General features: G+C 68.6%; 54 protein-coding genes, 1 tRNA gene and 1 riboswitch (2 of these 56 only partly in view). Of the genes, 36 read left to right on the top strand and 19 right to left on the bottom strand.

Features of this window, described 5'->3' with window-relative positions; translation table 11 throughout:
• The 3 genes in view from treY to IM689_RS06465 are tightly spaced (at most 30 nt apart) and all read left to right on the top strand, a layout consistent with a single transcriptional unit that may run on beyond the window.
• On the top strand, positions 1-1,237 hold the 3' end of the coding sequence (treY, locus tag IM689_RS06475) for a malto-oligosyltrehalose synthase (protein ID WP_227484571.1). 1,427 nt of this gene lie to the left of the window's left edge; only the last 1,237 of its 2,664 coding nucleotides appear in the window; its start codon lies beyond the left edge, outside the window; its stop codon occupies positions 1,235-1,237.
• A gap of 5 nt (positions 1,238-1,242) precedes the next feature.
• Positions 1,243-3,084, top strand: a complete 1,842-nt coding sequence (treZ, locus tag IM689_RS06470) for a malto-oligosyltrehalose trehalohydrolase (RefSeq protein ID WP_193643593.1) — start codon at positions 1,243-1,245, stop codon at positions 3,082-3,084.
• A gap of 30 nt (positions 3,085-3,114) precedes the next feature.
• Positions 3,115-3,741 carry a hypothetical protein gene (locus tag IM689_RS06465; protein WP_193643364.1) on the top strand — a complete coding sequence of 209 codons (627 nt, stop codon included), beginning with the start codon at positions 3,115-3,117 and terminating at the stop codon, positions 3,739-3,741.
• Between the two features lie 333 nt (positions 3,742-4,074).
• Here IM689_RS06465 and IM689_RS06460 read toward each other — a convergent pair whose 3' ends face one another.
• From IM689_RS06460 to IM689_RS06420, 9 genes are all read right to left on the bottom strand, one after another.
• Positions 4,075-4,326 (bottom strand): hypothetical protein, encoded by a 252-nt coding sequence (locus IM689_RS06460; protein ID WP_047312352.1) that lies wholly within the window; start codon positions 4,324-4,326, stop codon positions 4,075-4,077.
• Positions 4,327-4,988: 662 nt separating this feature from the next.
• Positions 4,989-5,765 (bottom strand): phosphate ABC transporter ATP-binding protein PstB, encoded by a 777-nt coding sequence (gene pstB, locus IM689_RS06455; protein WP_193643363.1) that lies wholly within the window; start codon positions 5,763-5,765, stop codon positions 4,989-4,991.
• 42 nt (positions 5,766-5,807) lie between these two features.
• A complete protein-coding gene (gene pstA, locus IM689_RS06450) occupies positions 5,808-6,737 on the bottom strand; it encodes a phosphate ABC transporter permease PstA (RefSeq protein ID WP_193643362.1) in 930 nt (309 codons plus the stop codon).
• On the bottom strand, positions 6,734-7,765 hold the full coding sequence (gene pstC / locus IM689_RS06445) for a phosphate ABC transporter permease subunit PstC (RefSeq protein ID WP_193643361.1): 1,032 nt from the start codon (positions 7,763-7,765) through the stop codon (positions 6,734-6,736). The genes pstA and pstC overlap by 4 nt, the downstream gene beginning before the upstream one ends.
• A 137-nt stretch (positions 7,766-7,902) precedes the next feature.
• The gene (gene pstS, locus IM689_RS06440) at positions 7,903-9,030 is read right to left on the bottom strand and encodes a phosphate ABC transporter substrate-binding protein PstS (protein WP_193643360.1); all 1,128 of its coding nucleotides are present in this window, start codon (positions 9,028-9,030) and stop codon (positions 7,903-7,905) included.
• Positions 9,031-9,211: 181 nt separating this feature from the next.
• Positions 9,212-10,195 carry an NUDIX hydrolase gene (locus IM689_RS15025; RefSeq protein ID WP_319803822.1) on the bottom strand — a complete coding sequence of 328 codons (984 nt, stop codon included), beginning with the start codon at positions 10,193-10,195 and terminating at the stop codon, positions 9,212-9,214.
• Entirely contained in the window at positions 10,192-12,585 is a 2,394-nt protein-coding gene (locus tag IM689_RS06430; RefSeq protein WP_193643359.1) for an RNA degradosome polyphosphate kinase, read from the bottom strand. The genes IM689_RS15025 and IM689_RS06430 overlap by 4 nt, the downstream gene beginning before the upstream one ends.
• A gap of 4 nt (positions 12,586-12,589) precedes the next feature.
• Positions 12,590-13,498 (bottom strand): mycothiol synthase, encoded by a 909-nt coding sequence (mshD, locus tag IM689_RS06425; RefSeq protein WP_193643358.1) that lies wholly within the window; start codon positions 13,496-13,498, stop codon positions 12,590-12,592.
• A 9-nt stretch (positions 13,499-13,507) separates the two neighbouring features.
• Positions 13,508-14,197, bottom strand: coding sequence for a response regulator transcription factor (locus IM689_RS06420; protein ID WP_193643357.1), 690 nt, complete (start codon positions 14,195-14,197; stop codon positions 13,508-13,510).
• Between the two features lie 52 nt (positions 14,198-14,249).
• Between IM689_RS06420 and IM689_RS06415 the strand changes: the two genes are divergently transcribed.
• Together IM689_RS06415 and IM689_RS06410 are read left to right on the top strand one after the other, a co-directional pair.
• On the top strand, positions 14,250-14,510 hold the full coding sequence (locus IM689_RS06415; RefSeq protein WP_047312344.1) for a MoaD/ThiS family protein: 261 nt from the start codon (positions 14,250-14,252) through the stop codon (positions 14,508-14,510).
• Between the two features lie 22 nt (positions 14,511-14,532).
• Positions 14,533-15,291, top strand: coding sequence for a hypothetical protein (locus IM689_RS06410; protein WP_193643356.1), 759 nt, complete (start codon positions 14,533-14,535; stop codon positions 15,289-15,291).
• Positions 15,292-15,351: 60 nt separating this feature from the next.
• Here IM689_RS06410 and IM689_RS06405 read toward each other — a convergent pair whose 3' ends face one another.
• Complete coding sequence (locus IM689_RS06405) at positions 15,352-15,849, bottom strand: FABP family protein (protein ID WP_193643355.1); 498 nt, start codon at positions 15,847-15,849, stop codon at positions 15,352-15,354.
• A gap of 51 nt (positions 15,850-15,900) precedes the next feature.
• Positions 15,901-16,995: an LCP family protein gene (locus tag IM689_RS06400; protein ID WP_193643354.1), complete on the bottom strand. Its 1,095-nt coding sequence runs from the start codon at positions 16,993-16,995 to the stop codon at positions 15,901-15,903.
• A gap of 57 nt (positions 16,996-17,052) precedes the next feature.
• Here IM689_RS06400 and ygfZ point away from each other — a divergent pair, with 57 nt between their 5' ends.
• The 8 genes from ygfZ (at position 17,053) to manA (ending at position 25,021) form a co-directional block, all read left to right on the top strand.
• Positions 17,053-18,132 (top strand): CAF17-like 4Fe-4S cluster assembly/insertion protein YgfZ, encoded by a 1,080-nt coding sequence (gene ygfZ / locus IM689_RS06395; RefSeq protein ID WP_187037402.1) that lies wholly within the window; start codon positions 17,053-17,055, stop codon positions 18,130-18,132.
• Between the two features lie 341 nt (positions 18,133-18,473).
• Entirely contained in the window at positions 18,474-19,523 is a 1,050-nt protein-coding gene (locus IM689_RS06390; RefSeq protein WP_193643352.1) for a DUF2382 domain-containing protein, read from the top strand.
• A 140-nt stretch (positions 19,524-19,663) separates the two neighbouring features.
• Entirely contained in the window at positions 19,664-20,692 is a 1,029-nt protein-coding gene (locus IM689_RS06385; RefSeq protein WP_193643351.1) for an asparaginase, read from the top strand.
• Positions 20,689-21,129, top strand: a complete 441-nt coding sequence (dtd, locus tag IM689_RS06380) for a D-aminoacyl-tRNA deacylase (RefSeq protein ID WP_193643350.1) — start codon at positions 20,689-20,691, stop codon at positions 21,127-21,129. Before IM689_RS06385 ends, dtd begins: the two co-directional genes overlap by 4 nt.
• Positions 21,095-22,615 (top strand): DHA2 family efflux MFS transporter permease subunit, encoded by a 1,521-nt coding sequence (locus IM689_RS06375; RefSeq protein WP_193643349.1) that lies wholly within the window; start codon positions 21,095-21,097, stop codon positions 22,613-22,615. The genes dtd and IM689_RS06375 overlap by 35 nt, the downstream gene beginning before the upstream one ends.
• Positions 22,616-22,669: 54 nt before the next feature.
• Positions 22,670-22,984 (top strand): DUF2516 family protein, encoded by a 315-nt coding sequence (locus IM689_RS06370; protein ID WP_193643348.1) that lies wholly within the window; start codon positions 22,670-22,672, stop codon positions 22,982-22,984.
• Between the two features lie 6 nt (positions 22,985-22,990).
• Positions 22,991-23,788, top strand: coding sequence for an alpha/beta fold hydrolase (locus tag IM689_RS06365; protein ID WP_227484568.1), 798 nt, complete (start codon positions 22,991-22,993; stop codon positions 23,786-23,788).
• A gap of 54 nt (positions 23,789-23,842) precedes the next feature.
• Positions 23,843-25,021, top strand: a complete 1,179-nt coding sequence (manA, locus tag IM689_RS06360) for a mannose-6-phosphate isomerase, class I (protein ID WP_227484567.1) — start codon at positions 23,843-23,845, stop codon at positions 25,019-25,021.
• A gap of 12 nt (positions 25,022-25,033) precedes the next feature.
• On the opposite strand, the gene IM689_RS06355 is transcribed toward manA, so the two are convergent.
• Entirely contained in the window at positions 25,034-25,843 is an 810-nt protein-coding gene (locus IM689_RS06355; protein WP_193643346.1) for a class I SAM-dependent methyltransferase, read from the bottom strand.
• A 104-nt stretch (positions 25,844-25,947) separates the two neighbouring features.
• Between IM689_RS06355 and mshA the strand changes: the two genes are divergently transcribed.
• From mshA to IM689_RS06340, 3 genes are read left to right on the top strand one after another with little or no spacing between them, the layout of a single operon-like run.
• Positions 25,948-27,231: a D-inositol-3-phosphate glycosyltransferase gene (gene mshA / locus IM689_RS06350; RefSeq protein WP_193643591.1), complete on the top strand. Its 1,284-nt coding sequence runs from the start codon at positions 25,948-25,950 to the stop codon at positions 27,229-27,231.
• 28 nt (positions 27,232-27,259) lie between these two features.
• The gene (locus IM689_RS06345; RefSeq protein WP_193643345.1) at positions 27,260-27,766 is read left to right on the top strand and encodes a type III secretion system chaperone family protein; all 507 of its coding nucleotides are present in this window, start codon (positions 27,260-27,262) and stop codon (positions 27,764-27,766) included.
• A gap of 38 nt (positions 27,767-27,804) precedes the next feature.
• A complete protein-coding gene (locus IM689_RS06340) occupies positions 27,805-28,551 on the top strand; it encodes a phosphoglyceromutase (protein ID WP_047312331.1) in 747 nt (248 codons plus the stop codon).
• A gap of 223 nt (positions 28,552-28,774) precedes the next feature.
• Here IM689_RS06340 and phoU read toward each other — a convergent pair whose 3' ends face one another.
• The gene (gene phoU / locus IM689_RS06335) at positions 28,775-29,437 is read right to left on the bottom strand and encodes a phosphate signaling complex protein PhoU (protein ID WP_193643344.1); all 663 of its coding nucleotides are present in this window, start codon (positions 29,435-29,437) and stop codon (positions 28,775-28,777) included.
• A gap of 191 nt (positions 29,438-29,628) precedes the next feature.
• Between phoU and IM689_RS06330 the strand changes: the two genes are divergently transcribed.
• Both IM689_RS06330 and IM689_RS06325 read left to right on the top strand, forming a co-directional pair.
• A complete protein-coding gene (locus IM689_RS06330) occupies positions 29,629-30,888 on the top strand; it encodes a sensor histidine kinase (protein WP_319803821.1) in 1,260 nt (419 codons plus the stop codon).
• Positions 30,885-31,565, top strand: coding sequence for a response regulator transcription factor (locus tag IM689_RS06325; protein WP_193643343.1), 681 nt, complete (start codon positions 30,885-30,887; stop codon positions 31,563-31,565). The genes IM689_RS06330 and IM689_RS06325 overlap by 4 nt, the downstream gene beginning before the upstream one ends.
• Before the next feature lie 90 nt (positions 31,566-31,655).
• On the opposite strand, the gene IM689_RS06320 is transcribed toward IM689_RS06325, so the two are convergent.
• Positions 31,656-32,210, bottom strand: a complete 555-nt coding sequence (locus tag IM689_RS06320) for a hypothetical protein (protein ID WP_193643342.1) — start codon at positions 32,208-32,210, stop codon at positions 31,656-31,658.
• Positions 32,211-32,433: 223 nt separating this feature from the next.
• On the opposite strand from IM689_RS06320, the gene IM689_RS06315 reads away from it, so the two are divergent.
• From IM689_RS06315 to rlmB, 7 genes are all read left to right on the top strand, one after another.
• Positions 32,434-32,916, top strand: coding sequence for a CarD family transcriptional regulator (locus IM689_RS06315; RefSeq protein WP_047312327.1), 483 nt, complete (start codon positions 32,434-32,436; stop codon positions 32,914-32,916).
• Positions 32,913-33,680 carry an IspD/TarI family cytidylyltransferase gene (locus tag IM689_RS06310; protein WP_193643589.1) on the top strand — a complete coding sequence of 256 codons (768 nt, stop codon included), beginning with the start codon at positions 32,913-32,915 and terminating at the stop codon, positions 33,678-33,680. Before IM689_RS06315 ends, IM689_RS06310 begins: the two co-directional genes overlap by 4 nt.
• On the top strand, positions 33,677-34,177 hold the full coding sequence (ispF, locus tag IM689_RS06305) for a 2-C-methyl-D-erythritol 2,4-cyclodiphosphate synthase (RefSeq protein ID WP_193643341.1): 501 nt from the start codon (positions 33,677-33,679) through the stop codon (positions 34,175-34,177). Before IM689_RS06310 ends, ispF begins: the two co-directional genes overlap by 4 nt.
• Before the next feature lie 83 nt (positions 34,178-34,260).
• A complete protein-coding gene (locus IM689_RS06300; protein WP_193643340.1) occupies positions 34,261-35,346 on the top strand; it encodes an S-(hydroxymethyl)mycothiol dehydrogenase in 1,086 nt (361 codons plus the stop codon).
• The gene (locus IM689_RS06295; protein ID WP_193643339.1) at positions 35,346-36,002 is read left to right on the top strand and encodes an MBL fold metallo-hydrolase; all 657 of its coding nucleotides are present in this window, start codon (positions 35,346-35,348) and stop codon (positions 36,000-36,002) included. The genes IM689_RS06300 and IM689_RS06295 overlap by 1 nt, the downstream gene beginning before the upstream one ends.
• Before the next feature lie 100 nt (positions 36,003-36,102).
• On the top strand, positions 36,103-37,551 hold the full coding sequence (cysS, locus tag IM689_RS06290) for a cysteine--tRNA ligase (RefSeq protein ID WP_193643338.1): 1,449 nt from the start codon (positions 36,103-36,105) through the stop codon (positions 37,549-37,551).
• Positions 37,551-38,525, top strand: coding sequence for a 23S rRNA (guanosine(2251)-2'-O)-methyltransferase RlmB (rlmB, locus tag IM689_RS06285; protein WP_047312322.1), 975 nt, complete (start codon positions 37,551-37,553; stop codon positions 38,523-38,525). The genes cysS and rlmB overlap by 1 nt, the downstream gene beginning before the upstream one ends.
• A 92-nt stretch (positions 38,526-38,617) precedes the next feature.
• Here the strand turns inward: rlmB and IM689_RS15020 are convergent, their stop codons facing one another.
• The 3 genes from IM689_RS15020 to IM689_RS06270 form a co-directional block, all read right to left on the bottom strand.
• The gene (locus tag IM689_RS15020; protein ID WP_193643337.1) at positions 38,618-39,385 is read right to left on the bottom strand and encodes an RDD family protein; all 768 of its coding nucleotides are present in this window, start codon (positions 39,383-39,385) and stop codon (positions 38,618-38,620) included.
• 96 nt (positions 39,386-39,481) lie between these two features.
• Positions 39,482-40,723 carry a DUF4032 domain-containing protein gene (locus tag IM689_RS06275; protein WP_129665577.1) on the bottom strand — a complete coding sequence of 414 codons (1,242 nt, stop codon included), beginning with the start codon at positions 40,721-40,723 and terminating at the stop codon, positions 39,482-39,484.
• A gap of 125 nt (positions 40,724-40,848) precedes the next feature.
• Positions 40,849-41,919 (bottom strand): ABC transporter ATP-binding protein, encoded by a 1,071-nt coding sequence (locus tag IM689_RS06270; RefSeq protein WP_193643336.1) that lies wholly within the window; start codon positions 41,917-41,919, stop codon positions 40,849-40,851.
• A gap of 337 nt (positions 41,920-42,256) precedes the next feature.
• Here IM689_RS06270 and IM689_RS06265 point away from each other — a divergent pair, with 337 nt between their 5' ends.
• From IM689_RS06265 to IM689_RS06250, 4 genes are all read left to right on the top strand, one after another.
• Positions 42,257-43,573 (top strand): sugar ABC transporter substrate-binding protein, encoded by a 1,317-nt coding sequence (locus IM689_RS06265; protein ID WP_193643335.1) that lies wholly within the window; start codon positions 42,257-42,259, stop codon positions 43,571-43,573.
• Positions 43,574-43,661: 88 nt separating this feature from the next.
• Positions 43,662-45,239 (top strand): ABC transporter permease subunit, encoded by a 1,578-nt coding sequence (locus tag IM689_RS06260; protein ID WP_193643334.1) that lies wholly within the window; start codon positions 43,662-43,664, stop codon positions 45,237-45,239.
• Positions 45,239-46,180, top strand: a complete 942-nt coding sequence (locus IM689_RS06255) for a sugar ABC transporter permease (protein WP_193643333.1) — start codon at positions 45,239-45,241, stop codon at positions 46,178-46,180. Before IM689_RS06260 ends, IM689_RS06255 begins: the two co-directional genes overlap by 1 nt.
• Positions 46,181-46,320: 140 nt before the next feature.
• Positions 46,321-47,352 carry a LacI family DNA-binding transcriptional regulator gene (locus IM689_RS06250; protein ID WP_193643332.1) on the top strand — a complete coding sequence of 344 codons (1,032 nt, stop codon included), beginning with the start codon at positions 46,321-46,323 and terminating at the stop codon, positions 47,350-47,352.
• Between the two features lie 16 nt (positions 47,353-47,368).
• Here the strand turns inward: IM689_RS06250 and otsB are convergent, their stop codons facing one another.
• Together otsB and IM689_RS06240 are read right to left on the bottom strand one after the other, a co-directional pair.
• Positions 47,369-48,175, bottom strand: a complete 807-nt coding sequence (gene otsB / locus IM689_RS06245; RefSeq protein WP_193643331.1) for a trehalose-phosphatase — start codon at positions 48,173-48,175, stop codon at positions 47,369-47,371.
• A complete protein-coding gene (locus IM689_RS06240; protein ID WP_193643330.1) occupies positions 48,172-49,596 on the bottom strand; it encodes an alpha,alpha-trehalose-phosphate synthase (UDP-forming) in 1,425 nt (474 codons plus the stop codon). The genes otsB and IM689_RS06240 overlap by 4 nt, the downstream gene beginning before the upstream one ends.
• A gap of 165 nt (positions 49,597-49,761) precedes the next feature.
• Here IM689_RS06240 and IM689_RS06235 point away from each other — a divergent pair, with 165 nt between their 5' ends.
• The 7 genes from IM689_RS06235 to IM689_RS06205 form a co-directional block, all read left to right on the top strand.
• On the top strand, positions 49,762-51,717 hold the full coding sequence (locus IM689_RS06235; RefSeq protein ID WP_193643329.1) for a serine/threonine-protein kinase: 1,956 nt from the start codon (positions 49,762-49,764) through the stop codon (positions 51,715-51,717).
• Positions 51,718-51,803: 86 nt separating this feature from the next.
• Entirely contained in the window at positions 51,804-53,357 is a 1,554-nt protein-coding gene (locus IM689_RS06230) for a threonine/serine exporter family protein (RefSeq protein WP_193643328.1), read from the top strand.
• 227 nt (positions 53,358-53,584) lie between these two features.
• Positions 53,585-53,730: riboswitch (cyclic di-AMP (ydaO/yuaA leader) on the top strand.
• Positions 53,731-53,738: 8 nt separating this feature from the next.
• Positions 53,739-54,455, top strand: a complete 717-nt coding sequence (locus tag IM689_RS06225; protein WP_193643327.1) for a transglycosylase family protein — start codon at positions 53,739-53,741, stop codon at positions 54,453-54,455.
• Positions 54,456-54,661: 206 nt separating this feature from the next.
• Positions 54,662-54,734: transfer RNA gene (locus IM689_RS06220), tRNA-Thr, on the top strand.
• 343 nt (positions 54,735-55,077) lie between these two features.
• Positions 55,078-56,007: a restriction endonuclease gene (locus tag IM689_RS06215; protein ID WP_193643326.1), complete on the top strand. Its 930-nt coding sequence runs from the start codon at positions 55,078-55,080 to the stop codon at positions 56,005-56,007.
• Between the two features lie 461 nt (positions 56,008-56,468).
• Positions 56,469-56,783, top strand: coding sequence for a hypothetical protein (locus IM689_RS06210; RefSeq protein WP_193643325.1), 315 nt, complete (start codon positions 56,469-56,471; stop codon positions 56,781-56,783).
• Between the two features lie 115 nt (positions 56,784-56,898).
• Positions 56,899-57,142: the start of a phosphatase PAP2 family protein gene (locus IM689_RS06205; protein ID WP_193643324.1), read on the top strand. Its footprint extends 689 nt past the window's final position; 244 of the gene's 933 nt are visible here — the first part of the coding sequence; its start codon is at positions 56,899-56,901; the stop codon falls past the right edge of the window.

Below are 57,142 nucleotides of genomic sequence, written 5' to 3'. Positions count from 1 at the left end.
CCGCTGGCACACGCTCACCGCGCTCAACGAGGTGGGTGGCGACCCGTCGGTGCTCACCGACGCGGGCCCGCACCGCCTCCACGCGTGGGCGCAGCACAATGCCAAGCAGTGGCCGCGCACTATGACGACGCTCTCGACGCACGACACGAAGCGCAGCGAGGACGTCCGAGCCGCACTGCTCGCCCTCGCCGGCGACACCGACGCGTGGCGCGAGTGCTCCGAGGCCGCCTTCGCGCTCGCCGACGCCGCGAGCGTCGACAGGGGAGCGGCCCACCTCGTGTGGCAGACGATCGCCGGGTTCTCCACGGCCTTCGGTGTCGACGACGACGGCTCGCACGACCTCGGCATCGACGCCCAGCGCCTCGACGACTACCTGACGAAGGCGCTGCGCGAGGCCAAGGTGTTCACCGCCTGGATCGACGGTGACGAGACGTACGAGGAGCAGGTGCTCGGCCTCGCCCGCCTCGTGCTCGACGCGCCGGCGAACGACAAGCAGGGCGAAGCTGCGGCGTCAGCGGATGCGAAGTCGACCCTCGCCGCCGATCTGCGCGAGCGCATCCTCGCCGCGCGTCGCGACAACGCCGAGGCCATCCGCCTCACCGGTGACTCGCAGAAGGTGCTCGAACTGTTCCTGCCGGGCGTGCCCGACACCTATCAGGGCAGCGAACGCCCGACGCTCAGCCTCGTCGACCCCGACAACCGTCGCAGCGTCGACTACGCCGAGCTCGAGCGCCGCCTCGACGTGCCGGGTTCGCGTCCGCGCCTCGTGGCGCAGTGTCTCGCGGCCGATGTGCACGACCCGGCGAACCCCGGCTCGACCTACAGGCCGCTCGAATCCGACAACGAGTTCGTCGTTGCCTTCGAGCGTGCGCTGACGGCCGGCTCGGTCGCGCGTCGTCACCTCGCGGACGCGGGTCGACGCGTGTCCGACGCCGGACGCAGCGTCCAGCGTCTGGTGAACCGCGACAAGGGAGCCAAGGCGGACGCGACGGACCACGCCTTCGAACATGCCGAGCACGGCGCCCCGTTCGCCGTTGCGGTGGTCGGGGTGCGCGCGGCCTCGCGCGCCTTGCGCGACAACACGCTCGCCGACGCGGACGTGCCCCTCTCGGCGGGCACGTGGCGTCACGCCTTCAGCGGTCAGCGCGTCGTCGTCACGGACGGCGAAGCGCTGCGTCTGGGCGACCTCGAACCCCACGAGTTCGGGCACGTGCACGTGCTCGTGCAGGAGAAGTGATGACGATGACCACCTACGAATCGCCCGATTTCAACGGGTCGGCGCAGACCATCTCGGTCTGGGCGCCCAACGCCGAGCGCAGCGTCCACCTCGTCGCCGACGGCGTACGTTCCCTCATGCGCTCCGGCGACGACGGCTGGTGGCACTCGCGCGAGCCGCTCGCCGTCGGCAGTGAGTACGCGTTCAGCGTGGACGGCGGCGATCTGCGTCCCGATCCGCGCAGCCTGTTGCAGCCCGAGGGCGTGCACGGCCCGAGCCAGGTCGTCGACCTCGGTGAGTACGAGTGGGGCGACGCCGAGTGGCAGGGCCACCACACGCGCACCGGCGGCAACGGCCTCGAGGGAGCTGTCTTCTACGAACTGCACATCGGCACGTTCACCGAGGAGGGCACGTTCGAGGCGGCGGCTGCTCGCCTCGACCACCTCGTCGACCTCGGCGTGACGCACGTCGAGATCCTGCCGGTGAATGCCGTTCCGGGCCGCTGGAACTGGGGTTACGACGGCGTCAACTGGTACGCCACGAGCAGCGCCTACGGCGGCCCGCAGGCGTTCCAGGCGTTCGTTGACGCGTGCCACGCCAAGGGCCTCGCCGTGTGCCTCGACGTCGTCTACAACCACCTCGGGCCGAACGGCAACTACCTGCCGGTCTTCATGCCGATCTACAACGAGGCCCGCCAGTCCCCGTGGGGCACGGCCATCAACCTCGACGGCCCGAACAGCGACGAGGTGCGTCGCATCATCATCGAGAACGCGCTCATGTGGTTCGAGCGCTTCCACGTCGACGCCTTCCGCCTCGACGCCGTGCACGCGCTCGTCGACGAGTCGGCCGTGCACATCCTCGAGGAGATCGTCGCCAACCTCGAAGCCGCAGCCGAGCGCCTCGGACGCCGCGTCGTCGTCGTGGCCGAGTCCGACCGCAACGACCCCGCCACTGTGACGCCGCGCCGGCGCGAGCCGGTGACCGGCGAAATCGCCGTGGCCGACGGTGGCTCCTCCGGCCTGGGCCTCACGGGCCAGTGGGCCGACGACATCCACCACGCCCTGCACGTGCTGCTCACGGGCGAGACCCAGGGCTACTACGAGGACTTCGCCGATCCGGAGGCGCTCGCAAAGGTCTTCACGACGCCGTTCTTCCACGACGGCACGTACTCGAGCTTCCGCGGACGCCGTCACGGGCGCCCCGTGGACCCCGCGCAGACGCCGGGCTGGCGCTACGTCGCATCGCTGCAGACGCACGACCAGGTCGGTAACCGCGCCTCCGGCGATCGTTTGTCGCACCTGCTCTCGGTCGGCCGGTTGGCCTGTGGCTCAGCGCTTCTGCTCTCCTCGCCGTACACGCCGATGCTCTTCATGGGGGAGGAGTACGGCGCCCGCACGCCGTGGCAGTTCTTCACCGACCACGACGACCCCGAGATCGCTGCGGCGACGTCGCGCGGTCGCGCCGAGGAGTTCGCCGCGCACGGATGGGGCGACGAGGTGCCCGACCCGCAGGAGGAGTCGACGTTCACCAACTCGACCCTCGACTGGAGCGAACTCGACGACACCGAGGGAGAGTCTGCGCTCCTACTCGACTGGTACCGCACCCTCATCCGCCTGCGCCGCGACGAGCCGTCGCTCGCCGCCGACGATCTCGGCACGACGCGGGTGGAGCGCCGCGGGAAGGGTTCGAGCAGCGTCGTCGTTGTCCACCGAGGCGACCTTCGTGTGGTCGTCAACCTCAGCGACGAGCCCGTCACCGAAACGGGCGAGGTCGTCGCGGCCTGGCACACGGTCGACGTGCGCGAAGGCCGCGACGGCAGCGGCTCGAGCGTCGTCATCCCGACGGACTCGGTCGCGCTCCTGCGCTGAGACGCCGACCTGACGAAGGGAAACCCGCTCTTGGCTCGCGCCCACCACAAGCCGCTGTTCTTCACCGATCGTGACTTCCAGTCGTTCGCCGGCGCACCCGACCCGGCGGACGTGACGGCGGTGGCGCACGAGAGCGCGGCCGTGCTCGTGGGCGCGGGGCGCACCAACTCCGACCCCGAGGTGACGCGTCGACTCATCGCGCTCACCGACGAGATCGGCCTGTCGACGCTCGCGCAGCTGTGGTCGGGGCGTCCCGCAGTTTCCCTCCCGGGCGCGATGTGGCGCCTCTACACGCTGCGCGAGTGGGTGCGGCGGGCGTCGGTCGAGGCGTCGGCGGACTACACGGCCGGAATCCGGCACGCGCAGGTTGCGCACGCGGTCGCCGGTTCGGCCGACCCGTACGGCCCGAAGGAGATCGAGCACCTCGTCGACCGCATCCTCGAGGGCGCGTTCACGGGTGACTTCGCCGTCGCGCTCGAGCGGGCTGCCGCGTTCTGCCGCGTCGTCGCGAGCGGACGGGCCGAGCGCGCGGAGCGTCACGACGGACACGACGATGCTCGAGCCGACGGTGAGGCGCGTAGCGCTGCGCTCCTCGGTGACACGGCTCGTGACCTGACGAAGTGCGCCGCCGCCTGGCGCATCGGATCGCTCGACTGATGTGGAGCGCCTGCTCGACGACGTTGGGCAGACTTTCCTGCGCCCGGGCAGTGTCTCCCTCGGCCCGACTGCAGGAAACCCTGCCCAACGATGACGCCGGCGGTAGGGGCGGTCCCAAGGTCGTGGCACATGCCACCCGTTCGGGGAATGAAATCGCCGCACTCAGTCGTTAGGCTTTAACGTGCGCTGGGCCGCGGTAGCCCCGGGTCCCAAATTCAGCCGCCACGAGCGGCCACGTGCCGAGAGGCGCTCCCGGCCCAGCGCGCTTCACGTCGAAACGCTCACCTCGCTGCTGCGGGGTGAGCGTTTTTTCATAGGACGGAACTATGGGCCTCAGTGCTCGAGCAGGTAGTGCTCGGCGGCGTCCCGACGCGCCTTCTCGCGGGCCCGTCGTCCCTTGCCGCGCCACTCGCAGACGTGACACACGCCGAAGCTGAAGTTGCCGTCGTCGATGATGCCGGGGGTGTCGGAGAACACGATCTCGTCGGGGGTCGGCTCGGCCCCTCGCTCGATGACCTGCTTCTTGCGTCGCTTGAGGATCTTCTTGCGCGACGTTCCCCCGAGCGCGATTGCTTCATTCGCCACGCCCCAAGTGTGCATGACGTCGTGGTGAACGACAGGCGAAGGGGCCCCGGATATCCGTGTAATGATCATCACGCTTGTGGACGTTTGTCTAACTAGGGTGCTTCACCGGTTGGGGTGACGCGGGTACGGCTGCAGGCGGACGCTGTTCGAGAAGGACGAAGGCCCTCCGACACGCGCAGTGTCGGAGGGCCTTGCCGAAGCCAGAGGTAGTGAACCTCGCTCAGCCATTCTTTCTTGGCTGAGCTCGGTGCGGCGCCCCGGTCCGGTGCTCGCTACGCTGCGCTCCGATCCTCACGCCGTTTCGATGCGCGTCTCCGTACGCCCGGAGCCCGGGGCACCATCCTCGCTTCGCTGCGGTGGTACCCCGGGCGCCGTTCTTCGTCGACACGACCTTCGCTCAGCCGATTCCTTCTTGGCTGAGCTCGGTGCGGCGCTCCGGTCCGGTGCTCGCTACGCTGCGCTCCGATCCTCACGCCGCTTCGATGTGCGTCTCCGTACGCCCGGAGCCCGGGGCACCATCCTCGCTTCGCTGCGGTGGTACCCCGGGCTCCGTTCTTCGTCGACACGACCTTCGCTCAGCCGATTCCTTCTTGGCTGAGCTCTGTGCGGCGCTCCGGTCCGGTGCTCGCTACGCTGCGCTCCGATCCTCACGCCGCATTCGCTCAGCCGAAGCGGCCCGAGATGTAGTCCTCCGTCGCCCGCTGATCCGGGTTCGAGAACATCTTCTGCGTGTCGTTCATCTCGACGAGCATGCCCGGCTTGCCGGTGGCCTCGAGGTTGAAGAACGCCGTGCGGTCGGCCACGCGGGCGGCCTGCTGCATGTTGTGCGTGACGATGACGATGGTGTACTCGCTCTTGAGCTCGTTCATCAGGTCCTCGATGGCGAGGGTCGAAATGGGGTCGAGCGCCGAGCACGGCTCGTCCATGAGGAGAACGTCGGGGGAGACGGCGATTGCGCGGGCGATGCACAGGCGCTGCTGCTGACCACCCGAAAGACCTGCGCCCGGCTTGTCGAGACGGTCCTTCACCTCGTTCCAGAGGTTGGCGCCGCGCAGCGACTCCTCCATCTTCTCCTGCAGCACCTTCTTGTCCTTGACGCCGTTGAGGCGAAGGCCCGCAACGACGTTGTCGCCGATGGACATCGTCGGGAACGGGTTGGGGCGCTGGAACACCATGCCGACCGTGCGGCGCACGGCCACCGGGTCGACGCCGGGGCCGTAGAGGTCCTCGTTGTCGAGAAGCACCTTGCCCTCGACGCGCCCGCCCGGGATGACCTCGTGCATGCGGTTGAGGGTGCGCAGGAACGTCGACTTACCGCAGCCCGACGGGCCGATGAAGGCCGTGACCGAGCGAGGCTCGATGGTCATCGACGCGTCCTTGACGGCGAGGAAGTCGCCGTAGAAGACGTTGAGGTTCTGAACGTCGATCCGCTTGCTCATGTGACTGTCGTTTCCTTCGAGTCGTATCCGCCGACGCGGATGTCAGTTCTTGACCTTGCTGAAACGGCCCACGAGGCGGCCCAGCAGGTTGAGGACGAGGATGAGGAGGATGAGCGTGCAGGCGGCGGCCCACACTCGTTCGGCCGACTCCGGCACGCTCATGTTGTCGCGGCCGTTGTAGATCATCGTGGGCAGGGTGCCCATGAGGCCGTCGAACAGGTTCGTCGTGAGCGACTTGAAGTATGGGGCCAGGATGATGAGCGGTGCCGTCTCACCCATGACACGGGCCAGGCCGAGCAGCACACCGGTGACGATGCCCGAGAAGGCCGTGGGCAGGACGATCTTCATGATCGTCTTCCACTTCGGGACACCGAGCGCGTAGGAAGCCTCGCGCAGTTCGTTCGGCACGAGCTTGAGCATCTCCTCCGTCGAGCGCACGACCACGGGGATCATGAGCAGGACGAGGGCGAGGCACACCGCGAAGGGAATGCGGTCGAGACCGAACGTCGTCACCCAGATCGCGTAGATGAAGAGGGCCGCGACGATCGAGGGCACACCGGTGAGGATGTCGACCATGAAGCTGACGACCTTGGCGGCCTTGCCCCGGCCGTACTCGACGAGGTAGACGGCCGTCATCACGCCGATCGGCACAGCGATGAGGGCCGTGACGAGAGCCTGCAGGAGCGTTCCCTGGATGGCGTGGGCGGCGCCGCCGCCGACCTCCTTGCGGCCGACGCCACGCTGGGACTCGGTCCACCAGCCGATGTCGAGCAGGAGCGAGCCACCCTTGACGAGAACCGTGGCGAGGATCCAGCCGAGCGGGATGAGCGCGATGATGAACGCACCCCACATGACGCCGGTGGCGATGTTGTTCTTCAGGGCACGGCTACCCGACTGGCCGAGCTGGGAAAGCTGCGGGCTCTTGTCGCCGCCGCGCGCACCCTTCGATGCCGTCGTTGCTGCGGTGCTCATTCGGTGAAGGCCTTCCTACGCTCGATCACGATGCGCGCGATCGCGTTGACGATGAACGTCAGGATGAACAGGACCAGGCCGGCGGCGATGAAGGCGCCCGTCTTGCCCGGGTCGTCGAACTCACCGGCGTTGTTGGCGATCTTCGAGGCGAAGGTCTCACCGCCGGTGAACATCGACCAACTCCACGGAGCGCCGTCGGCCAGCGAGGAGACGATCATCATGACGGCGACGGTCTCACCGAGCGCGCGGCCGAGGCCGAGCATCGAGGCGGAGATGACGCCGGGCTTGCCGAACGGGAGAACGGCGGTGCGGATGACTTCCCAGTTCGTGGCACCGAGAGCCGTCGCGGCGTCCTTGTGGGCCTGCGGCGTCTGGGCGAAGACCTCACGCGACAGGGCCGTGATGATCGGCAGAATCATGATGGCGAGGATCACGGAGACGAACGCGATGGTGCGTGCAGCGCTCGCGCCTTCGTCGCTGAAGAGCGGGAACCAACCGAGAACGCTCGTCAGCGCGTCCTGAACCGGCTGGAAGTGCGGACCGACCGTGAACACGCCCCAGAGGCCGTACACGATCGAGGGAACCGCGGCGAGCAGGTCGATGAGTGCAGCACCCGGCTTCGCGAGCCACTTGGGCGCGTACTGCGTGAGGAACAGGGCGATGCAGACCGACAGCGGAACCGCGATGCACATGGCGAGAACCGAACTCAGGACAGTCACCCACAGCAGCCGCGCGATACCGAAGTGCAGCGGTGAGGAGTCGACGTCCCAGTCCTGGGAGAAGAGGAAGTTCGATTCGTTGTCGAGCAACGACGGCACGGCCTGGATGACGAGGAACGCGCCGACGAGCGTGACGAGGAGGACGACGATGAGGCCTGCGCCCCCTGCGAGGCCGCCGAAGATCTTGTCGCCCAGGCGGCCGGTCGAGGCGCCGTCGCCGGCGGGGGTGCGCCCCTCGGGACCACCCTCGTGCAGGTCGTCGTCAGGGCCGGGCGTGTCGGCCGCTGAGACGCCGGTGATTGAACTCATGAGGTTTCCTGCCTCTTTGCTCGTGCTGGTCGATCGGTCGAAGGAGACGCCTGCATCGGCAGTCGATCCGTTTCGGTGGACGTGCCGAGGGGTGCTCGGGGCGAAATCGCCCCGAGCACCCCGTCAGGCGTCGAGCGTCACTTGATGGCGTTGGTGGCCGTCTTGACCTTCTCCTGGACGGACGTCGGCAGCGGGGCGTAGCCCTGCTCCTCCAGGCCCTTCTGGACGTCCTCGCTCGCGAAGTGGTTGAGGAACGCCTTGACGGACTTGCCGGCCTCTGCGTCCTTGTACTTCGAGCAGACGATTTCGTACGTGACGAGGACGATCGGGTAAGCGCCCTTCTCCTTCGTCGCGTAGTCGAGCTTGAGGCGAAGGTCGTTGCCCTTGCCCTCGATCTTGGCGGCCTCGACGGCCTTGGCGGCCGACTCGCCCGTCAGCTCAACGGCGCCGGCGCCGTTGTCGATCTTGGCGACCTGGAGGTCGCTGTCCTGCGCGGCTGACCACTCGGCGTACGTGATGGCGCCGTCGGTGGACTTCACGGCGGAGGTGACACCGGCCGTCTTGGCGGCGCCTTCACCCTTGCCGGTCCACTTCTTGCCCGGCTCGGCCGTCCACTTGTCCTTGGCGGAGGCGTTCAGGTACTTGGTGAAGTTCTCGGTCGTGCCCGACTCGTCGGAGCGGAAGAAGACCTTGATGTCCTTGGCCGGGAGCGTGACGCCGGAGTTGATCTTGGCGATCGCCGGGTCGTTCCACTTCGTGATCTTGCCGTTGAAGATGTCGGCGAGGACGGCCGGCGTCAGGGTGATCGGGTCCTTGACGTCCTTGAGGTTGTAGGAGACGGCGATCGGGCCGGTCACCATCGGGAGGTTCCAGGCGTCGGAGCCGCAGGCCTTCTTGGCCTCGTCGGTCTCGATCTTGCCGTCCTTCGGCTTCGTCTTGAGAGCCGAGTCGGAGCCGGCGAAGTCGACCTGGCCGGCGATGAACTGCTTGATGCCGTTACCGGAACCGGTGCCGTTGTAGGTGACGGTCGCGTCCTCGCAGTTGTCCTGGTACTTCTCGATCGCGTCCTGGATGGCGTTGTCCTGGGCGGTCGAACCCTCGGCCTTGAGGGCCTTCGTGCCGCACTCGGCGGAGGCGGCCGAGTCGCCGCCCGACTTGGACGAGGACGAGTTGTCGGAACCGGACGTCTCGCTGCCACAGGCGCTCAGGGCGAGGGCGCTCGCGAGGGCGACGCTGGAGATGCGGGCAATGCTCGTGATCTTCACGGTAGGAGTACCTCTCGAAAACTGGATTCCGGGCATTCGCCTGGACGTGATGGAACGTAGGCGTCGAGAGTGACCGGATGGCCCTGCTTCGGTGAACAGAGCGTGAACGTGACGCCCGCCCGAATGAGATGTGCATCACATCAGTTTCGGACCGGCGGTTGGCCGCGTCGGTGAGGGCGCGTCAGCGTTCGAGCACAGGCGTGCGCAACCGCTCGACCGAGATCACCTGAGCGTTCGCTCCCGAGCCCAGCATCTGACAGACGAGAACCTCGCCCTTGTCCATGCCGTTGGCCTTGATGCGACCGAGCAGGCGACGGGCCGGAGATCCCTTCGGAGCGTGCTCGGACAGCGTTGCGACGAGCGCCGGCAGGAGTGGGCGGTGGGTGCACAACGCGACCGGTAGACCGCGTTCGAACGCCTTGACGAGCTGTCGCCCGGCCTTGGCGGGGGAGACCTCGAAGGTCTCCTCGGACAACGCGGCCTTCGTGCGAAGCGGCGTGCCCGTGGCGTTCGTGAACGGCTTGACCGTCTGGACGCAGCGGGCCGACGACGACGAGACGACGCGCTCGGGCGTCCACGCACCGAGCACCGGCACGAGGGCCTTCGCGCGCTGCTTGCCGCGGTCGCTCAGGGGACGTCGAGCGTCGTCGGAACCGCGGTAGGCAGAGCGGGCTTGAGCGTGAGAATGACGTACGAGCAGCAACGACCACGTCTCGAGGCGCCCGGTGAGCTCCGCTTCGACGAGCGCGTCGAGTGGCAAGTGATCCCGCGAGTAGCTCAGCTTGCGCCGGGCATTCTCAACGGTGAGCCAGCGGACCTCGTCGACCTCGTGGTCGAGCGCGCCACTGCCGCCGACGACCTCGGCCGCCCAGTAGCGCACCACCTTGGTGCTGCCGTTGGCGAGGCCGTGGACGAGTTCGGGCAGCGGAATGCCGAGACGGACGGCCAGACCCGTCTCCTCGAGCACCTCGCGCACAGCCGCCTCGGCGAACGTCTCGCCGGGGTCGAGTTTGCCCTTGGGCCAGGACCAGTCGTCGTAGCGGGCGCGGTGAACGAGCGCCACCTCGAGGCGTCCCTGACGGCGGCGCCACACGAGCGCGCCGGCGGCAGGAACGACCTGGGGGCTGCCGCGCCGGGCGTGGTTCACCCGGTTCGCCGGGCTCACCGGCGGCGGCCCTTGCGGCGACGCTTGGAGTAGGCCTCGATGAGGTCGGCTTGGTAGTCGTGCTTCGGCTCGCCGTCGGCGAGGAGATTCTCACGGTGCCAGCGGCCCTCGGCGTCGAGACGCCACGACGATGTCTCGTCACTCATACCCGCGGCGACGAGGTCCACGAGCGTTGAGACCTGGCGCTCGTCCGTGAGCCCGACGAGAGCCTCCACGCGCCGGTCGAGGTTGCGGTGCATCATGTCGGCGCTGCCGATGTAGACCGTCGGCTCCCTGCCCTCGATCTCGAAGATGAAGACGCGGCTGTGCTCGAGGAAACGACCGAGAATCGAGCGGACCTCGATGTTCTCGCTGAGACCCGGCACACCGGGGCGCAGGGCGCAGATGCCGCGTACGAGCACGTTCACCTTCACGCCGGCCTGCGAGGCGCGGTAACAGGCGTCGATGATCTGCTCGTCCACGATCGAGTTCACCTTGATCGAGACGGTGGCCTTCTTGCCGGACTTGGCGGCCTCGATGCAGGCGTCGAGGCGTTCGAGCAGCCCGCTGCGAACCGAGCGCGGGGCGACGAGCAGGCGCTTGAACTTGGCGCGCGGTGCCATGCCCGAGAGCTGGTTGAACAGGCGCCCGATGTCCTCGCCCACGTCCGGGTCGGTGGTGAGTAGGCCCAGGTCTTCGTACAGGCGCGCCGTCTTCGGGTTGTAGTTGCCGGTGCCGACGTGGCAGTAGCGGCGAATACCGTCGCCCTCGTGACGCACGACGAGGCACAGCTTGGCGTGCGTCTTGAGCCCCACCATGCCGTAGACGACGTGGACGCCCGCGCGCTCGAGCTTGCGGGCCCAGGAGATGTTGTTCTCCTCGTCGAAGCGGGCCTTGATCTCGACGACGGCGAGCACCTGCTTGCCGGCCTGCGCGGCGTCGATGAGCGCCGTGATGATGGGGGAGTTTCCGCTCGTGCGGTAGAGCGTCTGCTTGATCGCGAGGACGTCCGGGTCGGCGGCGGCCTGCTCGACGAACGCCTGCACCGACGTCGAGAACGAGTCGTACGGGTGGTGCAGCAGGATGTCGCTACTGCGCATGGCGCCGAGGATGTCGGGGGCTTCGGAGCGCTCGACGGGCGCGAGCAATGGGTGCGTCTTGGGCAGGAAGCGCGGCCACTGCAGTTCGCTGCGGTCGAGATCGGCGATGTCGCCGAGGCCACGCAGGTCGAGCGGTTCGGGCAGGCGGAAGACCTCGTCGTCGCTCACACCGAGTTCGCGGGTGAGCAGTTCGAGGACGTGGGCGTCCATGTCGTCGGCCACCTCGAGGCGCACGGCGGCACCGAAACGACGACGCGTGAGCTCCTTCTCGAGAGCCGTGAGGAGGTTCTCCGCGTCGTCCTCCTCCACCTCGAGGTCCTCGTTGCGCGTGACGCGGAACGTGAAGTGCTCGTGCACCTCCATGCCGGGGAAGAGCACGTCGAGGTGCTCGGCGATGACGTCCTCGAGTGTGACGAAGCGGGCGTGGTAGAGCGCGTCCTCGTCCGGTCCGGCGGGCAGCTTCACCATGCGGGGCAGCAGCGGCGGCACCTTGACGCGGGCGAAGTGCTCGCGCTCCGTCTTCGGATCGATGAGCAGGACGGCCAGGTTGACCGACAGGCCCGAGATGTAGGGGAAAGGGTGCGCCGGGTCGACGGCGAGCGGCGTGAGGACGGGGAAGACCTGCGACTCGAAGTAGCGGCGCAGGTACTGGCGGTCGGCTTCCGTCAGCTGTGTCGGCTTGAGCAGCTGGATGCCCTCGTCCTCGAGCGCCGGGCGCACCTGGCGCTGAAAGACGCCCGCGTGGAGATCCATGAGGTCGTGCGAGGCGCGGGTGAGGTCGTCGAGGAGCTCGCGCGGTTCGAGGCCGGAGGCCGAACGCACAGCGAGACCAGCAGCGATGCGGCGCTTGAGGCCGGCGACTCGCACCATGAAGAACTCGTCGAGGTTGCTCGAGAAGATCGACAGGAAGCGGGCGCGCTCGAGCAGCGGCACGTTCGGGTCGGTGGAGAGCTGCAGGACGCGCTCGTTGAACTGCAGCCACGACATCTCACGGTCGAGGAAGCGATCGCCCGGCAGGTCGTTCGGAGCCTTGTCGCGTTCGGCGTCGGGGCGGGGAGCGTTCTCGGTGGCCCGGGGACGCGTCGCCGCGCGGGGCTTGAACCGTGCGACGGCAGCCGACGACGTGGTGTTCGGCGCGGGCGGCGCAACCTCGCCGGTGCCCGTGGCCGCGTCCAACGTGGCGTCGGCGCCGGCCGGAGTGGCGGTGCGTGCACTTGCCGGCGTCTGCTTACCGGAGCCGCTCTTGGCCGGCGTGCGCTTGCTCGCGGAGGCCTTCGGGGTGTTCTTCGAACCGGAGGTCGAGGCAGTCATGCCCCTATCGTTGCAGGCTCTCGGCGCCGGTGTGAACGTAGAGGACGTCCTGAGCCGATTTGTGGAATCCGCGACGTGTGTAGGTGGCCTTGGCGGGCTCGTTGTCGCCCTCGACGTAGAGCTCGACCTCGTGGACGCCGAGCCCGGCGAGGTGGGCCAGCCCGAGGTTCGTCAGCGGTCCGGCGAGCCCGCGGCCCTGGTAGGCCGGTGCGACGGCGACGACGTACACCTCGCCCGTGTCGCTGCCGGGCTCACGCTTCGTCCAGTGCGATGCGGCCAGTTCGCCGCTCGGCTCGTGCCACACGAGAATGAGCCCCTCGCGCTCGAACCACTCCTCTGCCATACGCGCGCGCAGGTCGTCCATCGTCATACGGCCCTGCTCGGGGTGGTGGACGAAGGCCGCCGCGTTCACGTCGAGCCAGGCCCGGGCCTGGTCGTCACTGCCGTCGAAGGGACGGGCGACGAACCCCTCGGGGAGCTCGACGTCGAACGTCTCCTCGGGGCTGACCTCGCGGCTCATCTGCCACAGGTCGCGCACGCGTTCCAGACCGAGCGCCTCGGCCAGGGCGCGCGCACTCTCGAAGTCGCCGTGGGCCCACACGCCGTAACGCTCGACGCTCTCCGCTTCGGCAGCGAGCAGCGCCGTGGCGACGCCCCGGCGGCGATGCTCGGGGTGCGTCACGAGATCGCACGCGGCGCCGTCGCCCTCGGCGTCGACGAGGACGCCCACGATCGTTTCGTCGCTGTCGCCCTCGGCAACGCGCACCGCGCTGTCGCCGGCGCCACGCTGGATCGCCAGGCGCGACTCCTCGTTGAGCGCGCCGACACCGTCGATCGCCTCGGCGCTCGCGGCGAGGGCGAGGATCGCGGCGGAGTCGTCTGGAAGATCGGCGGGGCGTACGCGAAAGGTCATGCAACCACCCTAACGAGCGGCATCGGGGCGCCTCGGTTGCTCGACGAAGCGGTAGCCGACGTTACGCACGGTGCCGATGAGGGCGTCGTGTTCGGGGCCGAGCTTCGCGCGCAGGCGCCGCACGTGGACATCGACGGTGCGGGTGCCACCGAAGTAGTCGTAGCCCCACACCTCCTGCAGGAGCTGATCGCGCGTGAACACACGGCCGGGGTGGCCGGCGAGGTGTTTGAGCAACTCGAACTCCTTGTACGTGAGATCGAGCGCAGTGCCGCGGATGCGTGCCCAGTAGGCGTCCTCGTCGATGACGAGTTCACCCGCGGTGATGCGCGCCGTGCGCTCCTCGTCGGCGCCCGAGCGCGCGAGGGCGAGCCGGATGCGAGCGTCCACCTCGGCCGGCCCGGCGGTGTCGACGAGAACGTCGCTGACGGCCCACTGCGTGGTCAGCGCCACGAGGCCGCCCTCGGTGAACACGCCGATGACGGGCAGATCGGGCAGCAGCTTCTCGAGCGACGTGGAGACGCCCCGCATGGCGACCAGATCGGAGCGCGCGTCGAGCAGGACGAGGTCGGTGTCGGTGCGGGTGGCAACCGCCGAAACCTCCGGGGCGATGACGCGAACCCGGTGGGCGAGCGCCCCCAACGCGGGCAGAACCTCGACGCTCGCACCGCGTGCGTTCGTCAGCAGGAGGAGGTGCGCCACGCGTCCAGACTACGGTTGGTGCAGGTAAGCCACCGAAAGGAAGGGCCGAAGAGTGGACACGACGAGCGTCCGAGTTCGCTACTGGGCCGGCGCCGAAGCGGCCGCCGGTGTGCAGACCGAAGACCTCGACGTCTCGGGTGCGAACCCTGTCACCGTGGGACACGTGCGCCGCGCGGCGCTCGCAGCGCACCCGACGATGGGTGACGTCCTGGCGCGCTGCAGCGCCCTGGCCGACGGTCGGCGTCTCGACGACGACGCCGTGGTGGCCGAGGGCGTCACGGTGGAACTTCTCCCGCCGTTCGCCGGGGGATGAGCGAGGGTGGAAGGATGGGCGCGTGAGCGTACTGACAGCCCCCACGCCGTCGCTGCGCGCCTCGGGCGCCCTGGCCGGTGTCCTCGCCGGCGGCGCGGTTGCGGTCTCGAGCGCCCTGCCCGTCGGAGGGGTCGCCTTCGTCAGCCTCGCGCTCGGTCTCGTGCTCGCCTGGGGCTGGCCCCGGTTGGTCAATCTGCCGAGCCCTCGCGGTACGAGTACCGTCCTCGCCATCACGGCCCTGGCCCTCACGGCGACGATGGTGGCGGGGGACGCAGGTGATCGCACCCGCTGGGCCGGCGCGGTCGTCTCGCTCGGACTCATCGCGAGTTTCCTGCACCAGCTCATGCGCCAGGACGGGCGTCCGCGCCTCGTGATGTCACTCGCCGGCACCGCCCTCGGGCTCGGTGTACTCGGCGCCGGTTCCTACCTCGTGCCGGCCGCTGACGACGTGACCTCGCACCGCCTGCTCGTGAGCGTCGGCGTTGCGGCGGCGCTCGGTTGCCTCATCGACGGCATTGCCGGGGCGACGTCCCGTCGCCTGGAGATGGGGATGGGCCAGACGATTCTCGGTGGCCTCGTGGGTGCCGTGGGTGCCGTTGCGGGCCTCGACCCGGTGGTCGCGATCGCGGCGGGTGCCCTCACGGGTCTTCTGTCGTGGGCCTGCCTTCGCACGACCGTCACGATCGCGACGTCGGCGCATCGGCGCGCACAGCTGGCCGCAGGCAGTGCCTGCGTGCTCGTGTGCGGATTCCTGCCGGTGGCTCTCGCCCAACTCGTCTGACGGCTCGCGCCAGAACCGCAGTGCGGCGAAATCTGCCGCGCACAGCTTGGGATCAGACGCTCACTCGACGCGCTTGAGCTCCGCCGAGGCGTAGCTCTGCAGCGGGTTGCCCCCCTGGGCGATGTCGTAGGCCCACATGAGGTTGCTGTTGACGTAGCCGAGCAGACGAGCGCCGGCGCTGTATTCCGGCGCCTGCGGCGAGCGGATGACGCCGTCGGTGCGCAGTTCGATCTTCGCGGGCGACGTGGTGCCGTAGTACATCTCGACGATGCCGGAGGGATGGGTCACCATGAACTCCACCTCGTTGTTCGCCAGCGGCCGCCAGTAGCCGAACTCGGTGTCGATCGGTTCGACCTTGTTGCCCTCGTCGTCGAGCTTCCACATCTTCGAGTGCCACTCGAGGAAGGGGCGGTCGTCGTGGCTGACGACGAGCTCCTGGCCGAAGTTGGCCGACTCCAGGCCGGGGTAACCGATGACTCCGGCACCTTCCCAGCGGCCGATGAGCCAGGCGAGGGGTGCGAGTTCCTTGGGCATGTTCACATCAAGTTCGAAGGGCACGCGACCAGGCTAGCCGGTCGCGTGCCCTTTCTCGAAGGTGCTCGGGGAGCGTCAGCCGCCCTTGCGGCCGTTCGGGACGCCCGTCATGTCGTCCTTGCGCAGACCGTCGCTCAGCTTCTTCAGAGCGGGTTCGTCGACGTAGTCGACGGAGCCGGCGCCCGGCTCGTTGCCGAAGCCGGTGATGGGCGCGGTGTAGAAGGTGATGTTGTCCTGCTTGAGGCCCCGCAGGCTGTAGGCCAACGACGTCATGTAGTTCGTCGTGAAGTCCTTGTCGACCGCGAGGTTGTTCGAGATGTCCTTGGTGATGTTCGTGATCGTCATCGGGTTGGACAGGACGCCGCGTGACTTCGCCTTCTGGAAAATCGCGAAGATCCACGCCTGCTGGTTCTTGCCGCGGTCGATGTCGCCCTGCGCGAGCTGCTTGCGCTCCTGGACGTAGCGGCGCGCCTGGAGGCCCGTGAAGTGGTTCTTACCCTGCTCCCACTTGCCGTCCTTGCCGAGGTCGACCGGCTGCTGGACGTACATGTCGACGCCGCCCATGTGGTCCGTGAGCTTCTCGAAGCCGGAGAACCCGATCTGTGCGACGTGGTCGATGCGCACGTTCGTGGCTTTCTCGATCGTTTGCACGAGCAGCGTCGGGCCACCGTAGGCGTAGGCGGCGTTGATCTTGTTCTTGCCGTGCCCCGGGATGTCGACGTACATGTCACGCGGGAAGTGCACGACCTCGACCTTCTTGCGGTCGTTGCTGATGTGCACGAGCTGGATGACGTCGCTTCGGCTGCCGTCGCGAAGGTTCGTGTCGCGGCTGTCCGAGCCGAGCAGAAGGATGTTCTGTGAGTCGCCCGCCGCGTCGTCGCGCTTCACGGTGCTCGAGGGGAGCAGGTCCTCGCGTGAGATGTCCTTGTCGAGGATGTACTTGAGGTACAGCAGGAAGCCGCCCACGGCAAGGACGACGACGAGCAGCATGGCGAGCAGGATGTATAGCAGCGTGCGTAGCTTGCCGCGCTTCTTGCGACCGGCAGCCTGCGCGCCCGCGCGCCTTTCGGTGTGGTCGGAGGAGGCAGCATCCGAGGAGCGAGTGCTTCGCTCCTCGGCGGGCTCGTCGTCCATGGCGTGACGGGGCGTATGTGGCGGCTGCTCAGACATGGTTCAAGCATAGGCGGGGCGCCTGGGGATTTCGTGTGCTGGCGTACCGTGGCGGGTGTGAACGAGGACGTGCGCAACGAGACCCCGAACGAGTCGACCTCAGGGCCGGCGTCGCCCGCTCTCACCTGGCCGGGAGCGGTCGCGGCGGACGGCGTCTGGTCGAACGTGGCAGCCCACTACGGCGACCCACTGCGCGAGCAGAAGATGCTCGAGGACGGTGTCGGTGCCGTCGACCTCTCGTCGCGGGGTGTCGTTCGGGTGAGCGGACCAGACCGCCTCAACTGGTTGCACTCCATGACGACGCAGCACCTGGCGAACCTCGCGCCGTTCACCTCGACGCAGGCTCTCGTGCTCGGGCCCAAGGGGCACGTCGAGTACGACCTGCACGTCGTCGACGACGGAGAACGCACTTGGATCACGACCGACCCCGGCAAGGCCGCGGGTCTCGCCGAGTTCCTCGAGCGGATGCGGTTCATGTTGCGGGTCGAGGTCGAGGACCTCACGGATTCCTACGCTGTCATCGGTGAACCGACCGCAGCGCCGTCCACCCCCGAGGAGTTGCGTGAGCGCGGTGTCATCGCCTGGGTCGACCCGTGGCCGCGGATGGGGGAGGACTCTGCCGATTACTCGGGCGGTGTCGAGCACCCGGGCGCCGACTGGGCCTGGCGGGAGCTCGTCGTCCCGCGGGAACGCTTTGTCGAGGAGTTCGGCGACCGCGCCCCGGTGGGCCTTTGGGCGCTCGAGGCGCTGCGCGTCAATGCGTGGCACCCGGACGGCTTGGCGGAGGTCGACCACCGCACCATCCCGCACGAACTCGATCTCCTGCGCACGGCGGTTCATCTGCACAAGGGGTGCTACCGAGGTCAGGAGACCATCGCGCGCGTCCACAACCTCGGCCGTCCGCCGCGTCGACTGGCCTTCGTCCACCTCGACGGAAGTGGGCACACTCTGCCCGACGTGGGGGCCGACGTCACGGTGGCCGGAACGGAACGGCCCGTCGGGCGCCTGACGTCGGTGGCTCGTCACCACGTCGACGGCCCCATCGGTCTCGTCGTGCTCAAGCGATCGACGCCGGTCGATGCGGAACTGTACGTCGGAGGGGTGGCTGCGGCTCAGACGCCGATCGTCCAGCCGTGACACGCCCGGGCTGTCCGCCCGCGACGCATAATGTGACATAAATCACATTTGTTGTCGCGGTGCGGCCCGCTTGGACTCCGTCGGATGGCCTAACCACCTTTGGGGATGAGTTGCGCCACCCCTAAACCTGGCCGCGTCCGTTCCCGAGGGTGAATCGGCGGGTGGTCTCAGACGCCCCGCTCAAGCTGAGGTTGCATGCGTTTTCGCACCCCTAGCGACGGAGCCTGGTGACAGGGGCCACCAAAAGTGGTTGCGTGGTGAGCAAGACGCACGGCCGGTGAACTCCGGTTCGTTCCAGGACGATCCGGCGCGTGCACACCTTCATCGATAGGAGATTGCACATGCTTTCCGTTGACGATGTTCTGGCAGCCCGTTCCGGCAAGGCCTACGACAGCGACGGCGACAAGGTCGGCTCCGTGGGCGAGGTTTACCTCGACGACCAGACCGGTCAGCCGGCCTGGGTGACGGTCAACACCGGCCTGTTCGGCACCTCCGAATCCTTCGTGCCGCTCGAGGGCGCCCGGGTTGAGGGCGACGACCTCCACCTGCCGTACTCGAAGGCCAAGATCAAGGATGCTCCGCGTCAGGACGCCGACAAGCACCTTGACGTCGAGCAGGAAGAGGCGCTTTACCACTACTACGGCCTCGGCAACGGCGCCGGTGACCGCCGCGACTTCGACGGCGACCGCGACCGTCGTGACTTCGACGGTGACCGTGACCGCGACACCGCCGTCGGTGGCGCTGCGGGTACCGCTGGTGCCGCAGGCGTGGCAGGCGCTGCCGGCCGCGACCGTGACTTCGACGGCGACCGCCGTGACGTCACCGCGGACCGTGACCGCGACGGCCACACGGTCGACGACAAGGCGCGCGACATCGCGGACAACCGTGACGGCCGCCGCGACGGCCGTGACGAGGCCTTCGTCGACGGTGACCGTGACCGCCGTGACTTCGACGGTGACCGTGACGGCGAAGGCGTCGTGCGCCACGAGGAGCGTGTCAACGTCGGCACCGAGCGTCGCGAGAGCGGCAAGGCCCGCCTGCGCAAGTACGTCGTCACCGACCAGCAGCAGGTCGACGTGCCGGTCAGCCGCGAAGAGGTCAACGTCACGCGCGAGCCGATGAACGAGCGTGCGTCGAACGTGACCCTCGGCGAGCAGACCGAGACGGTCACGCTCCACGAGGAGCGCCCGGTCGTCGACAAGGAGACCGTCGCCGTCGAGCGCGTCGGTCTCGATGTCGACGAGGTTCGTGACACCGAGCGTGTGCAGACCGAGGTTGCCCATGAGGAGGTCGAGGTCGACACCGACGGCACGCGCGGTCGCACCGCTGACCGTGACGGTGACGGCCACACGATCGACGACAAGGCTCGTGACTTCAAGAACAAGCACTGACGCTCACGAACGTCTCGGGCGGCATCGTGACGCAGCATTGATGCCGTGAGGCCGCAGGCCCCGTACCGCTTCGGCGGTGCGGGGCCTGCGTCGTCTCCGCCGGGCTGCCGGTTGTCGGTGTCCGCCCCTAGGCTGGAGGTGTGAACCCTCTTGATGCGCAGACTGTCTCCGCCGCCCTCGCCTCGGCGCCCGTGCTCGCACGGGTCGACCGGTCGGGCTTCGTCGAATCCGTGCACCACGGCCTCGTCACCGTCACGGGTTCTGACGGGGGCGTCGAAGCGGCGTGGGGACCGAGCGACGCGGTGATTTTTCCGCGCTCCTCGAACAAGCCGTTGCAGGCGCTCGCGATGGTGCGCGCCGGGCTCGACCTACCCGACGAACTTCTCGCCCTCGTGTGTTCGAGCCACTCCGGTGAGCAGTTCCACATCCACGGTGTGCGCGCGATCCTGGAGCGTCACGGCCTGAGCGAGGCCGACCTGCAGAACACCCCCGACCTGCCCTACGACGAGGTCGACCGCAAGCGGTGGACCCGAGAGGGGCATGAGCCCGTCCCGATCGCCCAGAACTGTTCGGGCAAGCACGCGGGCATGCTCGCGACGTGCACGATCAACGGCTGGGACACCACGACGTACCGCGATCCCAACCACCCGGTTCAGCAGCTCATGGCCGAGGCCCTCGCCGAGATCGCCGATGACGAGGTGGCAGCCATGGGCGTCGACGGGTGCGGCGCCCCGGTGATGTCGCTTTCGATGGCGGGCCTGGCGCGGGCCTTCGGTCGTCTTGCTGCTGCCCCCGAGGGCACGCACGAGTGGCGGGTTGCCCGAGCCATCCGCAACGCTCCGGCCTTCCTCGGCGGCTCGCGACGTGACGTGTCCACCCTCGTCTCCGGCGTGCCCGGGCTCATCGCCAAGGACGGCGCTGAGGCCTGCTATGCCATCGGCCTGCCCGACGGTCGTGGGGTCGCCGTGAAGATCGCCGACGGCGCTCAGCGCGCCCGGCCCGTCGTGGCGGCCGCGGTTCTTCGTCGCATGGGCATCGATTCGCCTGCGCTCGACGAGTTGGCCAAGGCCGACATCCTCGGTCACGGCAAGCGCGTCGGCGGGGTCACCGAAGCCTTGGGCGAGCCGACCACCGGTCGCCTCTTGGTGCCCGGAGCGGGCGCCGAATGAGGGCCGTGGTCCAGCGCGCTCTCGAGGCGTCGGTGACGGTCGACGGTGAGGTCGTCGGAGCCCTGCCCGGGCCCGGTCTCGTGGCCCTCGTCGGCGTCACCCACGACGACGGTGACGCTCAGGTCGAGGCCATGGCGCGCAAGATCGCCGGGCTGCGGATCATGCCGGGCGAGGTCTCCGTGAGCGACCTCACAGAACGCGGCGAGAGCACCGGCGTTCTCGTTGTCAGCCAGTTCACGCTGTACGGCGACGTGCGCAAAGGGCGACGACCGTCGTGGGGCCAGGCGGCCCCGGGTGACGTCGCCGAACCACTCGTTGATGCTCTCGCCGACGCTCTCGTCGCTTCGGGAATCGCGGTGGAAACCGGGCGTTTCGGCGCCGATATGAAGGTGGCACTGACTAATGACGGACCTTTCACGGTCATCATCGACGTCTGAGACGACGACGCCCGCGACCCCGCGACGCGAGAACACGACCCTCGACAACCCCTGGCCGGCCCTGTGGGCCCTGTGCCTGGGGTTCTTCATGATCCTGCTCGACACGACGATCGTCGCCGTGGGTACGCCGGCCATCATGAACGGTCTGCACGCCGATCTCGGTGCGGTGGTCTGGGTGACGAGCGCGTACCTGCTCGCCTACGCGGTGCCACTGCTCGTCTCGGGGCGTCTCGGTGACCGGTACGGGCCGAAGAACGTCTATCTCGTCGGTCTCGCGGTGTTCACGCTCGCCTCGTTGTGGTGTGGCCTCACCGGGTCCATCGAGGGGCTCATCGCGGCCCGCGTTCTGCAGGGCCTTGGCGCTGCGGCCATGTCCCCTCAGACGATGGCCGTCATCACGCGCATCTTCCCCGGCGAGACCCGCGGTACGGCGATGGGTCTGTGGGGCTCGGTGGCCGGTGTCGCGACGCTCGTCGGCCCCATCCTCGGCGGTGTGCTCATCGACCACGTCGGCTGGGAGTGGATCTTCTTCATCAACATTCCGGTCGGCATCATCGCCTTCGTGATGGCACTCAAGCTCGTGCCGAGTCTGCCGGTCCACACGCACACGTTCGACTGGATCGGTGTGCTGCTTTCCGGCATCGGCATGTTCCTGCTCGTTTTCGGCCTGCAGGAGGGTAACCGCTACGACTGGGGCACGATCACGGGTGTCATCTCGGTGCCGCTGCTCATCGTGGCGGGTATCGCCGTCCTCGTCGCCTTCGTCGTGTGGCAGCGTCTCACGCGTGCGGAGCCGCTCATTCCGCTCGTGCTCTTCACGTTCCGCAACTTCTCGCTCGCCAACGTCGCGATCTTCGGCGTCGGCCTCGCCATCACGGCGATGAACTTCCCGATCATGGTGTGGGCCCAGAGCGTACGCGGCTGGACGCCGACTCAAGCGGCCCTCCTCATGGCTCCGACGGCGGTGCTGACGCTCGGGCTGGCACCCGTTGCTGGTCGCCTCGTCAACCGGATGCACCCGCGCCTCATCGCGGGCTTCGGGCTCACGTGCTTCGCGGTGGGCATCGTCTGGTACGGCCTCGCTCTCCACTCCGACACCCCGTGGTGGCAGCTCGTCGCCCCGGCCCTCGTGCTCGGTCTGGCCAACGCCTTCATGTGGGCGCCGATCTCCGTGACGGCCACGCGGACCCTCCCGCCCGCGCGAGCGGGTGCAGGCTCCGGAGTCTTCAACGCGACGCGCCAGCTCGGTGCGGTGCTCGGTTCGGCCGCCATTGCAGCCCTCATGGAATCGCGATTGGCGTCCCACCTCGGGGGCTACTCGATGCCCGCGGGTGAAGCGGGGGGCGGCGCTCGCGTCCCCGCCGTGGCTGCGGAGCCCTTCTCCCGTGCGATGGGCGAGTCGCTCTATCTTCCCGCGGCCGTCGTCGCGGTCGGTGTCGTGGCCGTCCTGTTCTTCGTCAACCCGCATCAGGCAGAGCGCCGCTGACCTCGCGGTGGGCGCCCTCAGCGGGTTGTCGGGCAGCGCCTCTACAGTGAGGGCATGGATTCCCTGTTCGAGCTCCAGATGGGCGCGATGCTCATCCTCAGCGTCATCCTGTTGGGCGTCGAGGTCTGGGCCTTCGTCGAGGCGTTGCGCGGGCGAGCCGACCTCTTCCAGGCGCACGGCAAGCTGACGAAGCCCGCGTGGGTCGCCATCACCGGTGTCGCCGCGCTGCTCGGCTTCACCTCACTCGGGCGTCCGGTCAGTCTGCTCGGCATCATCGGCGTCGTCGCCGCGGGCGTTTTCCTGGCCGACGTCCGCCCGCTCGTGCGGCCCGGCAAGGGCAACTCGAGCGGCCCCTACGGGCCGTGGTGACCAGCTTTGGCAGCTGAGTTCATCGACGGCCCGTCGGGGGCTCTCGAGGTCGTCAGGGCAGGGCGAGGCGAACCCGTCACTGTGTTCGCGCACGGTATGGGAGCCTCGATTCCCTCGACGCGGCCCTACGCGTCGGGCGTCGACGGCACGCGCGTCTTCTTCCACTTTCGCTCGCACGGTCGCTCGGCGCCCGCGTTCGACGGCTGGGACTACGACCACACGGCTGACGAGCTGCTCGCCGTCGCCGACGCCTACGGAGCCACGCGCGCGTTGGGCGTCTCGATGGGTGCCGGGTCGATCCTGCGCATCCTGCAACGCGACCCGAGCCGGTTCGAGCGCGTCGTCCTCGTCATTCCGGCCGTCATCGACTCGCCTCGCAACAGCGAGGGGCTCGAACGGTACAGCGCCATGGCCGAGGCGTCGGCGCGCGGTGACGCCGGCCCGATTCGCGCTCAACTCGAAGCCGAGCTACCCGAGGCCGTGCGCGGCGACGACGCGGCGCGGGCATGGGTCGAGCAGCAGACCGAGGTCTTCCTCGGCCCCGGGATGGCTGAGGCGCTGCGCGACCTGCCCCACGCCGTGCCGGTACCCGATGTCGAGCGCTTGCGCGATCTCACGCTCCCCGTACTCGTGCTCGCGCAGGAGGGCGACACCGTCCATCCCGTCTCGTCGGCGGAGCGCCTCGTGGAGTATCTGCCGAACGCCCGGCTCGAGGTGTTCGACGAGAACGGGCTGCTGTGGGGCCACCGCAGTCGCGTGCGCCAGGTCGTCGGCGCATTCCTCTCTGACGACCATCAGAACTAGACTCGGTTCCGAGTTGCCCGACCGGGTGGCCGGGAAGAAGGTCGAGGAAGAGCGTTGCACCGCATCCAACCCGTGATCAAGGACTACGCCTGGGGCTCGCACGTCGCCCTGGCGCAGCTTGCCGGGCGCGAACAGCCGAGTGCCACGCCCGAGGCTGAGCTCTGGGTCGGCGCCCACGAAGCCGGCCCGGCCCGTGTCGACCTCGGCGACGGGCACTTCTGCGGTCTCGACGAACACATCGCCGGGGACGACGAACGCCACCTCGGCACAGGGTCGCTCGACGCCTTCGGGCGGCGTCTGCCGTTCCTGCTCAAGATCCTCGCCGCCGACAGGGCGCTCTCCATCCAGGCACATCCCGACGCAGCGCGGGCGGCGTCGGCCCCCGAGGGTGTCTACGGTGACTCCTGGGCCAAACCGGAGGCGTGGGTACCGCTCACCGAGTGCGAAGCCTTCGCCGGCTCGTTGCCGTTCGACGAAGCGAGCGCGCTCCTTGTCGGCCTCGACGTGCCCGCGCTCACCGATCTCGTGGATCAGGCGAGGGGCGCGGCTGATCCGGCGCACGCGTTGTTGGCGGCCCTGCTCCACGTTCCTGCCGATGACCGGGCCGAGTTCGTGGCTGCTGTCGTGGCCGCCGTCCGGGCGCTCGTCGACGCAGGTTCGGCCGACGAAGCGACAGCGCGGGCACTGAGCACCGTGCTCGACGTGCACGAGCAGTTCCCAGGTGACGTGGGCGTCGTTGTTCTGCTCACGATGCGCCACCTCGTCATGACGCCCGGGCGCAGTTACTTCATCGGAGCGGGGGTTCTCCACTCGTTCGTGCACGGTACGACGATCGAGGTGCTGGCCAACTCCGACAACGTCGTGCGCGGTGGGCTCACGCCCAAGGAGACGAACGTCGAGGAACTGCTCACGATCGTCGATGTCAGGACGCCGGTCGAAGCCCAGGAGCCGCGGCGCCTGGGAGACGGAGATGGGTCGACGCTGCATCACCCCACAGCAGCGCCCCATTTCGAGCTGTTCGAGGTACGGCCGAACGAAACACCGACGGCGCTGCCGATCGGCGGCGCTCCCGCCGTCATGCTCGCGCTCGACGCACCGGTCACGGTGCGCTGCGGTGACGAAGCCATCCGTCTGGAGCGTCTCGAATGTGTGTGGTCGTCGGCCTCGGACCCCGACGCCGTCGTCACCGGCGTACCCGGCTCGCGGCTGTTCGTCGCGAGCGTCGACATCTGACGCACGTCCCCGTCAGGCGCGGGGCGCGACAGCCGACCAGTCGACCGTGATCTCACCCAGACGCCATCGCGTCGGGCCGTCGAGCAGTGGCCAGCCGTCGTCCTTGAGAGCCCGGGCGCTCGCCACGAAGCGCTGGCGCGCGCCGTGAGGAGCGAGCGGTGCATTGATCGTCCACGCGCGAGAGAGCGCTGCGAGGTAGGCATGCACCGGTTCGCCCGGCACGTTGCGGTGGATGAGCGACTTCACGAGCCGCGGTGCGACGTCCATGGGGTCGCCGAGGCCTGCCAAACGCAGCGAAATCGTGAAACTCACCGGGCCGTCGGGGGTGACGGCCACCCACGTGGAGAGCCGCCCGAGCTCGTCGCAGGTGCCGTCGAGGAGGAGGCCGTGCGGGGCCAGGCGCGAGCAGATCCGCTCCCACGCGCCGGCCACCTCGGACTCGTCGTACTGACGCAGGACGTTCGCGGCGCGCACGATCGTCGCGCTGCGGCCGGCGTCGAGGGGTATCTCGAAACCGCCGCGACGGAACGACAGGCCTGCGAGACCGGGGTTGTGCGCGAGCAGCTCACGCCCCTGCGCGACGCGTGAGGCCTCGATCTCGATGCCGACCGTCCGCACGTCCGGACGCACTCGCCGCAGTCGGTCGTGCAGTTCGACGGCCGTTACGGGGGAGGCGCCGTATCCGAGGTCGACGACGATCGGCGGATCGTCCATCCGGCGCAGGCGCCAGGCCTGCGGGCCGGTCAACCAGCGGTCCTGGCGGCGCAGACGATTGGGGTTCGTCGTCCCCCGCGTCACGGCGCCAACAGGTCGGGAATGCACGGCCCCAACGTATCGTTCGACCGTTCGTGGACGAATCTCGCACCAAGCCCTTCGGTAGCGCTCCCGCGGCCCGCGACTGCAGCGGTCCCGTGCGGCACGTGGCCATGGTGAGCGTCCACACCTCCCCGTTGTCCCAGCCCGGAACGGGCGACGCCGGCGGTCTCAACGTTTACGTCGTCGAGACGGCGAAGCGGTTGGCCGAACGCGGCGTCGAAGTCGACATCTTCACGCGCCGCACGAGCGCAGCCCTCGGCGAGCAGGTGCAGCTCGTGCCGGGCGTCACCGTCCACCACATCGCGGCCGGGCCGTACGAGGGCCTCGGCAAGGACGACCTGCCGGGCCAGCTCTGTGCGTTCGCCGCAGGCATGATGCGCGTCGGGGCGTCGAAGCCGGAGGGGCACTACGACCTCGTGCACTCGCACTACTGGCTCTCGGGCCAGGTGGGTTGGCTCGCCGCCGACCGCTGGCGTGTGCCGCTCATCCACACGATGCACACGATGGCGCGCGTCAAGAACGCCCAACTCGCCGAAGGTGACACCCCCGAGCCCGCCGGGCGCGAGATCGGCGAGGAGCAGGTCGTCACCGCGGCGACGAAGCTCGTCGCCAACACGCCGGCTGAAGCGCGCGAACTCATCGAGCTCTACGGCGCCGACTCGTCGAAGGTCGAGGTCGTCACGCCCGGCGTCGACCTCGACGCCTTCTCACCGACCGACGGCGCCGGTCGCCGCCAGGCACGCGCTCACCTCGGTGTCGAGCCGGACGCGCAGGTCGTGCTGTTCGTCGGGCGCATCCAGCCGCTCAAGGCCCCTGACGTGCTCGTGCGTGCGGTGGCCGAACTCGTGGCCGAGCAGCCGGAGCGGCGCTCGCGGCTCCGACTCGTCGTCGTCGGTGGCCCGTCGGGTTCCGGCCTCGACAAGCCGCTCGCGCTACAGACCTTGGCCCGCGACCTCGGCGTCAAGGACGTCGTCGACTTCGTGCCGCCCGTCGACCGCAGCGCGCTCGTTCGGTGGTTCCACGCGGCCGACGTCGTTGCGGTGCCGTCGCACAGCGAGTCCTTCGGGCTCGTCGCGATCGAGGCGTCGGCTTCGGGCACGCCCGTCGTCGCCGCCGCTGTGGGCGGGTTGCCCACAGCCGTCGGCGACGGGGGAGTGCTCGTCGAGGGCCACGATCCGCTCGACTGGGCGAAGGCCCTCGGGTCGTTGCTCGACGACGACGCCCGCCGCGCGGAACTCGGCGAGCGCGCCGTCGCCCACGCTCGTCAGTACGGCTGGGACGTCAGCGTCGATCGTCTGCTCGACATCTACGCGAACGCCTGCCACGACGACGCGAGTACGGACATCGACGCCTCGCGCGCGCTCGCGGGCGTCCCCAGCGCCATCGTTCCCTGACCCCCGCCCGCCCGCGTAGGTTGGAGTTATGAGCACCGACGACCTCGTTCAGGCAGCGGAAGTGACGGTTCGGGAGTGGCTGGAGGCCTCCGAGCTGGAATGGGAGCTCGGAGCGTCGAACGGCGAGTTCGTCGTCACGCTGCCGGGGGAGAAGAAGCTCAAGACGGTGACGTCGCTCGTCGTGGGGGATCGCACGCTCAAGGCGATGGCGTTCGTCGTGCGCAACCCCGACGAGAACCACGAGGAGGTCTACCGCCTCCTGCTGCAGCGCAACCTGCGAATCCCGGGGGTCGCCTACGGCATCGACGGTGCGGGCGACGTCTACCTCACCGGCCGCCTGCCGCTCGCGGGCCTCGACGGTGAGGCCCTCGACCGGCTGCTCGGCGTCATGCTCGAAGCGAGCGACGGCATCTTCAACGAGGTGCTCTCGCGCGGCTTCCTCACGTCGATGAAGAAGGAATGGCGCTGGCGCACGACGCACGGCGAGTCGACGCGCAACCTCGAGGCCTTCCGCCACCTTCTGGAGAACGACTGAACCCCGGACGCCGGCGGCTCGGACGTTAGGCTGACGCCATGACGTACAAGCTGATTCTGCTCCGCCACGGCGAGTCCGACTGGAACGCGAAGAACCTCTTCACCGGCTGGGTCGACGTGCCGCTCACCGACAAGGGCCGCGCCGAGGCCGTGCGCGGCGGCGAACTGCTCAAGGAAGCCGACCTCCTGCCCGACGTCGTGCACACCTCGTTGCTGCGACGCGCCATCATGACGGCGAACCTCTCGCTCGACGCCGCCGACCGTCACTGGATCCCGGTCAAGCGAGACTGGCGCCTCAACGAGCGTCACTACGGCGCCCTCCAGGGCAAGAACAAGAAGGAAACCCTCGAGGCCTACGGCGAAGAGCAGTTCATGACGTGGCGTCGTTCGTTCGACACCCCGCCGCCGCCCATCGAGAAGGGCAGCGAGTGGAGCCAGGACGCCGACCCGCGCTACGCCGACCTCGGTGACGCCGCGCCGCTGACCGAGTGCCTCAAGGACGTCATCGAGCGCTTCCTGCCCTACTGGGAGAGCGCCATCGTGCCCGACCTCAAGGACGGCAAGACGGTGCTCGTGGCCGCACACGGCAACTCGCTGCGCGCCATGGTGAAGCACCTCGACGGCATCAGCGACGACGACATCGTGGGCGTCAACATCCCTACAGGCATGCCGCTGTACTACGAGCTCGACGAGAACCTCACGCCCGTCACCAAAGGTGGTCGTTACCTCGACCCGGCAGCCGCCGAGGCCGCCGCAGCCGCCGTGGCGAATCAGGGCAAGGCCTGATCGCCCGAGCGCTTCATCACCGGACGGCGCCCGCCCCTTCGCGTGAAGGGGGGGGGTGCCGTCGTCACACCCCGCTGGCCGTAGCTGGTGCGCTTCTGTTCATCCGGCCGCGACATATCGCCGCCAGATGGCCATAAGTGCACCAGATGCGAACAGCCGCCTGACGCGCTGACGGCCCGCCTCCCTCCGGGGAAGCGGGCCGTCAGCGGTGTGCGGCGAGGCGTCAGCGGGTGAGGCCCTCGTCCGGGTTGCCGTAGCGGCCGGTCACGAGGTAGACGATGCGGTCGGCCACGGCCACGGCGTGGTCGCCGTAACGCTCGTAGTAGCGCGACAGGAGGGTGGCGTTCACGCCGGCCTCCATGCCGTGCTCCCAGTCGCCGAGCAGCGTCGTGAAGACCTTCTTGTGCAGCTCGTCCATCTCGTCGTCGATGCGGCCGATCTCGACCGCGGCGTAGACGTCCTTCGAACCGATCGCGTCACCCGTCGCCTGGACGAGCTTCTCGCCCACGCGAGCCATGTCGGCGATGATCGGGCGCAGGTTCTCGGGCACGGCGACGTTGGGCGCCGACATGCGCGCGACCTTCGCGATGTGACGGGCGAGGTCGCCCATGCGCTCGATGTCGGAGCTCATGTGCATGGCCGTGACGACCATGCGCAGGTCGGTGGCCACCGGCTGCTGGCGTGCCAGCAGGTCGACGGCGAGGTCGTCGACCTCACGACGCAGGGCGTCGATGTCGTCGTCGGCCGCGATGACGCTCTCGGCGATCGTGCGGTCACCTTCGAGAAGAGCGGCGGTGGCGCGCTCGAGGGCGGTGCCGACCAGCTTCGTCATGTCGACGAGCTGATCGGAGATCTTGTCGAGGTCCTCGTGGAATGCGTCGCGCACTCGTCCTCCTTGGACTGGGCCCGGGCGGGGCGGATTCAGGGCATGGCAATGCCCAGCATGGGGGTGTTTCCGGGCGAGAGTCGCACGATTCGGTGAACGAAGACAAGCCCCGAGGTGAACACTGGGCGACGTGCCCGGAGGGAGGCGTCGAGGGTTCTGCTCCCCGGGGCCCCTGTGCGTAATCTAGCGGTGTGCCAGCCATTCTCGACCTCATCACCGGTGCGGCCGTCGGCGTCCCCCTGGCCGTCGGTGGATACGCGTTCGGTCGACGCTCGTCGAGTTCCTCCGTGCGCGAACGCGTGCCGTCTGCGACGCCGGCGGCTACGCCGACGTCCCCCGCGCAGCCGGCTGCCGTGTCGGGAGAAGCCGAGGCGTTGTTGCGCACCCTGCGTTCGGGCTGGATGCTCGTCGACCGCTCGGATCGCGTTGCCGCGCACAGCGACGACGTCGACGCGCTCGGTCTCGTGCGTGACGTCGATCTGCGTCACGACGCGGTGCGTGACGTCGTGCGCCGCTCCCGGCGCGAGAACCGCGTCATCGAGACCGACCTCAATCTGGCGCGCGGCCCCATCGAGGGTGCCGAGCTCGACCTGCGGGTCCGGGTGGCGCCACTCAACGCAGACATCGTCGTCGTGCTCGTCGAGGACCGCACGCAGGCGCGTCGCATCGAGGAGACTCGCCGCGACTTCGTCGTCAACGTCTCCCACGAGCTCAAGACTCCGGTGGGCGGCCTGCGTCTGCTGGCGGAAGCCGTCGAGGACGCCGCCGACGATTCCGAGGCAGTGGCCCGGTTCGCGGCCCGCATGAAGACCGAGACCGTACGGCTGTCGAATCTCGTGCAGGAGATCGTCGACCTGTCGCGCCTGCAGGGCGCCGACACCATCGCCACGGCCAAGCCCGTCGACCTCGCCGAGTGCGCGCATCGCGCTGTCGAGGAGACGCGTCTGCTCGCCGAGGGGCGGGGCATCAGCCTGTCGGTACGCACCGACGAAGGCCCGCACCTGGTGCTCGGCGACGAAAGCCTCCTGACGACGGCCTGCCGCAACCTCGTCAACAACGCCGTCAACTACTCCGGCGACGAGACCCGCATCGTCGTCGCCGTGTCGAGCGAGGACGACGCGGTGGCCGTTCAGGTCACCGACCAGGGCGTCGGGCTGTCGGCCGCCGAGATCGAGCGCATCTTCGAGCGCTTCTACCGCGTCGACCCGGCCCGCTCGCGCCAGACCGGCGGAACCGGCCTCGGCCTGGCCATCGTCAAGCACGTGTGCGCGAACCACGGCGGGCAGATCCGCGTGTGGAGCGAACCCGGCGTCGGCTCGACGTTCGAGATGCAGATCCCCGCGTGCAACGGCGAGAGGGCCGGGCGTGAGACGTCCGAACTCGCCGACACGCCCCGTGTACCCGTGAGCGCGGCCGCCAGCCGCACTGCCGAGACGAAGGACAAGCTGTGACTCGAATCCTGGTCGTCGAGGACGAGGAGTCCTACTCCGAGCCCCTCGCCTACATGCTGAAGAAGGAAGGCTACGACGCCGTCGTCGCGGCGACGGGAACGGACGGGCTCGAGGAGTTCGAACGCTCCGGCGCCGACCTCGTGCTGCTCGACGTCATGCTGCCCGGCATGTCCGGCGTCGATGTGTGTCGGCAGCTGCGTACTCGCTCGAGCGTGCCGATCATCATGTTGACGGCCAAGGACAGTGAAATCGACAAGGTCCTCGGCCTCGAACTGGGCGCGGACGACTACGTGACGAAGCCGTACTCGGGGCGTGAACTGCTCGCCCGCATCAAGGCTGTGCTGCGCCGTCAGAGCGAGCCCGAGGAGTTCGAGCCCGACCGCCTGGAGGCCGGTCCCGTCGTCATGGACGTCGAGCGCCATGTCGTGACGGTGGGTGGTGAGCAGATCTCGATGCCGCTCAAGGAGTTCGAACTGCTCGAACTGCTCCTGCGCAACGAGGGCCGCGTGCTCACGCGCATGCAGCTCATCGACCGCGTATGGGGCAGCGACTACGTCGGCGACACGAAGACCCTGGACGTCCACATCAAGCGTCTGCGCGCGAAGATCGAGCCCGACCCCGGTTCGCCGCGCCACATCCTCACCGTGCGCGGTCTGGGCTACAAGCTCGAGGCCTGATCGCCTCCTCACTCACGGCAACGGCTTCGGCCCTGCACCTCAAGCGAGGTGCAGGGCCGAAGCCGTTGAAGACGGTGTGTGACGCGAGGGTCAGTGGCCGGAGCCGTGCGATTCGTTGCCGGACGTTTCGGCCTCGGGGTGCTCCACCTTGGCGTCACCGTAGGGGTACTGGTCGAGCAGCACCGGGATGGCGACCTGCGTGGAACCACCGGGGGACGTCTTGAGCGTGGCCCGGATCTGGTCGCCCACCTTGGCGTCACCGAGGGAGGAGATGGTGACGGGCGAGACGGTCTTGTCGCCGTTGCCGTTCTTCTTGCCGTCGAGGCGGACGCTCGTGCCGGCCGGGATCGTCACCTGTGTGTCGGTGCCGTTCACCGTGATCGTGAGCTGGCTGTCGGACGAACCCGAGTTGTACACGAGACCGTTGAGCTTGCCCTCGGAACCCTCGCCGTTGTTGACGATGAGCAGGTCGGCTGCCTGGAGGTCGCCGACGCGCGCCGAGACGCCGTCGGCGGCGTCGTACTGCAGCTCGGTGGTGTACGGGTTGATGAGCTGACCGCAGCCGGTGAGCGTGGCACCGGCCGTCACGGCCGCGAGCATCACGCCGGCGCTACGGCGCTTGGAGGTCACAATTCGTCGCGTCACGCACGCAAGACTATCGCCTCGTGAGCGACGTGGTGAGCCGGGCCTCGTGCCGGTGATCAAAACGAAACTTTTCCGAATGTTCGGCGTGTCGCGCGCCTCGCCCGTTCGGGCGGTCGATCGGGGGGCTTGCTTCGGTGTGCTATGTGCGGTTCGGCCGCCTCGCACGCCCCGGAATGGCGCGGCTGCGTGGTATCCTGGAGGTCGCGAAAGGGGCTAATACCACATGGAATTCAAAGTCGGCGCGACCGTCGTTTACCCGCACCATGGCGCAGCAACGATCGAAGAGATCAAGGTGCGCAAGATCAAGGGCGAGGACAAGCAGTACCTCGTGCTGAACGTAGCCCAGGGAGACCTGACCATCGAGGTCCCCGCCGAGAACTGCGACCTCGTCGGCGTCCGGGACGTCGTCGACAAGGAGGGGCTCGAGAAGGTGTTCGAGGTCCTGCGTGCAGAGCACACCGAAGAGCCCACCAACTGGTCGCGTCGGTACAAGGCCAACCTCGAGAAGCTCGCTTCCGGCGATGTCATCAAGGTGGCCGAGGTCGTGCGTGACCTGTGGCGCCGCGACCAGGATCGTGGTCTTTCGGCCGGCGAGAAGCGCATGCTCGCCAAGGCCCGTCAGATCCTCGTCTCCGAGCTGGCCCTCGCCGAGCACACGAACGAGGACAAGGCGGAAGCCACCCTCGACGAGGTGCTCGCGTCCTGAACGCCGGAGCAGTTCTCGTCGCTGCGGGCCTCGGCACCCGTCTGGGAGCCGGAAAGCCCAAAGCGCTCGTGACCTTGGGGGGTACGCCCCTCGTGACGCACGCCGTTCGTCGCCTCGTGGCGACGGGCGGAGTGTCGCATGTCGTGGTCGTCGTTCCAGCCTCGCACGAAGACGAATTCGCCGACGTCCTCAGCGAGTTCGCCGACGGCGACGTTCCCGTTGAGATCGTGGCCGGCGGCGCGGAACGCAGTGACTCCGTCCGTTGCGGCCTGCGGGCGCTCGATCGCGAGTGCGACATTGTCCTCGTCCACGACGCCGCGCGCTGCCTTGCCCCTGTGGAGCTCACCGAGCGCGTGCTCGCGGGCCTGGCGGCCGGGGCTGACGCCGTCATTCCGGCGGTGCCGGTCGTCGACACGATCAAGGTCGTCGAGGCCACGGAGACCGCCGGGGACGACGGTGAAGACGACGGCAGGAGCGCAGAAGGCGGAGCAGCGGACGCTCCTGCGCTCGAACGCGTCGTCTCGACGCCGGTGCGCGCCGATCTGCGTGCCGTCCAGACCCCGCAGGGGTTTCGTCGTTCGGTGCTCGTGGCCGCGCACGAATCGGGGCTCGACGCCACCGACGACGCCGCCCTCATCGAACGCGCCGGGGGAGAGGTGCTCGTCGTCGACGGTGATCTCTTCGCCCTCAAAGTCACGACACCGCTCGACATCGTCGTCGCCGAACACCTGCTCGCCGACTCCTCGGAGGCCGAACCCGTATGACCAGCCAGCCCCCCGTCGTCCTGCCGCGCACCGGAATCGGCGTCGACGTCCACCCGTTGGCCGACGACGAGCGGGAGCTCTCCCTCGCGGGCCTCAGCTGGCCGGGTGAGCGTGGCATCGAGGGTCATTCGGACGGTGACGTAGCCGCTCACGCCCTGTGCGACGCGCTCTTCAGCGCAGCCGGCATCGGCGATCTCGGGCAGCACTTCGGCGTCGACCGCCCCGAGCTGGCGGGCGCCAAGGGCGTCACGCTGCTCGAGGAGGCTGCTCGGCTCGTGCGGGAGGCCGGTTTCGAGATTGGCAACGCGGCCGTTCAGGTCATCGGCAACCGTCCGAAGATCGGCAAGCGCCGTGACGAGGCGCAGGTCGCTCTGTCGGCCGCGATCGGCGGCGCCCCGGTGTCGGTGAGCGGCACGACGAGTGACGGCCTCGGCCTCACCGGCCGCGGCGAGGGCATCGCCGCCGTCGCCACGGCGCTCGTCTACCCGCGCGACTGACCGTCCCTCGCATGACGCGGGTCGAGGTTGTCACCGCTTCTCGCTAGGTTGGGATCAGACCCGACAACACTTGAGGAGCCGGTATGTCCCAGACCGTCAAGGGCGTCATCGCCCGTAGCAAGAACGCCGAAGTGGAAGTCGTCGACATCGTCGTTCCCGACCCCGGCCCGGGTGAGGCCGTCGTCGCGATCGAGGCATGCGGTGTCTGCCACACCGACCTGCACTACCGCGAGGGCGGCATCAACGACGAATTCCCCTTCCTCCTCGGGCACGAGGCGGCCGGTCGCGTCGAGGCCGTCGGCGAGGGTGTGACGAACGTCGAGGTGGGCGACTTCGTCGTCCTCAACTGGCGTGCGGTGTGCGGCCAGTGCCGCGCCTGCAAGAAGGGCCAGCCCTGGTACTGCTTCGACACGGCCAACGCGACACAGCAGATGACGCTCGCCGAGGACGGCACCGCACTGACGCCGGCGCTCGGTATCGGTGCGTTCATCGAGAAGACGCTCGTCGCGGCCGGTCAGTGCACGAAAGTCGAGGAGAGCGACGCCGCGGCGGTCGGCCTGCTCGGCTGCGGCGTCATGGCCGGTTTCGGTGCGGCCGTCAACACCGGCCAGGTGACGCGCGGTGAGTCCGTTGCCGTCATCGGCTGCGGTGGCGTGGGGTGCGCGGCTATCGCGGGTGCGAAGACCGCCGGCGCCACGACCATCATCGCCGTCGACATCGACGACGAGAAGCTCGGCAACGCCAAGGCGTTCGGCGCCACGCACACGATCAACTCGGAGAAGGACGACGCCGTCGAGAAGATCCGTGAACTCACGGGCGGCTTCGGGGCCGACGTCGTCGTGGAGGCTGTCGGTCGTCCCGAGACGTACGAGCAGGCGTTCTACGCCCGCGACCTGGCCGGCCGCGTCGTCCTCGTCGGCGTGCCGACGCCCGACATGGAGCTCACGCTGCCGCTGCTCGAGATCTTCGGCCGCGGTGGTGCGCTCAAGTCGAGCTGGTACGGCGACTGCCTGCCGGAGCGCGACTTCCCGATGCTCGTCGACCTCTACAAGCAGGGCCGCTTCCCGCTCGAGGAGTTCATCACCGAGAAGATCGGTCTCAACGAGGTCGAGAAGGCCTTCGACACGATGAAGGGCGGCAAGGTGCTGCGTTCGGTGGTGACCCTCTGATGGCCGAATTCACCGACCAGGGCGCCGCTGTTCTCGCACACGAGGACGGCCTGCGCATCCAGCGCGTCGTCACGTCCGGCACCTTCGAACTCGACGGTGGCAGCTGGGACGTCGACAACAACGTCTGGCTCATCGGCGATGACCGGGAGGTCGCCGTCGTCGACCCGGCCCACGACGCAGCCCCGATCCTTGACGCCGTTGCGGGCCGCACGGTCGTCGGCATCTGGTGCACGCACGCCCACAACGACCACATCACTGCGGCCGGTGACGTCCGCGAAGCCTCGGGGGCACCCGTGTTCCTCCACCCAGAGGATCGCGTCCTGTGGGACATGACGTACGACTGGCAGCCCGACGAGGCGCTCGCCGACGGCGATGAGCTCACGGTGGCCGGCACGAGCGTCCGCGTCATTCACACGCCGGGACACGCTCCGGGTGCGGTGTGCTTCTTCGTCCCCGCGCTCGGCGCGGTGCTCACCGGAGACACCCTGTTCCAGGGCGGGCCGGGGGCGACCGGTCGCTCCTACTCCGACAAGCCGACGCTCGTGGCGTCGATCCGCGAGAAGCTGTTCACCCTGCCCGGCGACACCGTCGTGCTCACGGGCCACGGCGACTCGACGACGCTCGCCGCCGAAGAGGTCGGCCTCGAGGACGAGTGACCCACTCCTGCGGGTTCTCGCCCCGGATCCACCTGCAGTCGATCCGGGGCGAGAACGTGGCCGGGCGAGCACGCCTGCGGAGGCCGATAGAATCGGGCCTGTGACTCTGCAGATCTTCGACACCGCCACTCGCGAGCTTCGCGACTTCGAACCCGTGAACCCCGGCAAGGTCGGCATCTACATCTGCGGCCTCACCACGCAGGGTTCACCGCACATCGGCCACCTGCGCTTCGCCGTCGCGTTCGACGTGCTGCGCAACTGGCTGACGCGCGGGCACGGCTACGACGTCACGCTGGTGCGCAACGTCACCGACATTGACGACAAGATCCTGCGTAAGTCCGCCGAGGCGGGCGAGCCGTGGTTCGCATGGAGCTACCTGCACGAACGCGAGACGAGCGACGCGCTCGACACCCTCGGCGTCAAGCGACCCACGTACGAGCCGCGTGCCACCGGGCACGTCACCGACATGGTCGAGCTCATGGAGATGCTCATCGAGCGAGGCCACGCCTACCCGGCGTCCGACGGCTCCGGTGACGTCTACTTCGACGTCAAGAGCTTCCCCGAGTACGGCTCCCTCACGCGTCAGAACCTCGACGACATGGAGGCTGCGGGCGACGCAGATCCGCGTGGCAAGAATGATCAGCGCGACTTCGCCCTGTGGAAGGGGCGCAAGGACGACGAACCCGCCTCCGCGAACTGGCCCACGCCCTGGGGTGAAGGACGCCCGGGCTGGCACCTCGAGTGCTCCGCCATGGCGCGACGCTGGCTCGGCGACACGTTCGACATCCACGGCGGCGGTATCGATCTGCGCTTCCCGCACCACGAGAACGAGCAGGCCCAGTCGCACGCTGCGGGCCTCGGCTTCGCGCGCTACTGGATGCACAACGGCTGGGTCACCCTCTCCGGCGAGAAGATGAGCAAGTCGCTCGGCAACACCCTCGCCGTTAGCGAACTGACGAAGACGGTGCGGCCCATCGTCGTGCGCTACTACCTCAGCGCCGTCCACTACCGCTCGACGATCGAGTACACGCCGGACTCGCTCGCCGAGGCTGCGGCTGCGGTCGAGCGCATCGAGGGCTTCCTGCGTCGTGCGCTCGGCGCCGACGCCGTGCTCACGAGCGACGACGTCGCCGGTGTGGAACTGCCGCGCGCCTTCGTCGAGGCCATGGATGACGACATCAACGTCTCCGGTGCGCTCGCGGCCTGCTTCGACGCCATCCGCGAGGGCAACACCGCCATCGACGAGGCCGACGTGGAGCGCGTCGAGAAACTCGCCACGCAGGTCGCCGCCATGACGGACGTGCTCGGCGTCAACCCGCTCGACCCGCAGTGGTCGGGTCGTTCGGCCGGCGGCCAGGACCAGGCGATGGACGCCCTGGGCGCCCTCGTCGAAGCGCTCGTCGAACAGCGCAAGGCCGCCCGCGCAGCGAAGAACTTCGAGGCGGCCGACACCATCCGCGACCAGCTGGCCGACGCCGGCGTCGTGGTCGAGGACACCCCTGACGGCGCGCGCTGGAGTCTCGCGCGGCAGGGCGGAAAGGACAACTGATGGCAGGCAACTCCTCGCGCCGAGGCGCGATTCGCAAGGGCAGTTCGAAGAAGGGCATGACGGTCGGCAGCGGTGGCCAGCGCCGCCGCGGCCTCGAGGGCAAGGGCCCGACGCCGAAGGCGGAGGAACGCCCGAACCACAAGGCGTACAAGTCCGCGGCCCGATCGGGCGCGGCCCAGGGCGCCCCGAACGGACGACGTTCGAGCGGGGCCCGCCGTGAGCGCACCTCGAGCGAGGTCATCGCCGGGCGCAACTCGGTGCTCGAGGCGCTACGCGTGGGCGTGCCCGCGACGACGCTCTACGTCGCGAGCCGCATCGACTCCGACGACCGTGTGCGCGAGACGCTCAAGATCGCCACGGAGCAGGGCGTGCCGATGCTCGAGACGCCGCGCGGCGAACTCGACCGCCTCACCGACGGCGCCGTGCACCAGGGCCTGGCGCTGCAGGTGCCGCCGTACGACTACGCCCACCCCGGCGACCTCATCGACCCGGAGCTGCCCGGCACGCCGCTCGTCGTCGCGCTCGACGGCATCACCGACCCCCGCAACCTCGGTGCCATCGTCCGCTCGACGGCGGCCTTCGGTGGCCACGGCGTCGTCGTTCCGCAGCGACGCAGCGCCGGCATGACCGCGTCGGCCTGGAAGACCTCGGCCGGTGCAGCTGCGCGCATCCCGGTGGCTCAGGCGAGCAACCTCACGGCGGCGCTCAAGGACTTCAAGAAGGCGGGCTTCTTCGTCATCGGCCTCGACATGGACGGTGACGTCGACCTGCCCGGCCTCGAGCTGGCGGACCGCCCGCTCGTCGTCGTCGTCGGTTCCGAGGGCAAGGGCCTCTCGCGTCTCGTCGCGGAGACCTGCGACCAGATCGTGTCGGTGCCGATGAGTTCCTCCGTCGAGTCGCTCAACGCAGGCATCGCCACGAGCGTCACGCTGTACCAGGTGGCCGTGAACCGCGGGCTGGGCTCGACGCGCTGACACTGCGCCGAACAGCGCGGCTGCGTCACGCGAAACACGAGGAGCGCCCCGACCGATCCGGTCGGGGCGCTCCTCGTTCGTGCGTGATGTGATCAGCTGTTCGGCTTCTCCACGACGACCGAGTTCATGATCTTGTCGGCGAAGGTCTGACGCTTGGTGTCCCACAGCGGCCACAGGTAGCCGATGTAGCACGGAAGCCAGTCCAGGAAGTGTGCGAGCCCACGCACGAACGTCATGCCGGCGCCGAGGGGCTGACCGGTCTGCTCCGAGAGGAGCGTGATACCGGTCCACTTCTTGCCGAGGCTCTGGCCCGTCTTGCCCTGACGGAACACAAGGTTCCAGATGGAGAACGCGAAAACCACGAGATAGCACAGCATCCCGAGAGCCAAGGCGCCCGTGCTCGGCCTGCCCGTGGTGGTCGTGTTGCCGTACACGTCGGTGGAGGTCTCGAGGTCGCTCATCGACGTGCCCATCGCAATGGCGGCGATGATGATGAACGGCATCATGATCAGGGTGTCGAGGAGGTACGCGAGGACGCGCTTGCCCCAGTGCGCATAGGGCATCGGGGCCTGGGCCATGGCACCGAACTGCTGCTGGCCGTAGCCAGGCTGCGCGCCGTACGCGGGCTGGCCGTACTGCTGGCCGCCCTGGCCGTACGCGTCGTGCCCTTGCTGGCCGTACTGCTGCTGGCCGTATGGCTGCTGCCCGTAGTGCTGGTTGCCCTGCTGGCCGTACGCGTCGTGTCCCGGCTGCTGGCCGTAAGGCTGCTGCCCGTACTGACCGCCGTTGTTCTGGCCGTGCGCATTGGCGTTGAACTGGTCTCCGAGGCCGCCCGGACCGTGCGGATCGTTGGTACTCACTGTTCCTCCACCCTTGTGGTTCGTTATGTCCTGGCGCACACGCTAGCCCGTTCGGGCTGGCGTTGGCCGAAGGCGTACCGCGCTAGGACGCACGGATCAGGGGTTGAGATCCATCTGCATCGGTGTCGTGTCGGGCGCGATGACGTTCTTCTCGTCCGGCTTCGTGGGAAGGATGTGCTTCACGTAGTCGACGACGGCCTGTTCGATCGTCACGTCGTGGCGCTGTCGCTCCGACATGTACCAGCGGTGCTCGAGCACCTCGTGGAAGATCTCGGCGGGCTCGAGTTTGCCGCGCATCTCGGGCGGTACGGAGCGCGTGACGGGCTCGTAGATCGTGGCCAGCCAGTCGCGGGCGACGGCCTCCTCGTCGTCGTTCTGACGGTTCTTGCTCGCGGTGAAGCTCACGAGGTCGTTGAGCAGGCGACGCGCCTGGTTCTCGCCGACCTCGAGGCCCGTGAGGTGGCGCAGACGGCGTGAGTGGTAGCCGGCTTCCACGATCTGCGGTTTGATCTGCATCGTCGTGCCGTCGATGTCGGTGGTGATGTCGAGTTCACCGACGTCGAAGCCGAGCTCGTTGAGAGCCCGGATGCGTTCCTCGACACGCCAGGCCTCGCTGGCGTCGAAGCGTTCGGTGTCGGTGATCGCCCGCCAGAGCTCGTGATAGCGCTCGACGATGGTGTTGCTCACCTCGATGGGGTCCATGTCCTCCGGAAGCATGCCGCCGGCTTGGAGATCCATGAGTTCGCCGGCGATGTTGACGCGGGCGATGTCGAGGTCGTGCTCACGCTGACCGTCGGAGAGCTGATCGCGCAGTTCGCCGGTCTCGGCGTCGACGAGGTACGCGGCGAACTCACCGGCGTCGCGGCGGAAGAGGGCGTTCGACAAGGAGACGTCGCCCCACCAGAAACCGACGAGGTGCACCTTGACGAGCAGCACGGCGAGGGCGTCGATGAGCCGTGTGGCGGCGTCGGGGCGCAGCGTCTGGCTGATCATCGCCCGGTAGGGCATGGAGAACTGCAGGTGACGGGTGAGCAGGCAGGCGTCGAGGGGAGAGCCGTCGGGGGCGGTTCGGCCGGTGACGACGGCGATGGCTTCCACACACGGCAGGTGCAGGCGGCGCAGCTGCTTGAGCATGTTGTACTCGCGCAACGCGATGTCGCTCTTGATCTCCTTGACGGCCAACACGCGGCCGTCGACGCGGGCGAAACGCACGATGTGACGCGAGATGCCGCGGGGGAGGGCAGCCAGACGGTCGGCGGGCCACTCCTCGAGCGGGGTGCTCCACGGCAGACTGAACAGCGCCGGGTAGGGCCGTGAGGCCTTGATGTCGAGTGCCACCGCGTCATTCTCCCATCTGGCATAGGTGTGCCGGTTCCGCGCGCTCCGCGTGTCCACCAGCCGAGCTCCGAACGCGCGTGAGGGGCGCCGCAGGCTGCGGCGCCCCTCACCTCGTGCAGTGCGGGTCAGTCGTTGACGCGCTCGCCCGTCTCGACGTCGAAGAGGTGGATGTGGTCGGTCTTCGGCGCGAAGAAGATCGTGTCGCCCTTCTTCGGGGGACGGCGGCCGTCGACGCGAGCCATGACCTGGTACTCCTCGCCGTCTGCCTGCGTCTTGCCGTAGACGTATGCGTCGGCGCCGAGCTCCTCGACCATGACCACGTCGACCTTGAGCCCTTCGTCGGCCGGCGCGAGATCCTCGGGTCGAATGCCGAGCGTGACGCGGTTGGCCTTTGGGTTGGCGCTCGCCGGCATCGGGATGCTGCGCGTGCCGAGAAGCACCTTGCCGTCCTTGATGGGCACCTCGAAGAGGTTCATGGCCGGCGAGCCGATGAAGCCGGCGACGAAGACGTTGGCCGGGCGGTCGTACATGTTGCGCGGGGTGTCGCACTGCTGCAGCAGGCCGTCCTTGAGGACGGCGACGCGGTCACCCATCGTCATGGCCTCGACCTGGTCGTGCGTGACATAGACGGTCGTGACGCCGAGGCGGCGCTGCAGGTCGGCGATCTGCGTACGCGTCTGGACGCGCAGCTTGGCGTCGAGGTTCGACAGCGGCTCGTCCATGAGGAACACCTGCGGCTGACGGACGATGGCGCGGCCCATGGCGACACGCTGACGCTGACCACCCGAGAGGTCCTTCGGCTTGCGCTCGAGGAACTGGGTGAGGTCGAGGATCTGGGCGGCCTCTTCGACGCGCTTGCGGATCTCGGCCTTGTCGACACCTGAGATCTTGAGCGCGAAGCCCATGTTGTCGGCGACGCTCATGTGCGGGTAGAGCGCGTAGTTCTGGAAGACCATGGCGACGTCGCGGTCCTTGGGGGACAGCGCGGTGACGTCCTTGCCGTCGATGAGGATGCGGCCGCTCGTGACCTCCTCGAGGCCGGCCAGCATGCGCAGGGAGGTCGACTTACCGCAGCCCGAGGGGCCGACGAGGACGAGGAATTCACCGTCGGCGATCTCGATGTTGAGGTCGGAGACGCTGGGGCGCTCGGCGCCCGGGTACGTGAGGGAGACGCGGTCGTACGTAACAGTTGCCATGGTTTTCCTTTGACGCTCACCGGCAGGAACGTGCCGGACGATCCGTTGTGAACGGGTGTCGCACGGAATGTGACGACGCACACATCATGCCCGACGCGGGTGGTCCCTGCCTAGACTTCGACGCACATTTGTTTTCGTGGCGCTCAAACGAGCGATGCTCTGTGGCGCGAAGCTCGAGGTTGCTTGCGTTCGGCCTGTCGACCCCTGGCGCCGACGCCAGCGAGGGCAGTGATGAAACCGTTATCTGAAACGCTTTGCAAAGAGTGAAAACGTCTTCACACTGTGAAGCGGACCACACGTTCTCGTCCGAGAGCGTTCCTCACGTAACGGAGTACCTATGACCAAGCGCAGTGTTGCCGTCGCTCTCGCCGGCGTCGTCGCCTTCTCGCTGTCCGCCTGCGGTGGCGGAGACTCGTCCTCGAGCAAGAGCAGCTCGAAGTCGTCCGGATCGTCCGCGTCCGGCTCGGCCGCCGCGACCGGCGCAGTCAACGCGAAGGACCCGAAGCGCGACGCCAGCGCCGACCTCGTCATCTGGACCGACGGTACCGCTGCCCCGACCGTCGCGAAGCTGGCCTCGGAGTTCGCCAAGCAGAACGGCGTCAAGGTCTCCGTGCAGACCGCCACGGACGTGCGCGGCAACTACAACACCGCCTTCAAGGCCGGTCAGGCTCCCGACATCATCGTCGGCGCACACGACTGGATGGGCGAGCTCGTCGCCAATGGTTCCGTCGCTCCCGTCCAGCTCTCCGCCCAGACGGCTGCCGGGTTCAACCCGGTCGCCATCACGGCGTCGAAGTACAACGGCCAGACCTACGGCGTGCCCTACGCTGTCGAGAACATGGCCCTCGTGCGCAACACGGCCTACGCCAAGGACGCGCCGAAGACGCTCGACGAGCTCATCGCCACGGGCCAGAAGGCCGTCGACTCGAAGAAGGCCACCAACGTCCTCGCCCTCGAAATGGGCAAGGTCGGCGACGCCTACCACGGCTACCCGTTCCTCTCCGGGTTCAAGGGCAGCATCTTCGGTACGAAGGACAACGGCGACTACGACGCCAACAAGCTCATGGTGAACTCGCCGGAGACGCTCAAGGGCGCGAACCTTCTTGCCGAGCTCGGCAAGAAGAAGGTTTTGTCGACCAACATCGACAAGACGAACGCCGACAACCTCTTCGCGAACGGAAAGGCCGCCTACGCCATCACGGGTCCGTGGTCGCTTCCGACTTACGACAAGGCCGGCGTGAAGTACGCCGTCAGCGCCATGCCGACCGTCGAAGGCGGCGGCAAGATGACGCCGTTCCTCGGCGTCCAGATGTTCTACGTCTCATCGAAGGCCAAGAACGCCACGGTCGCCCAGACGTTCGCGACGTCCTTCCTCACCACCGAGGCCGCGCAGAAGCAGCTCTTCGAGGTCGGCAAGCGTCCGCCGGCACTCAAGGCCGCCTACGACGCCGTGGCCAAGACCGACCCGCAGGTCGCCCAGTGGGCAGCTGCCGGCGAGGGTGCCAAGCCGATGCCGAACATCCCCGCGATGAACGCCGTCTGGCAGCCGCTCGGCCAGGCCCTGGCCGACGTCATCTCGGGCAAGTCCGCACCGGACGCCCGTTTCAACAAGGCACAGTCGGAGATTCAGGCCGCTATCAAGGCCGGTAACTGAGCCTCCTCCTCCCGTGAGCCGGTGACCGTCCCTCGGTCACCGGCTCACGGCACGCTCACCCCTTCGCCTCACACCCTGGAGTTCGTTCATGGCGACGCCTGCCGCCCCCACGCAGAGCGCGGCTCTGCCTCCCGCGAAGAGCGCCCGTTGGGCGATCGTCACCAAGTGGGTGGCCATCGCCGCGGCCCTCGCGCTGTGCCTCTACCTCGTGACGAAGCTCGCGTCCGCCGGGTACTCGCTCGCCGTCGTCGGGGTCGCCTTCGTCGCGATGGCCGTCCTCGTCGTCTACGGCACCCGCAAAAACGTCCCCGCCAAGTACTTGCTGCCAGGGCTGCTGCTGCTCGTCGGCCTCCAGGTGTGGCCGATCGCCTACACGGCTGCCACGTCGTTCACGAACTACGGCCAGGGCCACCTCGTCTCCAAGGAGGAGGCGACGAAGCAGAACATCGCCTACTCCGTGCAGCAGGTTCCGGATTCGCCGACGTACAACCTCTCGGTTGCGGTCAAGGAGGGCCAGGACGTCACGAAGGGCGACCTGTACTTCCTGCTCGCCGACGAGAAGGGGAACAAGCTCGTCGGTGACGCCAAGGGCACCGCGCCGCTCGCGGGTGCGACCGAGATGAGCCTCGGGCGCATCACCTCGGCCGAGGGCTTCCACATCCTCAACCTCGGCGAGGCCAACCGCCGCAAGGATCTGAGCGCCTTCGCGGTGCCCACCGACGACGGAGGCGGCATCAAGGCCAGCGGCGCCACGCAGGCGTTCGAGGGCAAGCCCGCGCTGCGTCTCGACGAGGCCAAGGACGAACTCCTCGACAGCTCCACCGGCACCGTCTACGTCGCGAAGAACGCGCGCTGGGAGCCGAAGAACGGTGAAGGCTCGCCGCTCGCCGTCGGGTGGAAGGAGAACGTCGGGCTCAAGAACTACACGAACCTGTTCACCAACCCGACGCTGCGCTCGGGCTTCCTCGGCATCTTCGCGTGGAACATCGCCTTCGCCATTCTCTCGGTGCTCACGACGTTCGTGCTCGGCATGCTCCTCGCCCTGCTGCTCAACGACCCCCGGATGAAGGGCAAAGCGATCTACCGAAGCCTGCTCATCCTCCCGTACGCCGTGCCGGTGTTCGTCTCGGCTCTCGTGTGGGCCTCGATGTTCAACCAGGAGTTCGGTCTCATCAACACGATGACCGGCCTCCACATCGACTGGATGGGCGACCCGTGGGCCGCCCGCGCCGCCATCCTGCTCGTCAACCTGTGGCTCGGCTTCCCGTACATGTTCGTCGTGTGCACGGGCGCGCTGCAGTCGCTGCCCGGCGACGTCATGGAAGCCGCGCGCATCGACGGCGCCGGCCCGATCAGGACGCTGCGTTCGATCACCATGCCGCTGCTCCTCGTCGCCGTGGGCCCCCTGCTCATCGCGTCGTTCGCCTTCAACTTCAACAACTTCGGCCTCATTTACCTCGTGACGAAGGGTGCGCCCTTCGTCGGGGGCGACACACAGATCGGCTCCACCGACCTGCTCATCACGTACGCCTTCCGTCTCGCGATGGACGGCACGAGCCCGAACTTCGGCTTCGCCTCCGCGATCGCCGTCGTCATCTTCATCATCGTCGCGCTGCTGAGCTTCCCCGGCTTCCTGCGCAGCAAGGCCCTCGAGGAGGTCAACTGATGTCCGTCAGCCCCGTCAACGGGCCGGTCGCTCCCGTCGAGCCGATCGGTGAGGCAACGACCAAGGCCGCCAGGACGAAGAAGCCCGTGGTCCGCGGAAGCTTCCGGGACGTGTGGTGGCGTCACGCGCTCGCGTTGTTGGCGCTCGCGTTCGCGCTATTCCCGATCGTGTTCCTCATGTCCGCGGCGTTCAATCCGTCCGGCACGCTGAGCTCGACCGGGCTGCTGCCGAGCGGCTTCTCGCTCGACAACTTCAAGGCGCTGTTCACCGACGAGTCGCACCCGTTCGTCACCTGGTACAAGAACGCGCTCATCATCGCGTTCGTCGGCTCGACGCTGTGCGTGTTCATCGGTGCTTGCGCGGCCTTCGCGTTCTCGCGTCTGCGCTTCAAGGGCCGCCGCGCCATGCTGCTGGCCCTCCTGCTGCTGCAGATGTTTCCGGCGCTGCTCGCCTTCGTCGGGCTCTACATCACCTTCACGAAGATCGGCGAGGTGCTGCCGCCCTTCGGGCTCAACACGCTGTGGGGTCTCATCCTCGTCTACATGGGTGGTGCCATGGGCTCGAACGTGTGGCTGCTCAAGGGCTACTTCGACACCGTGCCCAAGGAACTCGACGAGGCGGCTCACGTCGACGGTGCCTCGCACGCTCGCGTCTTCTTCTCGCTGACGCTGCCGCTCGTGCGGCCCATCCTGGTCACCGTGTTCATGGTGACGTTCGTCGGCCTGTTCGGTGAGTTCCTCCTCGCGAGCATCTTCCTCACGGACGTGTCGAAGCAGACCCTCGGCGTCGGCCTCTACGGCATGACGTTCGGTCAGCAGCGCAACGCGCTGTTCGGGCAGTTCGCGGCGGGTGCGCTCCTGTGTTCGCTGCCCATCATGGGTCTCTACCTCGCCTTCCAGAAGCAGCTCATCGGAGGACTCACCACGGGTTCCGTCAAGTGAGTGTTCCGTCGTCCACCGCTGCCGCCGAGAGCCTCACGGCCCCGGCGGCAGCGGCGTCCGACCTCGAAGCGCGAGACACACCCTCAGGGAGGGTCACGGGGACTGTACGGTCGTCGTACGCGTCGAGTTCTGGGGGAGAGATGGCGAACGCCCACGATGACGGGGGCTCACCACCACGGCTGTTGGAGATCGCCGAAGCGGCCGGAGTGTCGCAGGCGACGGTGAGCCGGGTGCTCAACAACAAGTCCGGTGTTGCCGAAGCGACGCGTCAGAGCGTTCTCACCGCGGTCGACGTGCTCGGATATTCACGCCCGTCGAACTTGCAGCGGGCCGGCAGCGGGGCGATCGGCCTCGTCGTGCCCGAGCTCGACAACCCGATCTTTCCGGCCCTCGCCCAGGCCGTGACGACCCGACTCGCCGCGGAGGGGTACACGGCGGTTCTGTGCCCGACGAGCGCGGGCGGCGTGCAGGAGGACGAGTACCTCTCGATGCTGCTCGAGCGAGGCGTCGCGGGCATCGTCCAGGTGAGCGGGCGCCACGCCGACACCACGGCGTCCGTGGCGCGCCAGCGCGAGATGCTCGAGGCCGGTCTGCCGCTCGTGCTCATCAACGGCCACCGCGAGGACCTGCCGGCCCCGTCGCTCTCGACGGACGACGGCGCGGCGATCCGTCTGGCCGTCGACCACCTGCGGCGCCTCGGGCACGACCGCATCGGCCTGGCCGTCGGGCCGGCGCGCTACATCCCGTCGATCCGCAAGACACAGGCCTTCCGGGAAGTCGCGGCCGCCCAGGGGTTCGAGGCGCTCGTCGAGCACACCTGGTTCACCCTGGAGGGCGGTGAACTCGCCGCGCGGCAGCTCATCGCGCGCGGGGTGAGCGCGATCGTCTGCGGATCGGATCTCATGGCACTCGGTGCCATTCGCGCCGCACGCCTCGAGGGCCTCGACGTTCCGGGTGACCTGTCGGTCGTCGGCTACGACGGCTCCATGCTGTGCGAGCACACGGCGCCGCCGCTGACGACGGTGCGTCAGAACGTCGCGGCATTGGCGGCCGGTGCCGTCGACATCCTCGTGCAGCAGATCAAGGGGCAGGCGAGCGAACACCACGAGATGGTCTTCGCACCCGAGCTCGTCGTGCGGGCCTCGACGGGTCCGCGCGCATCGTCGTCGTGAAGGGCGTCACATGCCCTCAGCGGGTGGCTCTCGCTTCGAGGAGTGCCTTGAGCAGGGTCGGCATGGCCTCGCAGGAATCGACGCGATAGGCGGCGGCCGTGTCGCCCTCGCCGACCTTGACGGTGACGTGGCCGCCGGTCGCGTCGAGCGCCTCGAACACCGTCTCGTCCGTGACGTCGTCACCGAAGTAGGCCGTGACGTTGGTGCCCAGCTTTTGTGCCAGGGCGGCGAGCGCGCTGCCCTTCGTCACGTCGAGCACCGACAGCTCGACGACCGACTTGCCCCGCATGGCGCGCACACCCGGCACGTCGTCGGGCACGGCCAGGGCTGCTGCGCTCGCGCGGGCGGCCTCGTCGTCGTCCATGCCGCGCGTGTGCAGGACGACGCCGGCGGGTTTGTGCTCGACGCGCGCCTCACCGAAGCGCTCGACGATCGCCTCCAGCGCCTCGGTGGCACCTTCGAGAGCAGCCTGCTCGGCGGCGCCCAGCCCCGACGACGGTGTCGACGAGCCGTCCGTCAGGGATTCGCTCGACTCGCCGCCGTGGCTGCCGACGAGCACGATGCCGTCGTCCGCGGACAGGCCGGTGAGTTTGCTCAGCGTCGCGAGGTCGCGCCCCGAGACCACGGCCACGTGGACGTCCGGCAACGCCGCCAGTGCGCGCAGTGCCTCGATGGTTCCCGGCTGCGCCCGAGCGCTCATCGGGTCGAGCACGAGGGGCGCGAGGACGCCGTCGAAGTCCGACGCGACGAGCAGGCGGGGCTCCTTCGCGAACCGCTCGACCGCCTGACGCAGGTCGCCCGGAAGCTGCGACGAGGGGCTCATGCGTCCGTGCTCCCGACCTCGTCCTCGGGGCGAGCCGGTGCCGCCTGCAGCGCAGCGAGGTAGTGCTTGGCCCACTCCTGAACCGTTGCCGTCGAGACCGTCGAACGCAGCGCGCTCATGCGCTGCTCCCGGTCGTCGCTCGGTGCCGTGATGGCCTTCATGATGACCTGCTTGAGGCCGGTCAGGTCGTGGGGGTTACACATGTACGCCTCACCCAGTTCGGTGGCTGCGCCGGTGAACTCCGAGAGCACGAGTGCTCCGTCGGCAGGGCAGCACGTGACGTACTCCTTGGCGACGAGGTTCATGCCGTCGCGAAGCGGCGTGACGAGCATGACGTCCGCGGCCGCGAACATAGCTGCCATCTCGGCGCGGTCGAACGACTGATGCATGTAGGTGAGCGCCGTCGCACCGATGCGCGAGAAATCGCCGTTGATGCGTCCGACCGTGAGTTCGACCTGATCGCGCAGATCCATGTACGCCTTGACGCGCTCGCGGCTCGGTGTCGCCACCTGGATGAGCTTGTGCTTCGTGGGGTCGAGCTGGCCGTCGGCGAGCAGTTCGCCGAACGCCTTGAGGCGGTGGCGGATGCCCTTCGTGTAGTCGAGGCGGTCGACACCCAGCAGGATCTTGTCGGGGTTGCCGAGTTGCTCACGGATCTCGCGGGCTCGGGCCTGGACCTCGTCGGTGTCGAGCACCGCACGCAGGCCCTCGGTGTCGATCGAGATCGGCACGGCCGTCGCGCGCACCGCACGGTCGCCGAGGTCGACGACGTCGCCCGTCACATCGAGATCGAGGTACTGGCGCACCGCACGCAGGAAGTTGCCCGCGTCCTCGGTGCGCTGGAAACCCAGGAAGTCGGCGCCGAGCAACCCCTCAAGGATCTCCTCGCGACCCGGCAGCTGTGCGAACAGCTCGACGGCGGGGAAGGGAATGTGGTTGAACCACCCGATGCGCAGGTCAGGGCGCAGTTCGCGCAGCATCTCCGGCACGAGTTGAAGCTGGTAGTCGTGCACCCACACGGTGGCGCCCTCGGCGGCGACGTCGGCGCACGCCTGGGCGAAGCGCTTGTTCACCGCGCGATAGGCACCACGCCAGCTGCGCTTGAACGTCGGCGTGATGATGACGTCGTGGTAGACGGGCCACAGGGTGTCGTTGCTGTGCCCCTCGTAGTAGTCGGCGATCTCCTGTTCCGACAGGGGCACCGGGTGAAGGTGCATGCCCGCGTCGTCGAAGGGGGCGGGTGCCTCGCCCGGGTCGCCCGCCCAGCCGACCCACGCGCCGTCACGTCCGCGCATCACGGCGTCCATGGCGGTGACGAGACCGCCCGGCGAACGGCGCCACTCCTCGTTTCCGTCCTCGCCGGTGACGCGGTCGACGGGTAGGCGGTTGGCTGCGACGACGAAGTCGTACGTGTGGCTCATCGGATTGCTGGCTCCCCGTATTCGCTGGTGCTCGCCCGGCGACGAACTCCCGCTCGATCACCGGTGATTCGAGGTTATCGCGCCTCGGTGACGAACGGGTTGCCACCGCGTGACACGGGCACGCCGATACAGCGGAAGTTCAAGGAGGCGCCCTACGGTGGGGTCATGACGCCTCTCGACAACGCTGGTGACGCCCGACGCGGCGGGCACCGTCTGCCCCGTCCGCGCCGCGCCGAAGCCGACGAGTCGACCCAGCGCACCACGTGGGGAGCAGCAGCGGATGGCGACGCCACGCGGGCGGCTCCGCCGCGCGATCGTGACGACGAGGCCACCCGCGTCAGTTCACGCCGCCCGGAGGGGAACGACCGGATGGTGGGGCGCTTCGAGATCGCGGAGAAGATCGGTGAGGGCGGCATGGGCGTCGTGTACCGAGCGATCGACACCGCCGACACGCGTCGTCGTGAGGTCGCCGTCAAGGTTCTTCGCCCGCACATCGCCTACGACCCCGATGCGCGCACGCGTCTCGCGCGTGAGGTCGACACGCTCGAGCGCGTCCACCACCCCAACGTCGCTGCCGTCATCACCGCCGATCCGCACGGCGAGCGTCCCTACATCGCCACCGAGTACGTACCCGGTGACCCCCTCGACAAGGTGGTCGACGAGCGCGGTCCCCTGGGCGCGGAGGAGATGGCCGACCTCGGGCGCAGCCTCGCCGACGCCATTCGCGCCATCCACGCCGCAGGTGTCGTCCACCGCGACCTCAAGCCGAGCAACGTGCTCATGGTGGGTCGACGCCCCGTGCTCATCGACTTCGGCATCGCGCACATCGCCGACGACGCGCGCCTCACCTCGACCGGCCTCGTCATGGGTACCCCCGGCTACCTCTCGCCGGAGCTCGTCGAGGGCGCCCCGGTCTCCACGTCCACGGACTGGTGGGGGTGGGCGGCAACGCTCGCCTTCGCCGCCCAGGGGGAGCCGCCCTTCGGGCGCGGGCCGATGCCGGCCGTCCTCGACCGCGTGACGCGGGGGCAGGCCAACCTCACCGGCGTCGACGCGCGTCTCCGGCCGCTGCTCGCGGCCGCACTCAGCCCCGTGCCGGGGGAGCGACCCTCGGCCCGCGAGGTCGTCGAGCAGATGGAGCGCTACGCCCGGGGTGAACCGACGACGGTCGTTCCGGTGCGCTCACCTGCACCTTCGACGCCCGCTCCTGCGTCCACCTCGGTCATGCCGGTGGTCGACGCCACCCGCGTCGCGCCGGTCAGCGAGCGTCCTGCCTCGCAGCGTCAGCAGCAGGCACCTCAGGGGGCGGGTGCGTACGGCCAGTTCGGACAGCCGAACGGCCAGCACCAGCAGATGCCGCCCGGCGCCCAGGGGCAGCAGGCCCGCCCGATGTCGCCGCAGCAGAACCCGTACGGGGCTCCGCAACAAACCGGGGCCCGCCCCTACGGCCCGGGTGCGGCGGTCAAGGCGCAGAGCCGCCCCGGCGAGCACGACCCCCGGATCAACCTGCCTCCCCGCTCGGGCACGCTCCAGGCGATGTTCCTCCTGTGGGTCGGTGTCACCGCGCTGGTGCCCGTCGTCGGACTCGTCCTGCTCATCGTGTGGAACGTCGCGGCGCGTTTCAGCGACTCGACGATCACGCAGACCGTCCTTCGCCGCTACGAGGCCGGGCGACGAAAGAGCGACGGCGCCGTCGCCGTGGCCAGTTCGCCCTGGCATCTGCTGCGCGCTCTCGTCTCGACGCTCGCGGCCCTCGTGCTCCCCGCACTCGTCTTCGCGTGCGTCGGTTCGCTCGTGGCCATCGGCTGGGCCATGGTGCGCGGTGACGGCGTCGCACGGGCGTGGTGGGCACTGCCCATCGTCGCGGGGGCCGTGGCGGGTCAGTGGACGATGTGGCGCGGCGCCGGGTCCGTCGGCTATCGCCGTGGTTCACGTTCGGTCGTGCGGGCGCTCGTCCCGGAGTCGGCCGGCAGGATCGTGGCGCCCGCGCTCGCCGGTCTCGGCCTGTTCATGCTCGTCGGCTCGTTCATGCAAGGCGGCGACATCTCCTGGGTTCCGCTCACCGGCGGCATCACCGATCCGCTCGCGGAGTACCTGCCGGCGTCCGGCCTCGGCAACTGATCCGCTGACGCTTCGGGCCCCGTTCCACAGCCCACCCACAGCGCGGGCCCACGGTCGGTCGAGGCCCACGAACTATTCTTCGAGGCATGGCGCAGTACGGACGGGATCAGTCGAGCACGGGGCCCAACCCCTCGAGGGACTCGTCCAGCACGTCGACCCCGGGGTTGCCGCCACGGATGCGCTTCCTGCGCAGCGAGCCGGTCACCGAGCCGCTGCCCATCGCCGACGCGCTCAAGCGCACGCCCTATCGCGACCCGAACGTCATGGGCGGGCCGGACGACGACACCGAGCAGCAGAAGGCGCTCGACATCGCCGCCCGTGTGGGCGAGTTGCTCCTCCGCTGTGGCGCGAGCACGCGTGACGTCGAGGCGAGCGTCGTCGCCGTCGCGGCATCCGCGGGTCTGCGCCGCCTCGAGGTCGACATCACGAACCAGTCCTTGTTGTTGCAGAGCCCGTCGACGAACGGCCGTCAGCCCCTCACGATGTTGCGTGTCGTGCGCTCCTCGACGCGCGACTTCTCTCGGCTCATGGCCGTGCACCAGTTCGTCGAGTCGCTCGTGTCCGGTGGCCTGGATCTCGACGAGGCGACGAAGAAGCTGAAGCGCATCCAGAGGATGCCGCGCCTCTACCCGCGGTGGCTCGTCTCGGTTGCCTTCGGTGGTCTCGCGGCATCCGTCGCGACGATCCTCGGCGGCGGCTGGATGGCCGTCGCCGTCGCGTTCGTCTCCGCCGTGCTCGTCGACCGAGTGGGCCGACGCCTGAGCAACGCCGGCGTCCCCGCCTTCTACGGCGCCGCCGCCGGCGGTCTCATCTCGACGGCCCTCGCGTGGTTCGCCTACATGTCGCACCAGAGCCGCGTCGTGGGGGAGTTCGTTGCCCACAACCTGCCCGGCACGATGTCGACGGCCGACTTCGCCTATGCCATCTCGGGCGGCATCGTCGCGCTCCTGCCCGGTCGTCAGATGGCCTCCGCGGTCGAGGACGCCGTCACCGGCTACCCCGTCACGGCGTCGGGTCGTGTTCTCACTGTCATCCTGGACTGCGCGGGAATCACCGTCGGCGTCGGTGCGGGACTGGCGCTGACGCTGAACCTCGACCGGGCGCTCGACCTCAGCCTCCAATCGCCCGGCTCCCTGCGCTTCGACATGCCGCCCACGGCCCTGCTCCTGCAGGTGGCGTGCGGTGCCATCGGTGCGGCGTGTGCCGCCGTCACGATGCGCTCCCGCGTGCGGATGCTCCTGCCGACAGCTGCGGCGGGAGCCCTCGGCGTCGTCGGGGTTGCGCTGTTGACGCGTTATGTCGGGATCGGGGCGACGACGGCCACGGCGGTCGCTGCCGTCAGCGTCGGGTTCTCGGCGCGGCTCGTGGCGCTGCGCCTCGGTGCGCCCGCCCTCGTCATCGTCATGCCGGCGGTCTCGCCGCTGCTGCCGGGCCTGCGGATCTTCCGGGGCATGTACGAGTCGGTCTCCGGGTCGGTCATCGGCGCCACCAAGGTGGCCCAGTCCGGCGTGGGTGTGACGACGATGCTCGGCGCCGTCGGAGTGGCGCTCGCGATCAGCACCGGACTGGTGCTCGGCGACGTGCTCTCGGCCCCGCTCGACAAGCCGCTCGTACGCCGTCGACGAGCCCGCCGGCGCTGACAACACGCTGATTTTGTGTGATCTGCATCACATTGCGGGCCCAAAAGGCCTGATCTGTCAAGAAGTTACCGCGACCTGATTGTTACGTAGGTCTCTCGTCCCGTAACGTTCCCTTCGCTGTGCACGATGTATTTCTCGTGTCGTCACGGCGACATGAGAACTCAACACAACCACTTATTCAGTGGGCGGTGCACACGCCAAACCTCGTCTGGCACCGCCGTTCCCCCGCAAATCGCGGGCTGAAGACGAGGGTGGGGGACCCACTTCCGACGCCGCCACGGCGAGCGTCTCGGGGTGAAGCCGGTCCTCGCCGGCCGGGCACCTGACTGCCCGAACCCGACAGCTCACCTCACAGGCGTACGTCAGGAAAGGACACTCTCCATGGGTTACACCCCCAAGCACGTCGCTGCTTCCGAAAGCACCACCGGCCGCAAGGTCGCAGGCGTGGCTCTCGCCGGTGCCGCCACCGTCGGTGCCGGCCTCACGCAGGCCTCCTCGGCCTCCGCCGCCTCGGTCTGGGACCGCGTCGCTCACTGTGAATCGACCGGTAACTGGCACATCGCCAACGGAAACGGCTTCTACGGCGGCCTGCAGTTCACGCAGCAGACCTGGCAGGGCTTCGGCGGCGGTCAGTACGCCTCCTCCGCTCACCTCGCCACCCGCGAGCAGCAGATCGCGATCGCTGAGAAGGTTCTGCGCGTGCAGGGCCCCGGCGCATGGCCGGTCTGCTCGGTTCGCGCCGGTCTGACCCGCGCGACCGGTGGCGCATCGGCCGCTCCGGCCGTGACGCAGACGTCGCGCTCCACCGCCCGCTCCGCTGTCGTGTACTCGCAGGGCGGCAAGCTCGCCGTCGACGGTGTTCTCGGCCCGCGCACGGCCCGGGAGCTCCAGGCTTGGGTCGGCACGTTCCGCGACGGTGTTGTCGGCGTCCAGACGAAGAAGGCCCTGCAGCGCAAGGTCGGCGTGTACGCCGACGGCATTGTCGGCCCGCGCACCGTTGCTGCGCTCCAGACGAAGGTCGGCATCTCGCGCGACGGCGCCAGCTACCTCAACGCCCGCACGGTTCGCGCTCTGCAGGCTTACCTGAACAACCACTGATCGGTTGATCCAGGGCTGACGGGCCCCGCCGCTTTCGAGCGGCGGGGCCCGTCTCGCGTACCTGGGTACCTTCGCTCGATTTGGTAGCGCCATCTCACTGACGGGTCCACGCAAAAAACACCGGGGAACGGGGGCTCGGGTTCGGCCCGGCCGCTGACCCGTGTGCAGGTCCGATAAGATCGCGTGGTCGCCCGCGAGGGTGGCGTGCTGGAGTGGCGCAATTGGTAGCGCACCTGTCTTGTAAACAGGTGGTTGTGGGTTCGAGTCCCATCTCCAGCTCTGCCCGGAATAGCAAGGATTTTCGGCCCTCTCGGCGGCGAAGGTTCCGAATGTGTCCCTTGGTGGTCCATCCCGTTTCGAGACTTCGACGGAGGTCGCGCGAGCATGACCAAACGGTGAGCGGCGCTCGCCTAGCTGACTCCATCCGGCGAGTGTGAGGAGTTTCTTCACTAACTCAAGCGCGCCTCCGGCGAGCCGGCGGGCCTTCGGCCCGCCGCCGTGCCGAGCCCGCTCGGCACAGACGAGGGCGGAGCCCCGTGAGGAGCCCCGCCCTTTCGTCCTGCACTAAACGCCACGGTTGCTAGAGTGCCGCCTCACAGCCACCTGTCGGACGGAGCCAACCGTGTCGGTCCCCACCTACGAGGACATGATGCGTCCCGTCCTGGAGATCCTCGCAGCGAATGGCGAGACCCAGTTCCGGACCATTCCCGACCAGGTTGCCGATGTCATGCACATGAGCGAGGCCGACCGCGCCCAAAAGATCGGCAGCGGCCAGCTGGTGGTGACCAATCGAGTCGGCTGGGCCATCACCTACTTGGTGCAGGCCGGAGTCGTCTCGCGACCTCGACGCGGATACGCCGAGATCACCCCCCGTGGTCGCCAACTCCTGAGCCAAACGGCCGGGCCAATCTCCAATGCCAACCTTGCGCAGTTCGACGAGTTCCAAGAGTTCCGACGTCGCAGCCGCAAGCCCAACCGCGCCCAGGGCGAGACCGACGCCGTCACCACGACCGACGAAGTCGTAGCAGACGCGGATACCCCCAAGGAGATCATCGACGCCACCGTCGCCACGGTCCACGGCGCCCTCGTCTCCGAGATCCTCGAACGCGTCACGCAGCTCTCGCCGAAGGACTTCGAATCCCTCGTTCTGAAGGTCCTTGGCGCGATGCAATACGGGACAGCGGGTCACATCGAGTCCACCGGCGACAGCGCCGACGCTGGGATCGACGGCGTCATCAGCCAAGACCCGCTCGGCCTCGATTGCATCTACGTCCAAGCGAAGCGCTACTCACGAGACCGCACCGTGGGCCGTCCCGCCATGCAAGCTTTCGTCGGAGCACTCCAGGGCCAGCAGGCCGACCGAGGCGTCTTCATCGCCACGTGCACCTTCACCCGTGAGGCCCTCGACTATGCCGACCGCGTGGGGGTGCGCATCATCCCCATCAACGGCATCGAACTCGCCGAACTCATGCTCAAACACCGGGTCGGCGTGCAGACGGACTACGTCGCCACCCTGCTCCGGCTGGACGAGGACTTCTACGACTCGCTCTGAGCGCACGTCACCTTCACGCCTCCGACCCTCCGCTCCACTCTCCGCCCACCTCCGGACCGCATCAAGGGCGCTCCCGACACTGCGTGATGGACTCCTTCCACCCTTGACCCGGCCACTCCGGCAGGCTCCTCTGCTCCGCTACAGGGTCGGCGGCTAGATCCGGCCAGCCACCCCTCACGCCTCCTCTGTGGTCCCGAGAAGGGCCGATCCAGCCCGAGACGGCCCGCGCATGCACGCGAATACCGTTGGAAAAACAGGGATTCCGAGTCCCAGCAGTACCCAGCCGAGGAGCCCCGCAGGGAAACAGGTGGTTGTGGGTTCGAGTCCCATCTCCAGCTCGCGGAATCCGCCTCGCGTGGCTCTTTGTGTGTCCATTTCTTCGGCGGCTCCTTGGGTGGGGGGGCTGCCCCGGGCGCGGGGGTGTCGAGGTGCGGCTCAGGGTCGTTTTCTACGATGACGACATGAACCTCAAGCCTGCAGCAGACGTCCAGACCGCACCCCTCGCAGCGCTCGGCCTCGTCGGGGGGTACCTCACGGCCCGCGAGACCCAGATCCGCCCGCTCGGCGGGGTCGTCCTCGCGCTTGCCGGTGGGTACGCCGCGCGCACCTGGGTTGCCAAGGCCGGCGCTGCGCAGGCTGCCGCCCTGGGTGCCGTCTACCTCGGGGGCTTCGGTGCCTCGCACCCGCTTGCGAAGAAGGTCGGAGCGTGGCCGGCCGTGCTCGGCGTCGCCGCAGCCTCCGCGGCCGCGTCGTACGCCCTCGCCGACCGCCGCTGATCTCCGCACACGCCCGAGCCGCCCGCGGCGCACCGATCGAGCGATGCGGGCGGCTCGTCGTGCCTACGCCCGATAAACTCGGGCGATCTGTCACCCGGCACGAGGAGGTGCCCCCGTGAGCGCGGAGCGTCCGTCGTCCAAGGCACCTGCCCCGTGCGCCGAGCGCCTCGACGCTGCGGGCGACGACCTGCTCGGCGAGGACGCCGCCGCCCCACCGCGCTGGGTGCGCAACCTCGCGAAGCCCGTCGGTGGGCGTCCTGCGCTGCTGCTCGAGCTGTTCATCTTCTGGATGTTCTTCCAGTACTTCAGCTACGCGCAGGAGCACATCCGCGGAGGCCCGATCGAGTCCGTGCGCCACG

Origin of the sequence: Dermacoccus barathri, from assembly GCF_015070805.1 — a bacterium.
Classification (GTDB): Bacteria; Actinomycetota; Actinomycetes; order Actinomycetales; family Dermatophilaceae; genus Dermacoccus; species Dermacoccus abyssi.
The sequence above is the reverse complement of the archived record's forward strand: the minus strand, read 5'-3'. Positions and strand labels throughout refer to the sequence as shown.

What these genes read in the sequence shown, in the direction of transcription:
- IM689_RS06260 (WP_193643334.1), top strand. Translation starts at nt 43,662, where the DNA reads ATGGCGACGCCTGCCGCCCCCACGCAGAGCGCGGCTCTGCCTCCCGCG.
- treZ (WP_193643593.1), top strand. Translation starts at nt 1,243, where the DNA reads ATGACCACCTACGAATCGCCCGATTTCAACGGGTCGGCGCAGACCATC.
- IM689_RS06265 (WP_193643335.1), top strand. Translation starts at nt 42,257, where the DNA reads ATGACCAAGCGCAGTGTTGCCGTCGCTCTCGCCGGCGTCGTCGCCTTC.
- IM689_RS06255 (WP_193643333.1), top strand. Translation starts at nt 45,239, where the DNA reads ATGTCCGTCAGCCCCGTCAACGGGCCGGTCGCTCCCGTCGAGCCGATC.
- IM689_RS06295 (WP_193643339.1), top strand. Translation starts at nt 35,346, where the DNA reads ATGGCCGAATTCACCGACCAGGGCGCCGCTGTTCTCGCACACGAGGAC.
- IM689_RS06340 (WP_047312331.1), top strand. Translation starts at nt 27,805, where the DNA reads ATGACGTACAAGCTGATTCTGCTCCGCCACGGCGAGTCCGACTGGAAC.
- IM689_RS06430 (WP_193643359.1), bottom strand. Translation starts at nt 12,585, where the DNA reads ATGACTGCCTCGACCTCCGGTTCGAAGAACACCCCGAAGGCCTCCGCG.
- pstA (WP_193643362.1), bottom strand. Translation starts at nt 6,737, where the DNA reads ATGAGCACCGCAGCAACGACGGCATCGAAGGGTGCGCGCGGCGGCGAC.
- IM689_RS06250 (WP_193643332.1), top strand. Translation starts at nt 46,321, where the DNA reads ATGGCGAACGCCCACGATGACGGGGGCTCACCACCACGGCTGTTGGAG.
- IM689_RS06375 (WP_193643349.1), top strand. Translation starts at nt 21,095, where the DNA reads ATGACGGACCTTTCACGGTCATCATCGACGTCTGAGACGACGACGCCC.
- IM689_RS06270 (WP_193643336.1), bottom strand. Translation starts at nt 41,919, where the DNA reads ATGGCAACTGTTACGTACGACCGCGTCTCCCTCACGTACCCGGGCGCC.
- IM689_RS06345 (WP_193643345.1), top strand. Translation starts at nt 27,260, where the DNA reads ATGAGCACCGACGACCTCGTTCAGGCAGCGGAAGTGACGGTTCGGGAG.
- IM689_RS06370 (WP_193643348.1), top strand. Translation starts at nt 22,670, where the DNA reads ATGGATTCCCTGTTCGAGCTCCAGATGGGCGCGATGCTCATCCTCAGC.
- IM689_RS06390 (WP_193643352.1), top strand. Translation starts at nt 18,474, where the DNA reads ATGCTTTCCGTTGACGATGTTCTGGCAGCCCGTTCCGGCAAGGCCTAC.
- IM689_RS06400 (WP_193643354.1), bottom strand. Translation starts at nt 16,995, where the DNA reads ATGTCTGAGCAGCCGCCACATACGCCCCGTCACGCCATGGACGACGAG.
- IM689_RS06315 (WP_047312327.1), top strand. Translation starts at nt 32,434, where the DNA reads ATGGAATTCAAAGTCGGCGCGACCGTCGTTTACCCGCACCATGGCGCA.
- IM689_RS06300 (WP_193643340.1), top strand. Translation starts at nt 34,261, where the DNA reads ATGTCCCAGACCGTCAAGGGCGTCATCGCCCGTAGCAAGAACGCCGAA.
- rlmB (WP_047312322.1), top strand. Translation starts at nt 37,551, where the DNA reads ATGGCAGGCAACTCCTCGCGCCGAGGCGCGATTCGCAAGGGCAGTTCG.
- IM689_RS06240 (WP_193643330.1), bottom strand. Translation starts at nt 49,596, where the DNA reads ATGAGCCACACGTACGACTTCGTCGTCGCAGCCAACCGCCTACCCGTC.
- pstC (WP_193643361.1), bottom strand. Translation starts at nt 7,765, where the DNA reads ATGAGTTCAATCACCGGCGTCTCAGCGGCCGACACGCCCGGCCCTGAC.
- otsB (WP_193643331.1), bottom strand. Translation starts at nt 48,175, where the DNA reads ATGAGCCCCTCGTCGCAGCTTCCGGGCGACCTGCGTCAGGCGGTCGAG.
- mshD (WP_193643358.1), bottom strand. Translation starts at nt 13,498, where the DNA reads ATGACCTTTCGCGTACGCCCCGCCGATCTTCCAGACGACTCCGCCGCG.
- ispF (WP_193643341.1), top strand. Translation starts at nt 33,677, where the DNA reads ATGACCAGCCAGCCCCCCGTCGTCCTGCCGCGCACCGGAATCGGCGTC.
- IM689_RS06235 (WP_193643329.1), top strand. Translation starts at nt 49,762, where the DNA reads ATGACGCCTCTCGACAACGCTGGTGACGCCCGACGCGGCGGGCACCGT.
- IM689_RS06210 (WP_193643325.1), top strand. Translation starts at nt 56,469, where the DNA reads ATGAACCTCAAGCCTGCAGCAGACGTCCAGACCGCACCCCTCGCAGCG.
- IM689_RS06225 (WP_193643327.1), top strand. Translation starts at nt 53,739, where the DNA reads ATGGGTTACACCCCCAAGCACGTCGCTGCTTCCGAAAGCACCACCGGC.
- IM689_RS06230 (WP_193643328.1), top strand. Translation starts at nt 51,804, where the DNA reads ATGGCGCAGTACGGACGGGATCAGTCGAGCACGGGGCCCAACCCCTCG.
- mshA (WP_193643591.1), top strand. Translation starts at nt 25,948, where the DNA reads ATGGTGAGCGTCCACACCTCCCCGTTGTCCCAGCCCGGAACGGGCGAC.
- pstB (WP_193643363.1), bottom strand. Translation starts at nt 5,765, where the DNA reads ATGAGCAAGCGGATCGACGTTCAGAACCTCAACGTCTTCTACGGCGAC.
- dtd (WP_193643350.1), top strand. Translation starts at nt 20,689, where the DNA reads ATGAGGGCCGTGGTCCAGCGCGCTCTCGAGGCGTCGGTGACGGTCGAC.